This window comes from Paraburkholderia tropica, assembly GCF_914484835.1.
Classification (GTDB): domain Bacteria; phylum Pseudomonadota; class Gammaproteobacteria; order Burkholderiales; family Burkholderiaceae; genus Paraburkholderia; species Paraburkholderia tropica_A.
Map to the genome: position 1 here is coordinate 111222 of NZ_CAJZAR010000041.1, position 51639 is coordinate 162860.

At 66.8% G+C, this 51639-nt stretch carries 42 protein-coding genes (1 of these 42 cut by a window edge); 33 read left to right on the forward strand and 9 right to left on the reverse strand.

Going from position 1 to position 51639, the window contains the following annotated elements; all coding sequences use genetic code 11:
- On the reverse strand, positions 1-2898 hold the 5' portion of the coding sequence (uvrA, locus tag LDO54_RS11825; protein ID WP_224010406.1) for an excinuclease ABC subunit UvrA. The gene continues 3 nt to the left of window position 1, outside the view; 2898 of the gene's 2901 nt are visible here — the first part of the coding sequence; it begins with the start codon at positions 2896-2898; its stop codon lies off the left edge, out of view.
- Between the two features lie 323 nt (positions 2899-3221).
- Here uvrA and LDO54_RS11830 point away from each other — a divergent pair, with 323 nt between their 5' ends.
- From LDO54_RS11830 to LDO54_RS11855, 7 genes are all read left to right on the forward strand, one after another.
- Positions 3222-4388 (forward strand): MFS transporter, encoded by a 1167-nt coding sequence (locus LDO54_RS11830; RefSeq protein ID WP_224010494.1) that lies wholly within the window; start codon positions 3222-3224, stop codon positions 4386-4388.
- A 54-nt stretch (positions 4389-4442) separates the two neighbouring features.
- A complete protein-coding gene (locus LDO54_RS11835) occupies positions 4443-4982 on the forward strand; it encodes a single-stranded DNA-binding protein (RefSeq protein WP_224010408.1) in 540 nt (179 codons plus the stop codon).
- A 228-nt stretch (positions 4983-5210) separates the two neighbouring features.
- Positions 5211-5333 carry a hypothetical protein gene (locus LDO54_RS38880; protein WP_290371073.1) on the forward strand — a complete coding sequence of 41 codons (123 nt, stop codon included), beginning with the start codon at positions 5211-5213 and terminating at the stop codon, positions 5331-5333.
- A 314-nt stretch (positions 5334-5647) separates the two neighbouring features.
- Positions 5648-7315, forward strand: coding sequence for a hydroxylamine reductase (gene hcp, locus LDO54_RS11840; protein ID WP_224010410.1), 1668 nt, complete (start codon positions 5648-5650; stop codon positions 7313-7315).
- A gap of 20 nt (positions 7316-7335) precedes the next feature.
- Positions 7336-8388 carry a 2Fe-2S iron-sulfur cluster binding domain-containing protein gene (locus LDO54_RS11845; protein WP_224010411.1) on the forward strand — a complete coding sequence of 351 codons (1053 nt, stop codon included), beginning with the start codon at positions 7336-7338 and terminating at the stop codon, positions 8386-8388.
- A 112-nt stretch (positions 8389-8500) separates the two neighbouring features.
- Positions 8501-9181, forward strand: coding sequence for a helix-turn-helix transcriptional regulator (locus LDO54_RS11850; protein ID WP_224010413.1), 681 nt, complete (start codon positions 8501-8503; stop codon positions 9179-9181).
- On the forward strand, positions 9178-10149 hold the full coding sequence (locus LDO54_RS11855; RefSeq protein ID WP_224010415.1) for a threo-3-hydroxy-L-aspartate ammonia-lyase: 972 nt from the start codon (positions 9178-9180) through the stop codon (positions 10147-10149). The genes LDO54_RS11850 and LDO54_RS11855 overlap by 4 nt, the downstream gene beginning before the upstream one ends.
- 65 nt (positions 10150-10214) lie before the next feature.
- Here the strand turns inward: LDO54_RS11855 and LDO54_RS11860 are convergent, their stop codons facing one another.
- Positions 10215-11123, reverse strand: coding sequence for a LysR family transcriptional regulator (locus LDO54_RS11860; protein ID WP_224010417.1), 909 nt, complete (start codon positions 11121-11123; stop codon positions 10215-10217).
- Between the two features lie 112 nt (positions 11124-11235).
- On the opposite strand from LDO54_RS11860, the gene LDO54_RS11865 reads away from it, so the two are divergent.
- From LDO54_RS11865 to LDO54_RS11890, 6 genes are all read left to right on the forward strand, one after another.
- The gene (locus tag LDO54_RS11865) at positions 11236-12573 is read left to right on the forward strand and encodes an MFS transporter (RefSeq protein ID WP_224010419.1); all 1338 of its coding nucleotides are present in this window, start codon (positions 11236-11238) and stop codon (positions 12571-12573) included.
- Between the two features lie 274 nt (positions 12574-12847).
- Positions 12848-13495 carry a response regulator transcription factor gene (locus LDO54_RS11870; RefSeq protein ID WP_224010421.1) on the forward strand — a complete coding sequence of 216 codons (648 nt, stop codon included), beginning with the start codon at positions 12848-12850 and terminating at the stop codon, positions 13493-13495.
- 28 nt (positions 13496-13523) lie between these two features.
- Entirely contained in the window at positions 13524-14204 is a 681-nt protein-coding gene (locus LDO54_RS11875) for a response regulator transcription factor (RefSeq protein ID WP_224010423.1), read from the forward strand.
- The gene (locus LDO54_RS11880) at positions 14205-14858 is read left to right on the forward strand and encodes a response regulator transcription factor (protein ID WP_310632581.1); all 654 of its coding nucleotides are present in this window, start codon (positions 14205-14207) and stop codon (positions 14856-14858) included. It begins immediately after the preceding gene.
- Between the two features lie 376 nt (positions 14859-15234).
- Complete coding sequence (locus tag LDO54_RS11885) at positions 15235-15984, forward strand: aquaporin (RefSeq protein ID WP_224010425.1); 750 nt, start codon at positions 15235-15237, stop codon at positions 15982-15984.
- Positions 15985-15998: 14 nt separating this feature from the next.
- On the forward strand, positions 15999-20747 hold the full coding sequence (locus tag LDO54_RS11890) for an ATP-binding protein (protein ID WP_224010427.1): 4749 nt from the start codon (positions 15999-16001) through the stop codon (positions 20745-20747).
- 253 nt (positions 20748-21000) lie between these two features.
- Here LDO54_RS11890 and LDO54_RS11895 read toward each other — a convergent pair whose 3' ends face one another.
- Positions 21001-21957, reverse strand: coding sequence for a LysR family transcriptional regulator (locus LDO54_RS11895; protein WP_224010429.1), 957 nt, complete (start codon positions 21955-21957; stop codon positions 21001-21003).
- A 366-nt stretch (positions 21958-22323) separates the two neighbouring features.
- On the reverse strand, positions 22324-22485 hold the full coding sequence (locus LDO54_RS11900) for a hypothetical protein (protein WP_224010431.1): 162 nt from the start codon (positions 22483-22485) through the stop codon (positions 22324-22326).
- 12 nt (positions 22486-22497) lie between these two features.
- Here LDO54_RS11900 and LDO54_RS11905 point away from each other — a divergent pair, with 12 nt between their 5' ends.
- The 3 genes from LDO54_RS11905 to LDO54_RS11915 all read left to right on the forward strand — a co-directional run bounded on the left by LDO54_RS11905 (position 22498) and on the right by LDO54_RS11915 (position 25491).
- Complete coding sequence (locus LDO54_RS11905; RefSeq protein WP_224010433.1) at positions 22498-23616, forward strand: porin; 1119 nt, start codon at positions 22498-22500, stop codon at positions 23614-23616.
- Between the two features lie 278 nt (positions 23617-23894).
- Positions 23895-24329 carry a CHRD domain-containing protein gene (locus tag LDO54_RS11910; protein ID WP_224010436.1) on the forward strand — a complete coding sequence of 145 codons (435 nt, stop codon included), beginning with the start codon at positions 23895-23897 and terminating at the stop codon, positions 24327-24329.
- Positions 24330-24468: 139 nt separating this feature from the next.
- On the forward strand, positions 24469-25491 hold the full coding sequence (locus tag LDO54_RS11915) for an alpha/beta hydrolase (protein ID WP_224010438.1): 1023 nt from the start codon (positions 24469-24471) through the stop codon (positions 25489-25491).
- A gap of 46 nt (positions 25492-25537) precedes the next feature.
- Here LDO54_RS11915 and LDO54_RS11920 read toward each other — a convergent pair whose 3' ends face one another.
- Positions 25538-26443, reverse strand: a complete 906-nt coding sequence (locus tag LDO54_RS11920) for an EcsC family protein (protein ID WP_224010440.1) — start codon at positions 26441-26443, stop codon at positions 25538-25540.
- The gene (locus LDO54_RS11925; protein ID WP_224010442.1) at positions 26401-26688 is read right to left on the reverse strand and encodes a hypothetical protein; all 288 of its coding nucleotides are present in this window, start codon (positions 26686-26688) and stop codon (positions 26401-26403) included. Before LDO54_RS11925 ends, LDO54_RS11920 begins: the two co-directional genes overlap by 43 nt.
- Between LDO54_RS11925 and LDO54_RS11930 the strand changes: the two genes are divergently transcribed.
- Both LDO54_RS11930 and LDO54_RS11935 read left to right on the forward strand, forming a co-directional pair.
- A complete protein-coding gene (locus LDO54_RS11930; RefSeq protein WP_224010444.1) occupies positions 26677-28272 on the forward strand; it encodes an MDR family MFS transporter in 1596 nt (531 codons plus the stop codon). The two genes, LDO54_RS11925 and LDO54_RS11930, sit on opposite strands and share 12 nt — an antisense overlap.
- A gap of 72 nt (positions 28273-28344) precedes the next feature.
- Positions 28345-28794, forward strand: a complete 450-nt coding sequence (locus LDO54_RS11935; RefSeq protein ID WP_224010446.1) for a MarR family winged helix-turn-helix transcriptional regulator — start codon at positions 28345-28347, stop codon at positions 28792-28794.
- Positions 28795-28926: 132 nt separating this feature from the next.
- Here LDO54_RS11935 and LDO54_RS11940 read toward each other — a convergent pair whose 3' ends face one another.
- On the reverse strand, positions 28927-30219 hold the full coding sequence (locus LDO54_RS11940; protein ID WP_224010448.1) for an amino acid deaminase: 1293 nt from the start codon (positions 30217-30219) through the stop codon (positions 28927-28929).
- Positions 30220-30366: 147 nt separating this feature from the next.
- On the opposite strand from LDO54_RS11940, the gene LDO54_RS11945 reads away from it, so the two are divergent.
- From LDO54_RS11945 to LDO54_RS11955, 3 genes are all read left to right on the forward strand, one after another.
- On the forward strand, positions 30367-31356 hold the full coding sequence (locus tag LDO54_RS11945) for a MurR/RpiR family transcriptional regulator (protein ID WP_224010450.1): 990 nt from the start codon (positions 30367-30369) through the stop codon (positions 31354-31356).
- A 1-nt stretch (position 31357) separates the two neighbouring features.
- On the forward strand, positions 31358-32854 hold the full coding sequence (locus LDO54_RS11950) for an N-acyl-D-amino-acid deacylase family protein (protein WP_224010452.1): 1497 nt from the start codon (positions 31358-31360) through the stop codon (positions 32852-32854).
- Positions 32855-32923: 69 nt separating this feature from the next.
- Entirely contained in the window at positions 32924-33313 is a 390-nt protein-coding gene (locus LDO54_RS11955; RefSeq protein ID WP_065063098.1) for a RidA family protein, read from the forward strand.
- Between the two features lie 58 nt (positions 33314-33371).
- Here the strand turns inward: LDO54_RS11955 and LDO54_RS11960 are convergent, their stop codons facing one another.
- Together LDO54_RS11960 and LDO54_RS11965 are read right to left on the reverse strand one after the other, a co-directional pair.
- A complete protein-coding gene (locus LDO54_RS11960) occupies positions 33372-33692 on the reverse strand; it encodes a helix-turn-helix domain-containing protein (protein WP_224010453.1) in 321 nt (106 codons plus the stop codon).
- The gene (locus tag LDO54_RS11965; RefSeq protein WP_224010455.1) at positions 33689-34039 is read right to left on the reverse strand and encodes a type II toxin-antitoxin system RelE/ParE family toxin; all 351 of its coding nucleotides are present in this window, start codon (positions 34037-34039) and stop codon (positions 33689-33691) included. The genes LDO54_RS11960 and LDO54_RS11965 overlap by 4 nt, the downstream gene beginning before the upstream one ends.
- A gap of 496 nt (positions 34040-34535) precedes the next feature.
- On the opposite strand from LDO54_RS11965, the gene LDO54_RS11970 reads away from it, so the two are divergent.
- From LDO54_RS11970 to LDO54_RS12025, 12 genes are all read left to right on the forward strand, one after another.
- Positions 34536-35558, forward strand: a complete 1023-nt coding sequence (locus LDO54_RS11970) for an IclR family transcriptional regulator (RefSeq protein ID WP_436975556.1) — start codon at positions 34536-34538, stop codon at positions 35556-35558.
- 23 nt (positions 35559-35581) lie between these two features.
- Positions 35582-36616, forward strand: coding sequence for a 2-dehydro-3-deoxygalactonokinase (locus tag LDO54_RS11975; RefSeq protein ID WP_224010508.1), 1035 nt, complete (start codon positions 35582-35584; stop codon positions 36614-36616).
- Between the two features lie 108 nt (positions 36617-36724).
- Positions 36725-37423, forward strand: coding sequence for a 2-dehydro-3-deoxy-6-phosphogalactonate aldolase (locus LDO54_RS11980; RefSeq protein ID WP_224010457.1), 699 nt, complete (start codon positions 36725-36727; stop codon positions 37421-37423).
- Complete coding sequence (locus LDO54_RS11985; RefSeq protein ID WP_224010458.1) at positions 37420-38199, forward strand: SDR family oxidoreductase; 780 nt, start codon at positions 37420-37422, stop codon at positions 38197-38199. Before LDO54_RS11980 ends, LDO54_RS11985 begins: the two co-directional genes overlap by 4 nt.
- Before the next feature lie 186 nt (positions 38200-38385).
- Positions 38386-39387: an arabinose ABC transporter substrate-binding protein gene (locus LDO54_RS11990; RefSeq protein WP_224010461.1), complete on the forward strand. Its 1002-nt coding sequence runs from the start codon at positions 38386-38388 to the stop codon at positions 39385-39387.
- 108 nt (positions 39388-39495) lie between these two features.
- A complete protein-coding gene (gene araG, locus LDO54_RS11995) occupies positions 39496-41007 on the forward strand; it encodes an L-arabinose ABC transporter ATP-binding protein AraG (RefSeq protein ID WP_224010464.1) in 1512 nt (503 codons plus the stop codon).
- A gap of 13 nt (positions 41008-41020) precedes the next feature.
- Positions 41021-42061, forward strand: a complete 1041-nt coding sequence (gene araH, locus LDO54_RS12000; RefSeq protein WP_224010466.1) for an L-arabinose ABC transporter permease AraH — start codon at positions 41021-41023, stop codon at positions 42059-42061.
- 21 nt (positions 42062-42082) lie between these two features.
- Entirely contained in the window at positions 42083-42883 is an 801-nt protein-coding gene (locus LDO54_RS12005; RefSeq protein ID WP_224010468.1) for an SDR family NAD(P)-dependent oxidoreductase, read from the forward strand.
- Positions 42880-43797, forward strand: a complete 918-nt coding sequence (locus LDO54_RS12010) for an SMP-30/gluconolactonase/LRE family protein (protein WP_224010470.1) — start codon at positions 42880-42882, stop codon at positions 43795-43797. The genes LDO54_RS12005 and LDO54_RS12010 overlap by 4 nt, the downstream gene beginning before the upstream one ends.
- A gap of 422 nt (positions 43798-44219) precedes the next feature.
- A complete protein-coding gene (locus LDO54_RS12015) occupies positions 44220-45407 on the forward strand; it encodes an aldose 1-epimerase (RefSeq protein ID WP_224010472.1) in 1188 nt (395 codons plus the stop codon).
- A gap of 178 nt (positions 45408-45585) precedes the next feature.
- Complete coding sequence (gene pyrF, locus LDO54_RS12020) at positions 45586-46401, forward strand: orotidine-5'-phosphate decarboxylase (protein WP_224010473.1); 816 nt, start codon at positions 45586-45588, stop codon at positions 46399-46401.
- Between the two features lie 757 nt (positions 46402-47158).
- On the forward strand, positions 47159-51639 hold a 4481-nt coding region (locus LDO54_RS12025; protein WP_253074389.1), incomplete at its 3' end, for a hypothetical protein.

Here is a 51639-nt window from a genome sequence, read left to right on the forward strand (position 1 = left end):
TTGTCCCGCTGCTGCGTCGAGTGCGACCGCGCTGCTGGCGCCGCGCTTGAGCAGCGGCGCGAGATAGCGGCCCGTGAAGCTCGCCTTCGACTTCGCGATCTGCTCGGGCGTCCCCTGCGCCACGATCATGCCGCCGCCCGCACCGCCTTCCGGTCCCATGTCGACGACCCAGTCGGCAGTTTTGATGACATCGAGATTATGCTCGATGATGACCACCGTATTGCCCTGATCGCGAAGCCGGTGAATCACTTCGAGCAGCAGGGCGATGTCGTGGAAGTGCAGGCCGGTGGTCGGTTCGTCGAGTATATACAGCGTGCGGCCCGTGTCCCGCTTGGAAAGTTCCAGCGAAAGCTTCACGCGCTGCGCCTCGCCGCCCGACAGCGTGGTCGCCGACTGGCCCAGACGGATGTAGCCCAGGCCCACGTCCAGCAGCGTCTTGAGCTTGCGCGCCACGACCGGCACCGCCTTGAAGAACTCGTAGGCGGTTTCCACCGTCATGTCGAGCACTTCGCTGATGTTCCGGCCCTTGTATTGAATCTCCAGCGTCTCGCGGTTGTAGCGCTTGCCGTGACAGACGTCGCAGGGCACGTAGACGTCGGGCAGGAAGTGCATTTCCACCTTGAGCACGCCGTCGCCCTGGCAGCTTTCGCAGCGGCCGCCCTTCACGTTGAACGAGAAGCGGCCCGACTCGTAGCCGCGCTCCTTGGCCGCCGGCACGCCGGCGAACAGTTCGCGGATCGGCGTGAAGAGGCCGGTGTAGGTGGCCGGATTCGAGCGCGGCGTGCGGCCGATCGGCGACTGATCGACGTTGATGACCTTGTCGAAATGCTCCAGTCCCTCGATCGATTCGAACGGCGCGGGTTCCGCCGACGAGCCGTACAGATGCTGCGCCACTGCGTGATAGAGCGTGTCGTTGATGAGCGTGGACTTGCCCGAGCCCGACACGCCCGTCACGCAGGTGAGCAGGCCGACCGGCAGGTCGAGCGTCACGTGCTTGAGGTTGTTGCCGTAGGCCTCGACGATGCGCAGACGCCGCTCGTCGGGGTCCTGGCGCTCGTCGGGATAGTCGATGCGGCGCGCGCCCGACAGATACTGACCGGTCATCGACGCGGGATCGCGCTCCACCTGCTTGGGCGTGCCTTCGGCGATCACCATGCCGCCGTGCACGCCCGCGCCCGGTCCCATGTCGACGACGTAATCGGCCATGCGGATCATGTCCTCGTCGTGCTCCACGACGATCACCGAATTGCCGAGATCGCGCAGATGCTTGAGCGTGGAGATGAGACGGTCGTTGTCGCGCTGGTGCAGGCCGATCGACGGTTCGTCGAGCACGTACATCACGCCCGTGAGGCCCGAGCCGATCTGCGAGGCGAGGCGGATGCGCTGCGCTTCGCCGCCCGAGAGCGTTTCGGCGCTGCGTTCGAGCGAGAGGTAATCGAGGCCGACGTTATTCAGGAACATCAGTCGCGCGACGATTTCCTTGACCACCTTGTCGGCGATCTCGCCCTTGGAGCCTTCGAGGCGCAGCGTCTGGAAGTAGCCGAGCGTGTCGCGCAGCGGCCAGCCGCTCACTTCGTAAATGGCGCGCGCGTCCTCGCCCGCGCCGATGCGCACGAAGCGCGCTTCGCGGCGCAGACGCGTGCCTTCGCAATGCGGGCAGGCCTGATTGTTCTGGTACTTGGCGAGTTCCTCGCGCACCGCGGCGGAATCGGTCTCGCGGTAGCGGCGCTCCAGGTTCGGGATGATGCCTTCGAACACGTGCTCGCGCACCGACGTGCGGCCGCGCTCGTTGATGTACGAGAACGGGATTTCCTGCTTGCCCGAGCCGTACAGCAGGATCTTGCGCACTTTCTCGGGCAGGTCCTCGAACGCGATGTCGATGTCGAAGTCGTAGTACGCCGCCAGGCTCTGCAGCATCTGGAAGTAGAACTGGTTGCGCCGGTCCCAGCCCTTCACGGCGCCCGCCGCGAGCGACAGCGACGGATGCGCGACCACGCGCTTCGGGTCGAAGAAGGTGATCTGGCCGAGGCCGTCGCACTCCGGGCACGCGCCCATCGGGTTGTTGAACGAGAAGAGGCGCGGCTCCAGCTCCGGCAGCGAGTACGAGCAGATCGGGCAGGCGAACTTCGAGCTGTAGAGATGCTCCTTGTTCGTGTCCATTTCGAGCGCGATGGCGCGGCCTTCGGCGAGACGCAGCGCCGTTTCGAACGACTCCGCGAGACGCTGCTTCATGTCGGGGCGCACCTTGAGGCGGTCCACCACCACGTCGATGGTGTGCCGCTCGCTCTTCTTGAGCTTGGGCAGCGACTCGACCTCGTAGATCTTCGCCTCGCCCTCGTTGGCCGTGCCGCCGCCCGAGCGCACGCGAAAGCGCACGAAACCCTGCGCCTGCATGTCGTCGAAGAGTTCGGCGTGCTCGCCCTTGCGGTCCACGATCACGGGCGCGAGGATCATCAGCTTGGTCTCTTCGGGCAGCGCGAGCGCGGCGTCGACCATCTGCGAGACGCTTTGCGACTCCAGCGGGATCTCGTGGTCGGGGCAGTAGGGCGTGCCGACACGTGCGTAAAGAAGTCGCAGGTAGTCGTGGATTTCGGTGACGGTGCCGACCGTCGAGCGCGGGTTGTGCGACGTGGCCTTCTGCTCGATGGAAATTGCCGGCGACAGACCCTCGATCAGATCGACGTCGGGCTTCTCCATCAACTGAAGAAACTGTCGGGCGTACGCCGACAGGCTTTCCACGTAGCGGCGCTGGCCTTCTGCGTAGAGCGTGTCGAAGGCCAGCGAGGACTTGCCGGAACCGGACAGCCCGGTAATCACCACGAGCTTGTGGCGCGGCAGGTCCAGATTGACGTTCTTCAGGTTGTGGGTTCGGGCCCCACGGATACGGATCTGTTCCATGAACCTGCGGGAGAAAGGGAGGCTAAACCTGCTACTATAACGACTTTTCCAGACCGCCGTTACGGCTTGCCGACGGTCTTTGAAAGGACCTTGAAGCGTCCGCGCGAAGACTCTGCAAGCGAACCGACAGCTCTTGCTGGCGACCCCGGGCACGCGCTCCGCGGTCGCGGTACGTGCCGAATGCGCGCCCACTGAGTTCCCGCCGAGCGCCCACGCGGCGCTCGCATGGCCGGCGGGCAGCGGCGGCCAATCAGGCGGCCAGTCACGGCGGCCAATCACAACACGCTCCGATGTCCTCCAACTCACCCGCTACCTCTTCACGCATGAGCGCGCCCGAGCTGCGCGCGACCGTGTCGCTCGCCGCGATCTTCGCGCTGCGCATGCTGGGCCTCTTCATGATCATGCCGGTGTTTTCGGTTTACGCGAAAACGATTCCCGGCGGCGACAACGTGCTGCTCGTCGGCATCGCGCTGGGCGCGTACGGCGTCACGCAGTCGCTCCTGTACATTTTCTACGGCTGGGTCTCCGACCGCATCGGCCGCAAGCCGGTGATCGCCGCCGGCCTCGTGATCTTCGCGATCGGCAGCTTCGTGGCCGCGGGCGCGCACGACATGACGTGGATTATCGTCGGGCGCGTGATTCAGGGCATGGGCGCGGTGTCGTCGGCCGTGCTGGCCTTCATCGCCGACCTCACGAGCGAGCAGAACCGCACCAAGGCGATGGCGATGGTGGGTGGCTCGATCGGTATTTCGTTCGCGGTGGCGATCGTCGGCGCGCCCATCGTGGTGCACTGGCTCGGCATGAGCGGCCTGTTCACGCTGGTCGGCGTGTTCTCGATCATCGCGGTGGGCGTGGTGCTCTGGATCGTGCCCGACGCGCCCAAGCCCGTGCACGTGCGCGCGCCGTTCTCCGAAGTCCTGCACAACGTCGAACTGCTGCGCCTGAATTTCGGCGTGCTGGTGCTGCACGCCACACAAACCGCGCTGTTCCTCGTGGTGCCGCGCCTGCTCGTCGATGCGGGCTTGCCGGTCGCCTCGCACTGGATGATTTATCTGCCCGTGATGGGCCTCTCGTTCGTGCTGATGGTGCCGGCCATCATCGCGGCGGAGAAGAAGGGCAAGATGAAGGCCGTGGTGGTCTCGGCCATTGGGCTTATTCTGATCGGCCAGCTTCTGCTCGGCTCGCTTGCGCATACCATAGCAATCGTGGCCGCCGTGCTGTTCGTGTACTTCCTCGGCTTCAACATTCTGGAGGCCTCGCAGCCTTCGCTGGTGTCGAAACTCGCGCCGGGCACCCGCAAGGGCGCGGCCACGGGCGTCTATAACACCACGCAGTCGATCGGGCTCGCGCTCGGCGGCGTGGTGGGCGGCTGGCTGCTCAAGCACGACGGCGCGAGCACCGTTTTCTATACGTGCTCAGGCCTCGTGTTCTGCTGGCTTATAATCGCGGCCAACATGAAGGCGCCGCCCAAACGCGCTGAGCGCGCGTGAGCGTGCGTTTGAACGCGCTTCGGCGCGCCTGATCGGAATCAACTGGAGAAATACATGGCATCCGTGAACAAGGTGATCCTCGTCGGCAACCTCGGCGCCGAGCCGGAAGTGCGCTATCTGCCGAGCGGTGACGCCGTGGCGAACATCCGCCTCGCGACCACCGACCGCTACAAGGACAAGGCGTCCGGCGAGTTCAAGGAATTGACCGAATGGCACCGCGTGGCGTTCTTCGGCCGTCTGGCCGAGATCGTCTCGGAGTACCTGAAGAAGGGCTCGTCGGTGTATATCGAGGGCCGCATCCGCACCCGCAAGTGGCAGGCGCAGGACGGCACCGACCGTTATTCGACGGAAATCGTCGCCGACCAGATGCAGATGCTGGGCGGCCGCAGCGGCGGCGCGTCGGCAGGCAGCGACATGGGCGACGACGGCGGCTACAGCCGTGACAGCGCACCGCGCGGCGGTGGCCGTGCTTCGGGCGGCGGCGGCGGTGGCGCACCGCGTTCGAGCGGTGGCGGTGCGGGCGGCGGCGGTGGCCGTTCGAACGCGCCGGCTGGCGGCGGTTTCGACGAAATGGACGACGATATTCCGTTCTGATTCGGTTCGAATCTCGTTCGCTTCCCGCTCGATACTTTCGAGCGCGAGTACGACGAAAAGCCCGCGACCTTTTGGGTCGCGGGCTTTTTTCATGGCGAGAGCGGTGTGGATGGTGCGGGTGCACCAGCACCGCCCGTTTTCGAACTGATCCGATGTCAGCGCGCGAATGCGCGGCCTACTCTGATTCCTGTTTGCAGCACGTCGCTGCGTCCTGTTTCGGAGTCCGCCATGAGCCCTGTTCAACTCGTCGACCTTAGCCGTCTGAGCGCCGTTCCCACGGCGCACGCGCCGGCTCGCACGCCCGCGATCAGCTTCGCGATCGCGTTCGTGCTGCGCATCCTGCGCAAGTAAAAGACCGCGCTCGCGGCGGCGCGGGTCGTGCCGCCGCGAAGCCTCACGCCGACACCACACCCAACCTCACACCGCGCCCCTGCGGCGATTGCGCCCACGTCGACGCGGCCTGCATTGCCGCGCTCCTTCCTTTGATTTGCATCACGGCAAACCGGCCGCACCCAGGCGACGATAAAAAAGATGCATCAATTTTGCATCTTACAAATCGTCGATGCGGCGCGGCTTGCCGCCATCGGACGACGCCGCGCTCCGACAGCCGATCCACGATCGCCTGCCGAGTGGCGCGAGCCTTCCCCACAAGCAAGGAGAGCAGCGTGTTTTGCTACCAATGTGAACAGACCGACCGCACCCACGGCGCGCCCGGATGCGCCTCGGCGAAGGGCAACTGCGGCAAGGACGCCACGACCGCCGATCTGCAGGATCTGCTGATCCACGCGGTCAAGGGCATCGCGCAGTACAACGCACTCGCGCGCGGTCTCGGCAGCCCCGACCGCGAAGCCGACCGCTTCATCCTCTACGCGATGTTCACCACGCTCACCAACGTGAACTTCAACGCGGGCCGCTTCGTCGCGATGCTGCGCGAAGCCGCGCAACATCGCGACTGCGTGAAGACGGCCTACGAAACGATGGCGTTCGCGCAGGGCGTCGCGCTGCAGCAGCCCGACGGTCCCGCGCGCTGGCAGCCGGGCGAGGATCTGCCGCAACTGCTCGCGCAGGCCGCAAAAGTGGGCGTCGACGCGGGCCTCGACACCGTCGGCGCCGACATCGTCGGGCTGCGCGCGCTGGTGCTCTACGGCCTCAAGGGCGTGTGCGCCTACGCGCATCACGCGCGCGTGCTCGGCTACGAAAGCGAGGAAGTCTACGCAGGCGTGGCGTCGGCGCTCGCGTTCCTCGCGCGCGATCCCATGCAGGTCGACGAACTGCTCGAACAGGCGCTCGCGCTCGGCACGCTGAACCTCAAGGTGATGGAGCTGCTCGACGCCGCGAACACGGGCCGTTTCGGCCATCAGCAGCCCACGGCGGTGCGCATGACGCCGGTCGCGGGCAAGGCGATTCTCGTTTCCGGTCACGATCTCGGCGACCTCGAAGCGCTGCTGCAAGCGACCGAAGGCGCGGGCGTACAGATTTACACGCACGGCGAGATGCTGCCCGCGCACGCCTATCCGAAGCTCAAGGCGTATGCGCATCTCGCGGGCAACTACGGCGGCGCGTGGCAGGACCAGCAGGCCGACTTCGCGAATTTCCCCGGCCCCATCCTGATGACCTCGAACTGCCTGATCGAGCCGCTGCCGCAATATCGTCAGCGTATCTTCACGACCGGGCCGGTCGGCTGGACGGGCGTGCGGCATCTGGAGCATCACACGTTCGCGCCGCTCGTGCAGGCCGCGCTCGCGCTGCCGGGCTTCCGCGAGACCGCGCCCGAGGAAACCGTGACGATCGGCTTCGCGCGCCACACCGTGCTCGGCGTCGCCGACAAGGTGATCGACGCCGTGAAGGCCGGCCAGATCCGCCACTTCTTCCTGATCGGCGGCTGCGACGGCGCTGCGCCCGGCCGCAACTACTACACCGAGTTCGCGCAGGCCGCGCCCGACGACACCGTCGTCATGACGCTCGGCTGCAACAAGTACCGCTTCAATCGCCACGCGTTCGGTGACATCGGCGGCATTCCGCGTCTGCTCGATCTCGGCCAGTGCAACGACAGCTATTCGGCGATCCAGATCGCGGTCGCGCTCGCGGAGGCGTTCGAGTGCGGCGTCAACGACCTGCCGCTGTCGCTGGTGATTTCGTGGTTCGAACAGAAGGCCGCCGCCGTGCTGCTGACGCTGCTCGCGCTCGGCATCCGCAACATCCGTCTCGGACCGACGCTGCCCGCGTTCCTCACGCCGGGCGTGCTCCAGCTTCTCATCGAGCAGTTCGGCATTCAGCCGATCGGCGATGCGCACGCCGACCTCGCCGCCGCGCTCGCGCGCAAGGCTGCGTGACACGGAGCACGGGCAAGCCGATGAACCATCGAATCGAGATTCTCACGCGTGACGGCGCGGCGTTCGCGTTCGAATGCGAACCGCAGCAGGACGTGCTGGCGGCGGCCGCGGCGGCGCAGTTGACGCTGCCGTCGCAGTGCAAGCGCGGCAGTTGCGGCGCGTGCCACGCGAGCGTCGCCGAGGGCGATTACACGCTGGGCGAGCACGCCGCCGAGGCGCTGCCCGCCGACGATCCGCGTGCGGTGCTGCTGTGCCGCACGACGCCGCGCAGCGATCTGCGCATCGTCGCGCCGTACGAAAGCACGAAGGTGCTGCGTCAGCCGGTGGCGGTGAGGCGCGCGCGCATCGCGTCGCTGGAGACGATCGCCGACGACACGCGCCGCCTCGCACTGCAACTCGATCCCGACGATATCAACGGCAGCGCCGCCGAGTTCGAAGCGGGCCAGTTCGTCGAACTCGCGCTGCCACGGGGCGAAGGCGAGGGCGCGGGCGAGGACAGCGGTGAAGTGCGTCGTCCGTTCTCGCTCGCCAACACGAGCAACTGGGATGGCCAACTGGAGTTGCTGATCCGCCTGCGGCCCGGCGGCGCGTTTTCCGGCTGGCTGCGCGAACGCGCGCGCGTGGGCGACGCGCTGACCGTGCACGGCCCGCAAGGCGGTTTCGGCCTGTTCGCCGACAGCCTGCGGCCGCGCTGGTTCGTGGCGGGCGGCACCGGCCTCGCGCCTGTGCTCTCGATGCTGCGCCGCATGGCCGAGTACCAGGAGATGAACGAGGCGCGCTTGTTTTTCGGCGTGAACCGCGTCAGCGAGCTGTTCATGGTCGACGAACTCGCGCGCTTGCAAACGGAGTTGCCGCAGTTGAGCGTCGAATGCTGCGTGCGCGACGCCGACGACGCCTGGCGCGGCTTTCACGGCACGCCGGTCGAGGCGCTGGAAGGCGCGCTGGCGTTGACGAACGCCTCGCCTGATCTCTACGTGTGCGGCCCGCCCGCGATGGTGAGCGCGGCGCAGGCGGTCGCCGTGGCGGCGCGCGTGCCGCCGTCGCAATTCGCCAGCGAGCGCTTCGCTGTCTGAGCCGACGCCTCGCGTTGTTCCTGCGAACTCGCCTTCGGGCGAGTTTTTTTATGCGCGCGCGCACGCCGATGCCGGAATTGACATTTTGTCGTAAATCGTCAAAATGTCATGCATGGCGAAGCTCAACACTCCCACTCCGCGATCCGACCGCAGCGTCAGCGCGCGCGAAAACGCGCTGCTGCTGCGCGAAGGCCGCAAGATCGTCGAGGCGCTCGGCCAGACGCTCGCGCCGCTCGTCGAGGTCGTGCTGCACGATCTGACCGCGCCCGAGCAGTCGGTCGTCGCGATTTCGAACAATTTGTCCGGCCGTCAGGTCGGCGACGCGGCCACCGAAATGGGCCTCGCGCGCCTGAGCGATCCCGGTTTCCCCGAAGTCGTCGCCAATTATCCGAACCGCTTTCCCGATGGCCGGCCCGTCAAGAGCACGTCGATCGGGCTGAAGAACAGCGCGGGCGAGTACGTCGCGGCCGTCTGCCTGAACATGGACGTCTCGCTGCTCGGCGCGGTCACGGCGGGCCTCGGCCAGCTGATGCAGACGGGCGCCGCCGCGCCGCTGCCAGAATCGCTCGCGCCGCGCGCGGGCGACGGCGTGCGCGCCGCGCTCGAACGCTACGCGGCCGCGCGCAACACCACGCCCATCGGCATGACGCTCGCGCAACGCCGCGACGCCGTGCGCGAACTCGCCGAAAGCGGCCATCTGAACCTGCGCCACGCGTTGGCCGAAGTGGCGCGCACGCTCGGCGTGGCGCGCTCCACCGTCTACACCTACTTGCCCAGCGAGCACCGATCATGAGCACTCTGCCGATCACCTTCGACGACGTCGTCGCCGCCCACGAACGCATTCGCGGCGTCGCGCACCGTACGCCCGTGCTGACTTCGCGCACCGCGAACGAACTCGCGGGCGCGGAACTGTTCTTCAAGTGCGAGAACTTCCAGCGCATGGGCGCGTTCAAGTTTCGCGGCGCGTACAACGCCATCGCGCAGTTCACGCCGGAGCAGAAGAAGGGCGGCGTGATCACGTTCTCGTCGGGCAATCACGCGCAGGCCATCGCGCTCTCGGCGCAACTGCTCGGCGTGAAGGCCGTGATCGTGATGCCGCAGGACGCGCCCGCCGTGAAGGTCGCGGCCACGCGCGGCTACGGCGGCGAAGTGGTGTTCTACGACCGCTACACCGAGGACCGCGAAGCGCTCGGTCAGCGTCTCGCCGCGGAGCGCGGCCTCACGCTGATTCCGCCTTACGATCATCCGCACGTGATGGCCGGGCAGGGCACGGCGGCGAAGGAACTGTTCGAGGACGCGGGCGGTTTCGACGTGCTGCTGACGCCGCTCGGCGGCGGCGGCCTGCTCTCGGGCTGCGCGACGGCGGCGCATGCGCTCGCGCCCGATTGCACGGTGATCGGCGTGGAGCCGGAAGCGGGCAACGACGGCCAGCGCAGCCTGCAAGGCGGCGCGATCGTCCATATCGACACGCCCAAGACCATCGCCGACGGCGCGCAGACGCAGCATCTGGGCAACTACACGTTCGCGGTGATCCGCGAGCGCGTGCGCGAGATCGTGACGGTCAGCGACGCGGAACTCGTCGAGACGATGAAGTTCTTCGCGAGCCGCATGAAGATCTACGTCGAGCCGACCGGCTGCCTCGCGGCGGCGGCGGTCCTGCAACGCAAGGTGGACGTGCAGGGCAAACGCGTGGGCATCGTCATCTCGGGCGGCAACGTCGATCTGCTGCGTTTTGCCGAGCTGGTGAGCGCGCAGCCCTGAGCGGCGCGTAACGCGATCCGCATTTAATCAGGATCGCGAATCAATAATGCGGCGCATGCGAGGTGCTAGCCGAACAATCCGGCCAGCGCCTCGCGCGCGTTCGCGATGTGCGCACTTTCGCCGGGCCGGCCCGGCAGCAGATGGAATTCGGCGGACGGCAACGCGGGCAGGCCGAACGACGCGGGACAGGCCATCAGCCCGTCGCCGATCGCCGACTCGTTCAGGCAGGAAATGCCCAGCCCCGCCTTCAACGCGAGCTGAAGTCCCGCGACGCCCGATGCCGAATGCGAAATCAGATACGGCATGCGCGCGCGGTCGAGCAGCCTCACGACGTAACGCTGCAACTGGCACGTCGCGGGCAGCAGCACGAGCGGCCAGGGCGGTGCGAGCGCGCCGCGTTCGCGCAGCGTCTCGCGCGCGCTGACCCAGACCAGCTTCTCGCGGCGGATCACCTTGCTTGCGGTCGCCGAGGTCGCCGCGCCAGGCTTCGTCGCGCCGCGTTTTCCCGTTCCCTCCACCATGCGCAGCGACAGGCCGATGTCGAAGGCGTTGTCGTCCGCGCCGGCGTCGATTACGGCGCTCGGCAGCACCGTCACATGCAGACGCAGGCGCGGATGCTGGCTCGCGAAACGGCGGAGGATCGCGGCCACGTCGTGCGGCCGGTAGTAATCGGTGATGGCGATGCGCACCTCGCCGTCGAGCGAGCGCCCGAGCATGTCGTCGAACGCGGCATCGCACATCGCGACGATGCGGCGCGCGTGATCGAGCAGCTTCGCGCCCGCGGGCGTCGGCGCGACGCCGTACTTGCCGCGCACGAACAGCGGCTGGCCGATGCGCTCCTCCAGTTTCTTCAACTGCTCGCTCACCGACGACTGCGAGAGAAACACGCGCTCGGCGCCCGCCGAGACGCTGCCCGCCTCCGTGACGGCGATGAAGGTGCGCAACTGCGCGAAATCGAGACCGCGTGCGTTCATGGTGTGCGTGGATCAGCCGGATCGGGCTGCGAAGGTGGGTGTCGAGATTTCGGAAATTCCGATGCAATCGTTTGGATATTCCCGCTTTTCCGATAGATGGTGCGCCTCTAGCATGAGCGCAGTCAACCTCTTTCTGGAGCGCAACATGGAGTACGCAGACGGGCGCGGCGCGCCGCATCGATGGAAGGTCTTGAGCGTGGGCGTGGCGGCCAACGCCAGTTTCGCGGCCGCGTTTTCGGGCATTCCGGCGACGGCGGTGCTGATCCGTTCGGGTTACCACATCGGCACCGGCGAACTCGGCTTTCTGCTCGGCATGCTCGGTCTCGGCATCGTGCTCAGCGAATTGCCGTGGGGCATGCTCACGGACCGTTGGGGCGACCGGCGCGTGCTGCTCACGGGACTCGTTTCGACGGCGGCGGCGCTGCTGGCGATGGCGATGTGGGGCGCGCCGACGGCGGCGCGCGTGCCGGGCCTGCCGCTGCTCGAAGCGGGCTTTCTCGCGATCGGCTTGCTGGGCGGCAGCGTCAACGGTTCGAGCGGACGCGCGGTGATGGCCTGGTTCGGTCCCGCCGAGCGCGGCCTCGCGATGAGCATCCGTCAGACTGCGGTGCCGACGGGCGCGGGCATCGGCGCGCTGATGCTGCCGCCGCTCGCGCAGCATGCGGGCTTCGTCTGGGTGTACGGCGCGCTGGCGGCGATGTGCCTCGCTTCCGCCATGCTGACGCTGCTATGGGTGCGCGACCCCGACACATCGCCCGTCGCGCCGACAGGAAACGCCGACGCCGCGTCGGAAGCGGCCATTTCGCCGTTGCGCAGCGCGCCGGTCTGGCGTGTGACGCTCGGCATCGCGGCGCTATGCATGCCGCAAGTCGCCGTGATCTCGTTCGCGAGCGTCTTCCTGCACGACTTCGGCCACGTGCGCGGCGTGGCGATCGGCGCGGCGCTCGCGGCGGTGCAGGGCGGCGCGGCGGTCATGCGCGTCTGGAGCGGGCGCTGGACCGACCGGCACGGCAACCGCAACGCCTATCTGCGAGCCTGCGCGGCGCTCACTGTAGGATTATTCGTAGTGCTTGCCATATTGACGGCGTTCGTCGCGCGTACGGGGCAGGGCGTGCATTCGATGGCGGCGTTGACGGGACTCTTCACGCTGCTCGTGGCGGGCGGCATCGCGGCGTCGGCGTGGCACGGCGTGGCCTACACCGAACTCGCGACGCAGGCGGGCCATAGCCGCACCGGCACGGCGCTCGCCATGGGCAACAGCGGCGCCTTTCTCGCTTTCTGGCTCGTGCCTTCCGCAATTCCGATGTTGCTGTCGGCGTTCGGCTGGCCTGCCGTGTGGCTCGCGGCGGCGGCGTGCGGCGCGCTTGCCTGGCCGGCCTTCGCGCGCGTGCCGTTGGCGCGTCGACAAAGCCATGCATCGCGGGGCGCGAGACAGCGGATTTCCGTTTGACTGCGGATGTATCAGACTTATACCGACGGGTTATTCTGAGTGTTTTTATTTAATTCGCATAACGAAGAAGTTAATTCGTTTAACCGACACATGATCGGCATTTAAAGTAGCTTTAACGTTGTTTCGGAAATCTCTGATACTGGCAATCGTTAATCGATGTTCAGATGGGAGACCCTGCTGCGTACCGCTATACGCAGACAAGGCACAGAGCGAGTCGGCGCGTCCGCCGCGTGCACATCGCCGCCCCTACCTGTCACATCGAGAGAGAGCCAACTTGAAGCTACGCGTCGTTCTCGCCGACGATCACCCATTCGTTCTATTAGGCGTTCGTTCCGCGCTCGAAACCGCTGGCGATGTCCATGTCGTTGGCGAGGCTGCCAGTCCGCGCGAGCTGATCGGCGTGCTCGAACGCGTTCCCTGCGATGTCGCGGTCACCGACCTCACCATGCCCAGCCAGCCGGGCGAGATCGAAGACGGCCTGCCGCTCGTGCGGCGTTTGCGGCGCGACTGGCCGCAATGCCGCGTCGTCGTGCTCACGAGCATCACCAACGTGGCCATCCTGCGTACCGTGCTCGACACGGGCGTCACGGCGCTGCTCCGCAAGAGCGAGCCGATGGACGAGCTCACCGCGGCGGTGCGCGGCGCCGGCAATGGCTTGCGCTACGTTAGCCGGTCGATCCTCAGCGATCTCGCCATCGCCGGCGCGGAGGGCGCGGGTTCCCTGCGTGCGCCGCGTCTGTCGCCGCGCGAGTCGGAGGTGGTCCGTCAGTTCGTCTGCGGCCGCACCATCACCGAAATCGCCCGCGAACTCGACCGCGACGTGCGCACGGTGAGCCGTCAGAAGCGCGACGCCATGGCCAAGCTCGGCGTCAGCAACGACGCGGGGCTGTTCGCCTTCGTGCGCGCGCACGGACTGCTATGAGCGGCCACGCCGCACGCTGGAAAATGCCATGCCCGAGACTCCTGAATTGACGCGTCCGGCGCGCATCATCGTCGCGGACGATCATCCGCTGGTGCTGTTCGCGCTTGAGAATCTGCTTGCCTCGCTGTCCAATCTGCGCGTCGTGGCGCGCGCGCAATCGGTGCCGCAATTGTTCGAGGAAGCGCTGCTGCACGACTTCGACCTCGCCATGCTCGATCTCTATATGCCCGGCGAGTGCGGCGAGGACGGCCACGGCGCGGTGCAGCGCTTTCAGCGCACGTTTCCCGACAAGGCCGTCGTGGTGCTCACGATGGAAGACGAGGCCGAGGCGCTGCGCAACGCCATCAACCTGAACGTCGAAGCGGTGCTGAGCAAGCGCGACCGCATCGACCTGATTCCCGTCGCCATCGCGTCGGCCATGGCCCGCGAGCATTACATCGGGCCGGTGGTGCGCGACCTGCTGAAGAAGGCGGAGCGCGAGCAGCGGCGCGAGGAAGTGCTGCGTCTGCTGTCGCGGCGCGAGTTCGAGGTGCTCACGCATTACGCGTCCGGTCTGGGCGTGACCGAGATCGCGGGACTGCTCGGGCGCAGCGTGAAAACCATCAGCGCGCAGAAGTGCGCGGCCATGAAAAAGCTCGCGCTCACGAGCGATATCGATCTGTACCGCTTCGCGCTGGAGTGCGGCGTCGTGCAGGGCGAGGGCCGCTGAATGACGGCGCTGGCGGAGCGCGTGCGCGTGATCGTCGCCGACGATCACGAGTGCGTGCGCATCGGCGTCATCGGGCTGCTGCGCGCATCGCCGCGCATGCAGGTCGTGGCCGAAGCGAGCGACACGCATTCGCTCGCCTGCCAGCTCGACGCGCACGCGTGCGACGTGGTGGTGTCCGACGTCTGCATGCCGGGCATGGATGGCGAATACGGTTCGCTCTCCATGCTGCGCCGTCTCGTGCGCGCGCCGCACGCGCCCGCCGTGGTCGTCCTGACGATGATCTCCAGCGCGCCCATGCTCAGCGGCCTGCTGCATCACGGCTTGCGAGCGATCGTCGACAAACGCGACATGCCGCATGCGCTGCTGCCCGCCATCGACGCGGCGCGCGGCCGCATGCCGTTTCAGTCCGCCTGCACGCGCGCGGCGCTCGACCGCGCGGGCGCGGACTGCGAGCCGTGCATCGGCGTGCCGAGCGCGCGCGAGTGGGAGGTGCTCCGGCTCTATGTGCACGGCATGCCGATCGGCGCCATCGCGCGCCAGCTCGGGCGCAGCGTGAAGACCGTCAGTACGCAGAAGCGCAACGCGATGCGCAAGTTCGGCCTTGCCACCGAGCGCGAACTGATCGACTTCGCCACGCAGATCGGTCTGACCTGACGCGCACACGAACCGCGTGCCCCTCCGACGTTCTGTCAGATTTCGCGAGCGTCTGGGGCTGAATCCGCTTCGCATTTTTCGGAGTTGTCCTATCTGTCGATGGGACTTGCCTCTTCATAATTTAAAGCTCGACGCGCGATTTATCGCGAATGATTTCGTTCGATCGCGAATTGCTGCGATCTGTCGGATATCGCCGGCCGGGCTTTCCTCGTCGGCCATCGGCCCATCGGCATTGCCCCTTCCTGACATCGCTGGCCTGGCGTCCGGCGCCCTTGCTGGCCGTCGGCGTGACTGCGCGCGTTCTTTGCGATTCGTGCATTTCGAGCGTTTCGCGAAACCGCATCGCCCGGCGTCGTCAGGACAAGGAGACACAACCATGAAGCTCGTAGACCGTTTGGCGGTGGAGGGCGCGGGCACCGCCTGGCTCGTGTTCGTCGGCTGCGCGAGCGCCGCACTCAGCGCGGGCGTTCCCGCGCAGGGCTGGAATGTCTTCGAAACCGCGGCCGCATTCGGCCTCGCGCTTGCGGTCGTCGCTTACGCGTCGGCGCGCGTGTCGAGCGCGCACTTCAATCCCGCCGTCACGATCGGCTACGCGGTGTCGGGGCGCTTTCCGGTGCGCGACGTCGGGCCGTATATCGCCGCGCAAACCGTCGGCGCGCTCGCGGGCACGGCCTTGCTCGCACTGGTCGCGAGCGGGCGTCCGGGCTTTTCCTTCGCGGTGTCCGATTTCGCCAGCAACGGCTACGACGAGCATTCGCCCAGCGAGTACGCGTTCGGCGCGGTGGCGGTCGTCGAGTGCGTGATGGCCTTCGCGTTCGTTCTCGTCCATCTCGTGATGTCGCGCTCGCCGCAGCGCCGCAAGGGCGCGCCGGCGGCGCTCGGCGCGTGCTTCGCGGCGATCTATCTGATTGCGATTCCCGTGAGCAACGGCGGCATGAATCCGGCGCGCTCGACCGGCCCGGCCTTGTTCGTCGGCGACTGGGCGCTCGATCAGCTCTGGCTGTTCTGGGCCGCGCCGATGCTGGGCGGCATCGCGGCGGGCATCGTGCACCGGCTGGCGCTGCATCTTCGCGCCCGCGCGCGCGCGCCGGTCGAGGCGCCGCGCGACGCCCACCGCGCCGACTGAGCGAGGCGCTGCGCTTGCCGATCTTCACGCTCCCGTCCACCTGCACCGCGCACGGTTGTGCGCGCGGGCGTGGCGCGCGCGTCGCGGCCATCGGCAAAACGATCACGCTCGCGCTCATCCTCTGCCTGGCCGTCTTGCTGACTGCGCTGCTGACAGCGTGGGTCGCGCCCGCGCGCGCGCAGCCCGCCGCGACCACGACCGACGCCGTCATCGCGAGCGACGCGGCCACCTTGCCCTCGCGGCTCGTCGTGGGCGTGCTGGCGGGCGGCTGGCCGCCGCTCGAAGTGCTCGATGCGAACGCGCTGAGCGGCTTCAGCGCCGACTATCTGCGCCTGCTCGTGGGGCCGTCGGTGCAACTCGTGCCGCGTATCTATCCCGATATGAGCGCCTTGCTCGCGGGCGCATGCGCGGGCGAGATCGACGTGGTCATGAGTCTCGCGCGCGTGCCGCAGCGCGAGCGCTGCCTCGCGTTCACGGTGCCGTATCTGGGCGGCGGCAGCGCCTTCGTCACGCGCTCGGGCAACGAGGCGGTTGCCACCACGGCGGCGCGGCTCGCGCACGCGCGCATCGCCGTCGAGAAGGGCTTCGTGTTCGATGCGCTGCTGCGCGAGCGCTTCCCGCGCGCCACCGTCCTGGCTTTCGCGAATACCGACGCCGCGCTGCACGCGGTCGTGCACGGCGCGGCGGACGTCTACGCGGGTTTCGCGCCGGTCGTGCGCTATCAGCTTTCGTTCGACGACTACGCGGGCCTGCGCGTCGCCTTCGAGGAGCGCATCAAGGTGCGCGAGCTGCGCTTTGGCGTGCCGGTGTCGAAGGCCGCGCTGCGCGACCGGCACAACGTGCTGGCGAGCGGCGTGCGCCCCGCGGCGGCGGCGGCCGTGCAGGCGCGCTGGCTCGACAGCCGCGCGGTGGCTGCCGACGGCGGCCCGCCGCTCAACGTGCAGCGCGTGCCGCCGTTCGCGCTCGACGCAAGCGAGCGCGCGTGGCTGCGCGCGCTGCCGCCGCTCAAGGTGGGTCTCGACCCGGACTGGCTGCCGTTCAGTTCCGTGAGTGCGCGCGGCGGCCCCACGGGCATGGCGAACGACTATCTCGATTATCTGAGCCGCACGCTCGGCGTGACGTTCGAACGCGTGCCGGTCACCCACTGGCTCGGTGTCGACGCACCGTTCCGGCGCGGCGATTTCGCGCTGCTCGCCGCCGCGATCGACGAGGGCGTGCTGACCGAGGGCACGCGCTACACGCAGGCCTACGAGCGCTATCCGCTCGTGATCGTGGGGCGCCGCGACGAGCCGATGTCGCGCGGCCTCAAGGAGTACGCGCGACGCCGCGTGGTGCTCGCGCCGCACTCGCCGCCGCCGTCGCTGCTGTTCGGCAACGCGATGCCGGTGCAGATCGTGCGCGCGCCCACGCTCGACGCCGGGCTCGCGCTGGTCGAGCACAATCAGGCGGACGTGCTGATCGGCAATGCGGCGGCGCTCGATGGTCCGCTCAGCGCGCGTTATCTCGAAACGCTCAAGGTGCTCGGCGCGACCGGCATCGACGGATCCACGGCCTTCGCCGTGCGCGGCGACCTCGCGCCGCTCGCCACGCTGATCGACCGCGCGCTCGACGCCATGTCGCCGCTCGAACAGCAGCAGATCCGCAATCGCTGGACCGCTGCGGCCGCCGGGCGCGGCGGCGGCTGGAGCGTGAACGCGCTGCGTCTGCTGCCGCTCGTGATCGTGTTCGGCGTGGTGCTGCTGGTCACGCTGCGCGCCCATGCGCTGCTGCAGCGCGAGATGCGCCGCCGTCGTCGCGCCGAGCAGGTGCTCGCCAAGCAGGTCGAGCTGCAGGACACGATGATGGAGATGATTCCGTATCCGCTCGGCGCGCGCGATCTCGACAATCGTTATCTCGCGGTCAACCGCGCCTACGAGGAAGTGACCGGGCTGAGGCGCGGCGAGGTGCTCGGCCGCACTGGCGCGGCGGTGGCGGCGTGGGGGCTGGAGAACAGCCAGTGCGTCGACGAGCTGTATCGCATGACGCTGGAGACGGGGGAGAGCCAGCGCGTCGAACTGGGCTTCGAGGGCGCGGGCGGCACGGCGAACGCGCAGAACGCGACGGGCGCGACGGGCGCGACGGGCGCGAGCGTCGCGGTGGAACGCGAAAAACGTCACGGTATTTTCTGGACGCGTCTGTGCCGCGACGTGCATGGCGCGCCGTTCTGCGTGCTCGGCACGATGATCGACATCACCGACATCCGCCGCGCCGAACTGCGCGCGCGCGAGTCCGAGCGCCTGCTGTCGGACGTCACCGGCTCGCTGCCCGTGATCGTGTTCCAGCTGCGCCGCCACGCGGACGGACGCTACGCGTTTCCCTATCTCGCGGGCGACACGGAAGGTCCGCTCGGCGACTCCGCCGCCGAACTGATGCGCGCGAACGCGCTCGATCTGTCGCGCGTCGACCCACGCGACCGCGCGCGGCTGGCCGCGAAGCTCGAACGCTCGGCGCTGCGGCTCGCGCCTGTGAATACCGAGTTCCGCTTTCAGGGCGCGACCGGGCTGCTCTGGGTGCGCGCGGAGTTCGTGCCGCGCCGCGTCGAGAACGGCGCGGTGGTCTGGAGCGGCTATGCGGTGGATGCGAGCGTGGAGCACGCGCGCGCCGACGAACTGGCCCGCGCGCGCGACCTCGCCGAGGCGGCGTCGCGCGCCAAGGACGATTTCCTTGCGATGATGAGCCACGAGATCCGCACGCCCATGAACGGTGTGCTCGGCCTCATGGAAGTGCTCGAACGCACGCCGCTCAATCCCGACCAGCATCAGATGGTCGGCATGGTGCACGAATCGGCGGGCGCGCTGCTGCAGATCCTCGACGATCTGCTCGACTATTCGAAGATCCAGGCGGGGCGGCTGGTGATCGACTCGGAGCCGTTCGACGTGCGCGAGCTGGTCGACAACGCCGTCGGGCTGCTCGCCGGGCGCGCGCACGAGAAGGGGCTCAGGATGCGCGTGGACGTCGAGCCCGGCGTGGCGGCGCAGTTGCGCGGCGACAGCGGGCGGCTGCGGCAGATTCTCTTCAACCTGCTCAGCAACGCGATCAAGTTCACGCCGCACGGCGAGGTGAGCGTGGGCGTGGCGGCGTGCAACCTCGCGCCTGCCGTCGATGCGCCCGCGCGCCAGCGCGTGACGCTGTCGGTGACCGACACCGGCATCGGTATCGCGCCGAAGGCCCAGGCGCAACTCTTCGAGCCTTTCGTGCAGGCCGAAACGTCCACCACGCGGCGCTTCGGCGGCACGGGCCTCGGCCTCACGATCTGCCGCAAGCTCGCGGCGCTGATGGACGGCACGCTCGAATTGCAGAGCGAGCTGGGCCGCGGCACGCGCCTCGCGCTGCATATCGATCTGCCGGTCGAAACGCTCGCGGTGCAGGCCAACGGTCTGCGCGGCAAGCGCGCGGCGGTGGTCTGCGACGATGCCGGCGTGGCGGAGGCGTTGATGCACTTCGGCGCGTCGCTCGGCATGGAGATGACGCGCCTCGAAGCCGGCGACCGGCCGCGGCGGGCGCTGCGCGCGATGGTGAAGCAGGGCGGCGTGGATCTGGTGTTCGCGTCGGAGGCGCTCGCGGGCGAGTTCGACGGGCAGGGCGCGCCGCTGTTGCGGCTGACCGAAAATCCCAAGCCGAGCGGCTATCGCGTGGCGGAGAACGGCGTGCGCGTGAGCATCAATCCGCTTTCCTGGCGCGGCTTGAGCGCGGCATGCGCGATGGCGCTGTCGGGGCTGCCGAACATCGCGGTGCGGCCCGCTGCCGCCGCCGAGGGCGTGCTCGCCGCGCCCGATCGCGAGAAGGAGCGGGCGGCGGGCCGCCTGATCCTCGTGGCCGAGGATCATCCGGTCAACCAGGAATTGATCCGCCATCAGCTTGCCTTGCTCGGCTTCGCGTGCGACGTGGTCGACGACGGCGCGCAGGCGCTCGAGGCGCTTGAGCACGAGCGCTACGGCTGCCTCATCACCGACTGTCATATGCCGAACGTCTCGGGCTACGATCTCGCGCGCCGCGTGCGCGAGATCGAGGCCACGCGCGAGCGCGGCGCAACGGCCGACACCAGCGACGCCGCGCGCCTGTCGATTCTCGGCATCACCGCGAACACGGCGCCCGAAAACGTGCGCCTGTGCTATGAGGCGGGCATGGACGACTGCCTGATCAAGCCGACGCGCGTCGCGACGCTGCGCGAGCACCTCGCACGCTGGTTCGGCGCGGAGGGCGTGCATCGCGCGGCGCCGGAGAACACCGCGACGTGTGCGAAAAAGGCGGCGCAGCCAGTGCCGCATGCATCGTCGGAAGACGCGGATTGCGCGGGCTGCACGGACACTGCCGCCATCCACTGCAAGACGGCACCCGGCCAGCCGGGCTCAACGGCGTCCGCGACATCGGCAACACGCGCTCCCGAACCGCTCGATCTCGCGCACATGATTCAGGTGTGGGGCAGCGAGGCCACCGTGAAGACGCTGCTCGGCTCGTTCGTGAGCGCCGTGCGCGAGGATCTGGATGCGCTGCCGCCGCTGCTCGTTGACGTGGATATCGCGCGTCTGCGCGACTGGCATCACCGGCTCGCGGGCGCGGTCGGCGTGCTGCAATATCCGGCGCTGCTCGCGGTCCTCGAAACCTATCGCCGTCACATGAACAGTCACACAGCGGAGCAGTTGCGCGAAGAGGGATTCGATTTGATCCGCGCCTGTCATGCGATGCTCGACGGCATCGAGCAACAGGCGGCGTTGTTGGCGTGAGTGAGATTGAGCGAGCTTGATCGGGCTTAATCGAGCTTGAGCGCCCTTATCTGTAAGTGCTTGCTGTCAGTGAAATGACGTGAAACTGACAGGACTGCCAGATTAAAAACGCAGTTCAACGCACGCGCCGACGCAGCAAAAAAAAACGCGGCCGAAGCCGCGTTCAAGCTTGGAGACCCTTCGATGAAGAGTCACTTCTCGCACTCCGAAGCTTAGTCCGCGAGCCGACAAAAATCGAGATAAAAACGGTCAATTAACTATTACATGAATTGTCGATAATCGTCTGACGCGGCGACTCGTGCCGCCGGAACCACTCGACGGTGAAATCCACGAACGAGCGTGTTTTTGCGGGCACGTGACGGCGGCCCGGATAGACGAGCGAGAGCTCCTTGTCGGCGTCGCGGATCTCGTAGCCGTCGAGCACGCGCACGAGCGCGCCTTGCGCGAGATCGGCGGCGACCTGGCTGGCGGGCAGGAACGTGATGCCCATGCCCGCGAGCGCCGCCTGGCGCAGCATCGCCGCATTGTTGACCGCGTACGCGGGTTCGATCAGCACGGCCTCGCGCGCGCCGCCCGACGCCGCGAAGTGCCACTCGTTGCCGTGGATATCGGCCGATGGCGCGAGCAGCGTGTGGCGCGCGAGATCGGCGGGACGCACGGGCGCGCGATGGCCGTCGAGATAGGCCGGCGACGCCACCGCAACCGGCGCGATGGTGACGAGCGGCCGGCGGATCAGCGTGCCGCCGCTGACCTGACGCGGCGCGACGATGCCGGCGTCGAAACCTTCTTCGATCAGATCGACGGGCCGGTGCAGCAGCGTGAGTGCGAGCCGCACTTGCGGAAACGCGGCGAGATACTGCTTGAGCAGCGGCGTGAGGCCGTGCAGCGAAAACGACGCGTGCGCGACCACGCGCAGGGTCCCCGACGGCACCGACACGCCGTGCGCGATCTGCGTCTCGACCCGCTCGAGATCTTCGAGCAGATGACGGCACGCCTGCGAATAGGCGCTGCCCGCCTCGGTCAGCGACACGCTGCGCGTGTTGCGGTTGATGAGACGCGTATCGAGATGGGCTTCGAGCAGCGCCACGTAGCGCGTGACGACCGCGTTCGAGAGATTGAGGCTCGCGGCCGCGCGGCCGAACGAGCCGTGTTCGGCAACGCTGACGAATACGCGCATTGCCTGCAATTGATTCATGTTCTTCGGTCGCATCGACGTGGGCGCCGCGTCGGCGCGTAGTGAGCGCGGAGCGGCGCCTGGGAGAGGGGTGAATTTAAATGAATGCGCGGTAAAAGCTTTAAAACACGTTTTACATTCGATGAATAAAAATCGTGGAATAAAGCGAAATCGAGCGCGGGACTTTACGCCGCCGTTGCCGGATAGTACCGATCGAGTTGCCCCCTTGAAAATGAGACTGATCCGAATCTTCGAGCGTCGCCGTCGATATCGTGTTGTCTCCCGACAACGCTATATCGGGATAGTCGGAGGCGCGATGCACATGCCTGAAAAATAGAGATAAAGCGAGCGCATTGATACTCAAGCGCTTGCAGGGTTAACCAGGGGAATCATTCGACATTTTCAAAAATGCTTTTGCTCGATGACGGGATGGCTGCCGTAAAACTGACGCCCATAAACTTCGGGTTGCATATCAATGCGGCGCCCCACTCGCGGCGCGAGGGATCTGGCGAGGCCGGCACCTTGCCCGGCGGCGACATCCACTTTTGCCGAAAGGCTTTGCATCGAAGGAAGCATATGAAAAAGAATCTGGTTATCGCAGCGGCAGTCGCTGCGACGTTCGTATCGGCGTCGTACGCGCAAAGCAGCGTCACGCTCTACGGTATCGTCGATGCAGGGTTCACGTACACGACGAACATCGGCAACGAACGTAATTTCGCGCTGACGAGCGGCAACGTCCAGGCAAGCCGTTGGGGCCTGCGTGGCGTCGAAGATCTCGGCGGCGGCCTGAAGACGGTCTTCAACCTCGAAAGCGGTTTCGACGTGATGAACGGCACCAACGCCGTCGGCGGCAAGATGTTCAATCGCCAGGCATTTGTCGGCCTGACGCACGCCCAGTTCGGCACGGTCACGCTCGGCCGTCAGTTCGACTCGGTGATCGACTACGTCGGCCCGCTGATGGCGGTCGGCACGTGGGGCGGCACCTACATGGCGCACGTCATGGACAACGACAACGGCAACGGCTCGTTCTCGATCAACAACTCGATCAAGTACCGCAGCGCGAATTACTCGGGCTTCGAGTTCGGCGGCATGTACGGCTTCTCGAATCAGGCCGGCGGCTTCGCGAACAACCGCACGTACAGCGCGGGTGCGAGCTACCAGAACGCCGGTCTGCGCGTGGGCGCGGCTTACCTGCAGGCGCAGGGCATGGACCGCAACGGCAACGGCTCGGTCGACAGCTCGCCGCTGACCGTGTTCGACATGAATCACCGTCAGCGCACGTGGGGCGCCGGTGCCAGCTACACGTTCGGCCCGGTCGTCGCGGGCGCCGTATTTACGCAAACGCGCCTGAATGGCGCTGTCGGCGGGTCGGTGCGCTTCAACAACGCGGAAGGCAACGTGCGCTACAACCTGACGCCGGCACTCGGCATCGGCGCGATGTACACGTACACCAACGTGAACGGCGACGGCGTTGACAACGGCACCGGCAGCAAGTCGGCGCACTGGCATCAGTTCGGCCTGCAAGCCGACTACGCACTCTCGAAGCGCACCGACGTGTACCTCGAAGGCGTTGGTCTGTGGGGCTCGGGCCAGAACGCCGTGGGTCTGACGCAAGTCGGCGCTTCGTCGGACGGCGGTGTTTCGTCGTCGAAGAACCAAGGCGTCATCACGACGGGTATCCGTCACCGCTTCTAAAAAGGGCGAACCGCGCGATCCGGTTCCCGGCCGGATCGCGCGGCTTGTTGCAAACAAGTTGGGTAGGTAGTCGAGTCGTACTTGGGTTGAAGAGCGTCGTTCGCGGCGCTCTTTTTTTTCGCCTGTCACTTTCAGTGCGCTTTCCACGGACTTTCCGCTTGCGCGTTGCGGCATGGGCATCCGACGCCGTTGTCGGATTTGCACTAGCATGTGGCTACACGTGCGCAGCCGTTGTCGAATGTTCTGGTGCGCCGCGTCAAAACAAACGGAGAACTCCCATGAAAGCGCTTCGTCCGCTGCAGTTTGCTCTCGCACTGTGTGTCCTCGCCTCCAGCGCCGCCTTCGCCGATACCGTCGCGCTCAAGGCCAATCTCGAACCTTCCAGCGAAGTGCCGCCGCGCGTGAGCAAGGGGCATGGCGTGCTCAACGCGACATTCGATACGTCCACGAAATCGCTGAACTGGACCATTACCTACGAAGGGCTGTCGACGCCGGTGACGGCCGCGCACTTCCACGGCCCGGCGCCGGTTGGGCAGAACGCCAACGTGCAGGTGCCGATTGCGAAGGGTGAACTCGCGAGCCCGATCAAGGGTTCGGCGACGCTCAACGACAAGCAGGTCACCGAGCTGATGGCCGGCCAGTGGTACTTCAACGTTCACACGCAGCAGAATCCGTCCGGCGAGATCCGCGGCCAGGTGCTGCCGGCGAACTGAGCGATGCCACCGATGGCGGGGCGCGATTCGATGCGCGATTTGATGTGCGATAGCGTCCGCATGATTCAACCTGGCCACCCCACAAGGAGCCGATGACCCCATCGACAAGCCGCACGCGCGGCGCACGGAATCCCGCCTGATGAGCCTGCAAAGCAAGCTGATCTGCTGGGCGCTGCGCCGCCGCTTCTTGCCCGAGACGCGCAAGCCCGTCGACGTGGCGCGCACCCGTGCGCTCACCGAGAAGCGCGTGTGGCTGCCGCCGGTGCCGAAGGGCTGGCAGCTTTACGCGCAGCCCAGTCAACGCGAAGAGGGCGAACAGAGCGAACTTGTCGAACAGGGCGCAGCCGACGCCCCGTCCGTGCGCGGCGAATGGCTCGTGCGCGAGGGCGGGGCGCCGCGCACGATTCTCTATCTGCATGGCGGCGGCTACTACTTCTGCTCGCCGAGGACGCATCGCGCGATCACGTTTGGCCTCGCCACGCGCGCGGACGCCGATGTGTTCTCGCTCGATTACCGCCTCGCGCCCGAACATCCGTTTCCTGCTGCGCTCGACGATGCGCTGGCCGCCTATCGGCGCTTGCTCGACGAGGGCGCGCCGGCTGCGTCGCTCGTGATCGCGGGCGATTCGGCGGGCGGCGGGCTCGCGCTCGCGACGCTGATCGCCTTGCGCGATGCCGGCGATCCGCTGCCGGCCGGCGCGCTGCTCTACTCGCCGTGGACCGATCTCGCCTGCACGGGCGCGTCGATCCGCGAGAACGACGGCCGCGATCCGATGTTCTGCGGCGACGTGTTCGCGCGCATCGCGCCGCTGTATCTGGGCGCGGCGAACGCGGCAAACCAGACAAGCGCGACGCATCCCTACGTCTCGCCGCTTTACGCCGATTTCCACGGCTTGCCGCCGCTCTTTCTGCTGGCGGGCAGCACCGAAACCCTGCTCGACGACACTTTGCGCGTGGCCGAGCGCGCCCGCGCGGCGGGCGTGAGCGTCGAGTGCGAGATCGGACGCGATCTGCCGCATATCTGGCCGATCTACGCGCCGTTCATGCCGGAGGCGCGCCGCGCGCTCGACGCATCGGCGCGTTTCGTGCAGCGCGTGAGTGCCGCCGACGCCACCGCGCGGGCACGCAAGGCCGCGTTGCTGCCGACGCAAACCGTCGCGTGACGCGGCGCGCGGACCCCGCGTTCAACTTACGTCGTCAAGCGCGCGCTTATTCGAGCGCGAGATCGATCGCGTCATAGGCCGCGTGGATGGCGGCTTCGCCGTATTTGCGCTCCAGCCGCCGCACGGTGAAGTGCCCGTGCGCGACGTTCTGGAAGTGATCGATGAACACCGTGTTGACCATCGCGCCGAGCACCGCGCCGATGGCCGGAATCGATTTCGCGGCCACCTGTTCGCTGACCTGCACGGAAAAGCGCGCGGCCACCGTCTGCATGAGCTTGAGGAGCGCCGTCGAGCCGTGCGCGGCGAAGCCCTTCGTCGCCATTTCCGACGACGCTTTCGAGACCGCTTGTGCGAGCGCGCCGCGCACGATGAAGTAGCCGAAGTCGGCTTCGTCGTCGGCGGCGGAGCGTCCGCCCATGCCGAACACGGTGAGGCACTGGAGCTGCGCGTCGGCGCCCGCGAGATCCTCGCCTTCGCTGCGCGCGATATCGCAGATCGAGCGGAACATCAGCGTGGTCGTCACGGGCAACTCGACGGGCAGCGCGAACAGGCCGAACGCGCCGCCCGCCGCGCCCGTGGTGGCGACGGCGAATTTGTGCAGCAGGTTGCTGGGCTTCGACGCGGATAGTTTCTCGGCGACGGCCGGTCCTTTCGACCCATTCGTTCCGCTTTTCAAGCCGACGTTCGCCAGCAAGCCTTCGCCCTGCTTGCCGAGCGTCTTGAGCGCGATCTGCAAGCACTTGCGAAGCGCGGCCTGGGTGGCGTCGTTGACCTTGTCGTTGGCCATCGCGGGCAGTTTCGCGATCAGCTTTTCGACCGGCGCGCCGACGATGGCGGCCAGCTTCATGCCCAGCGGCGGCGTTTCGAGTTCGTGCTTCGCGCGCTTGAGGGCGGCGAGATCGGCGTCGCTCAGAGCGGAAAAATCAGCGGATAAATCGACATTCGTCCCCATAAATCTCCCGAGGAAAACGAGCCGGAAACGGCGCGGAAACGACCCGAAAACGGCGCGGCGGCGGGTGGCCAGCGCGTACTCGTGTGCAAAAGCGGCGTGCAAAAACCGTGCGCCGCGTCGAATCCAATCGCAGGCAAAACCAGGGCAAACGCCGGTTCGATGCCCAGTGTAGAGGATCGTCCCCATGCTATGATGCGAAATCTTTGACGCGTCAAACGTTGCGGGATCAAAAAATGGCCGTTCATACCGCCGCCCACCATTCCAGCGGGCAGGTACTGCCGTTCCGCGAGTCGCTGCTCGCCATGCTCGGCGTCTCGTTCGTGACCATGCTGGTCGCGCTCGACCAGACCGTGGTCGGCACCGCGTTGCCCACCATCGTCGCCGACCTGCGCGGCTTCGAGCTCTACGCGTGGGTCGCCACGTCCTATCTGCTTACCTCGGTCGTCACCGTCCCCATTTTCGGGCGGCTCGGCGATTACTACGGACGCAAACCCTTCGTGATCGCGTCGATCGTCGTCTTCACGGCGGCCTCGGTGCTCTGCGGCGCGGCCAACAGCATGTTGTTCCTCGTGATCGCGCGCGGTCTGCAAGGCATCGGCGGCGGCATGCTCGTGGGCACCGCGTTCGCCTGCATCCCCGATCTCTTTCCCGATTCGGTCGTGCGCCTGCGCTGGCAGGTGCTGATGAGCTCCGCGTTCGGCATCGCCAACGCGGTCGGGCCGTCGCTCGGCGGCTTTCTCACGCAGTACTACGGCTGGCGTTCGGTGTTCTACGTGAACCTGCCGGTCGGCCTGCTTTCGCTGTACTTCGTCTGGCGCTTCCTGCCGCATCTGCGCCAGGTCGCGCACACCGGACGCATGCGGCTCGATTGGCCCGGCGCACTGCTGATCGCCGTGACGCTCGGCTGCCTGCAACTGTTCGTCGAACGTCTGCCCGAACATGGCGTGACCTTCGGCGCGCTCGGCTTGCTCGCACTCGCCGTGGCGTCGGCGTGGGCGCTGTGGCAATGGGAGCGGCGCTGCCCGCAGGCGATCCTGCCCGTCGACATGTTCCGCAACGCGAGCCTCAACGCGCTGTTCACGCTCGCCGTGCTCGGCGGCTTCACGATGTTTTCGCTGCTGTTCTACGCGCCGCTGCTGTTTCAGGGTGGCTTCGGCATGTCGCCGAACGAGGCGGGCGTGGTCATCACGCCGCTGGTGGTGTTCATCACGATCGGCAGCATCGCGAACGGGCGCATCGTGTCGCGCATCCGCAATCCGAACCTGATGCTCTACATCGGTTTCGCGATGCTCGCGATCGCCTGCTTCGCGGTCGCGGTCGCGACGCGCTCGATGCCGCGCGGGCTGCTGATGACGTTCATGATCATCGGCGGCCTCGGGCTCGGTTTCGTGATGCCGAATCTCACGGTGTTCGCGCAGCAGACGGCGGGCCGCGAGCATCTGGGCATTGCCACGGCGCTGCTGCAGTCGCTGCGCATGATCGGCGGGATGATCGGCACGGCGCTGACCGGCACGATGGTCACGCAGCTCTACGCGAGCGGCGTGCAGAAGTCGCTCGCGGCCGACAATGCGACGCACTGGCTGCCCCAGCTCGCCGATCCGCAGATTCTCGTCAACCGCGACGCGCAGACCGCGCTGATTGGCGAACTCGCCAAGGCCGGGCACAATGGCGCGCCGCTGCTCGAAGCCGCGCGCGAGGCGCTGGTGGGCGCGATCCATCTGGGTATCGCACTGGCGGCGCTGATCGCGCTCGTGTCGCTGTGGCAGACGCGGCGCGTGCCGCTCATCAAGCTTCAGCGCAAGGTCGAGCCCGTGATACACGCGGATTGACGGCGGGTTTTCGCCGCGCATTCCTTCAACACCGCCCAACTCCGCTTTTACCGCCAGGCAGGATTTTTCAGCATGGAAACTCAGGACCGCATCGCCATCGTCCAGCAGTTCGGACGCACCTATCGCGCTTTCATGTCGGCGTTCGAGGCGCAGGTGGGGCATCCGCTGCCGCGCTGGCGCATCCTGCTCGCGCTGCACGACCAGAACGGCGAGTCGTCGCAGAAGCGGCTCGTCGAGCGCCTGCGCGTCGACCCGGGCGCGCTCACGCGCCAGTTGAAGCCGCTCGAAGCGCTCGGCTGGATCGCGCGCAGCGCCGATGAGCGCGATAACCGCATCACCAACGTGAAGCTCACGGCCGCCGGGCGCGAGGTGATCGAAGCGGGGTTGCCGCGCCGCAATGCGTTTTTGAACCAGACGATGTCGCTGCCCGACGACGCGCTCACGGCGCTCTCGGGCGCGTTGCGGATGATGGAGGAGCGCATCGGCGTGGTGGCGCAGGCGGCTGCGCAGGAAGGGGCGTGAATATCGCGTAGTGGCGTGGCGTGGCGTGGCGTGGCGTGGCGTGGCGTGGTGTGGCGTAAGGCACGCGCAAAAAATTCAGGCGGCGGCGCACCCACTGCGACCGCCGCCTTTTTCATCGAGACGCGGAAAAAATCAGAAGAACGTCTCGATCACTTCGGTCACGCGATACTGGCCGTCGACCATCAGCAACTGATGCCACTTGTCGAACGTGAGGCACGGGTGCGAGATGTCGAAGCCGATCATGTCGCCGACCTGAATATCGGCGCCCGCCGGGATCTGCAGATACGCGTGCTGATCCATCATCTGGAACACCGCCCAGCCTTCGCTCGCGGCGATCTCGCGCGGCGCGCCCGTCACCTGGCCGTCGCGTGACGGACGATAGTGGCGCGTGGCTTCGGGAAAGCCCGCGTCGAAGGCAGCGTCGCGCTTGCCGAAGCCGATGATCGCGCGGCCCGGCTCGGGAATCGACTGCACATAGGCCCACAGTTGCAGCGCGGGCAGCAGCGCCACGCCCATTTCGCGCGCGACCGGATTGCGCGTGAGGATCTGCGACTGCGCCTGCTTGTAGACGCCCACGTCGTGCGTGAGATAGCAGCCGGGGCGCAGCACCACGTCGATCTTGCCCGCCTGGCTGGCCTTCGCGAACTCTTCGGCGACCACGTCGTACCATGCCGAACCCGCGCCCGAGAGCAGCGCGGGCGAGCGCGCGAAGCGGCCCGCGGCGGTCAGTTCCTCGGTCACGTTGAGCGCGTCGCGCAGGAAGGTGCGCACTTCGCTTTCTTCCTTGAGGATGCCTTCGTAGATCTCCACGCCCGCGAGTTGCAGCGAGTCGGGATAACGCGCGATGGCGTCGAGCACGGCGCGGCGCATGTCGGCGTCGCGCACGCCGGTGCGCCCGCGCGGCACGCCGAGTTCGAGCAGCAGGTTCAGCGTGCGGTGCGAGGCGCGGAAGAATTCGCCGAGTTGTTCGACGCCCGCGACCGAATCGACGAGACAGAAGAACTCGAATTCGGGGTCGCTGAGCAGTTCGGCGATGATCGCCATGTTGCGGCGGCCCACGAGCTGGTTCGCCATCAGCACGCGGTTGACGCCGCCGCGATAGGCGGCGCGCGTCTGATGCGCGGTCGCGAGCGTGATGCCCCACGCGCCCGTTTCGAGCTGGCGGCGGAACAGCTGCGGCGCCATCGTGGTCTTGCCGTGCGGCGCGAGCTTCACGCCGTAGCGCGTGACGAAATCCTGCATCCACTTCAGATTGTGTTCGACGCGGTCCGCATAGAGAACGGCCGCGGGCAGGCTCACGTCTTCGGCCAGCAGATTCCATTCGAGACGCGCCGCGTCGTGCAGCGGCACGCTCGGGCCGGGCACGTTGCCGAGGCCCTTGCTGCTCGGGTCGATCGTCGCACTCTGATAGTTTGTAACTTTCATCTCGGTTCGCTCCATATTCTCCATTACGCCTGATATTACGGTACAGACAGGTTCGGCGTTGACTCGGTGATAGTACACAAAGTACCATCGCTTCGTGAATTGTTATTTACTAACACGAATTTTGTTACGGCTTACGTCTTGCCTTCCATGAACTCCGCCGCTGAACCGGGCCGTTTCGACATCGTCGCCCGCATCGCGCAATGCGTGCCGGATCTGCGTCCGGCCGAGCGCGATGTCGCCGCCCTGATTCTCGACGATCTCGCCGGCGCCGCGCGCGCGAGCATCGGCGAACTGGCCCGGCGCGCGGGCGTGAGCGTCGCCACGGTCACGCGCTTCGCCAAGGCCGTCGGCTGCCACGACGTGCGCGAACTCAAGCTGCGTCTCGCTCAAGCGGCCGCCGTCGGCGAGCGCTTCCTACGCGGCGCGGCCGGGCAGGGCGAAGCGGCCGAAGCCCAAGGCGGCAAAGGTGGCAAGCGCGGCAATGCCGCAAAGCGCGCCGGACGCCACGCCGCCGACGCCCCCGACGCCGCCGAACCGCTCGCTACCCGGGTTTACGGCGAGATCCACGCCGCACTCGAGCAGAATCACGAATTACTGCGCCAGGCGCCATTCGCTGAGGCCGCCGCCGCGCTCGCGCAGGCCCGCATGATCTATGTGTTCGGCATGGGCGGCGGCTCCAGCGCGCTCGCCGACGAGATGCGCTTTCGCCTCGTACGTCTTGGACGCCCCGTCGCTTCATACCAGGATAGCCTGTTGCAACGGATGGTGGCGAGCACGCTCGCGCCCGACTGCGTGGTCGTCGCGTTGTCGCTAACAGGACGCGTGCCCGAACTGCTCGACGCGTGCCGCATCGCCCGCGACTACGGCGCGAAGCTGATCGCCGTGACCGCGCCCGCGTCGCCGCTGGCCGCGCTCGCCGACTGGCTTGTGCCGATCGTCGCGAGCGAGACCGACTTTATCTACAAGCCGTCGTCGTCGCGTTACGCGATGCTGATGGCGCTCGACGTGCTCGTGACCGAACTCGCGCTCGCGCAGCCCGAGGCCAGCCGCGAATTGCTGCGCCGCATGAAGCACACGCTCGACGCGCATCGCGGCACCGCTGGGCGCGGCGGCGAGCGCCAGCCACTGGGAGACTGACATGCATTCGCACCCCGAAGCCGCCGATACGCTGATCGTCGGCGCCATGCTTTACGACGGCACGGGCGCGCCGCCCGTCGAACGCGACGTGGCGCTGCGCGACGGACGCATCGTCGCCATCGGCAATCTGTCGAACTGGCTCGCCGAGGAAGTGATCGAGGCGAACGGGCGCGCGCTCGCGCCGGGCTTTATCGACGTCCACACGCACGACGACACGCACGTGATCCGCTCGCCGCAGATGCTGCCCAAGATCAGCCAGGGCGTGACGACGGTGGTGGTCGGCAATTGCGGGATCAGCGCCGCGCCGGTCACGCTCAAGGGCGATCCGCCCGATCCGATGAACCTGCTCGGCGCGCGCGATGCGTTCGCTTATCCGACTTTCGCCGCGTATGTCGAGGCCGTGAACGCCGCGAAGCCCGCCGTGAACGTCGGCGCGCTGATCGGCCATACGGCGCTGCGCAACAATCATCTCGACGACCTCAAGCGCGCGGCCACCCATGACGAAGTCGCGGCTATGCGCGCGCAGCTCGAAGAGGCGCTCGCGAACGGCGCGCTCGGTTTGTCGACGGGACTCGCTTATGGCTCCGCCTACGAGGCCTCGACCGAGGAAGTCGCCACGCTCGCCGAGCCGCTCGCCGTCGCGGGCGCGCTCTACACCACGCATATGCGCACGGAATTCGACGCGATTCTCGACGCGATGGACGAGGCGTATCACATCGGCAAGCACGCGCGCGTGCCCGTGGTGATCTCGCATCTGAAGTGCGCGGGGCCGTCGAACTGGGGGCGCAGCACCGAAGTGCTCGCGTCGCTCGACGGCGCGCGCAAGTATCAGCCGGTGGGCTGCGACTGCTATCCGTACAGCCGCAGTTCGTCGACGCTCGACCTCAAGCAGGTGACGGGCGATATCGACATCACGATTACGTGGTCGACGCCGCATCCCGAGCAGGCGGGCAAGCTGATCAAGGACATCGCCGCCGAGTGGGGCGTCTCGCAGCAGGAGGCGGGCAAGCGGCTGCAACCGGCGGGCGCGGTCTATCACAACATGTCCGAGGACGACGTGCGCCGCATCCTCTCGCATCCGGCGACGATGGTGGGCTCGGACGGCTTGCCGAACGATCCGCTGCCGCATCCGCGTTTGTGGGGCGCGTTTCCGCGCGTGCTCGGCCATTACGCGCGCGACGAGCAACTGCTGCCGCTCGAAGAGGCGGTGCGCAAGATGACGGGTTTGTCGGCGCGGCGCTATGGGCTCGCGCAGCGCGGCGAAGTGCATGTGGGCTGGCACGCCGACCTCGTGCTGTTCGACCCCGCGAAGGTGCGCGACGCCGCGACGTTCGACCAGCCGCAGCAGGTGGCCGAGGGCATCGACGCGGTGTGGGTGAACGGCGTGCTGTCGTATCGCGACGGCCAGCCGACCGGCGAGCGCGCCGGGCATTTCGTGGCGCGCGGTCCGCGCGAGGCGAACGCGAACGCTGGCGCGACTGCCCACGCGGACTTTTAAGCGGATTCAATTTCGACACGCGGCGCAGCGCAGGACGGCGCGCGCCGCACGATCTCAAAGGAGCAAACGATGAAACGATATGGAGTGGAAGGCGGCAAGGGCCAGGGCGGTCAACATCTGCCGTTCGCGCGCGCCGTGGAAGCCGACGGCTGGCTTTACGTCTCGGGCCAGACGCCGATGGAAAACGGCGAGGTGATCAACGGCGGTATCGTCGAGCAGTCGCACAAGACGATCCAGAACGTGTTCGCCATCCTCAAGGAAGCGGGTTACGGCCCGGAACACGTGGTGCGCTGCGGTGTATGGCTCGACGACGCGCGCGACTTCCAGTCGTTCAACAAGGTGTTCCGCGAGTACTTCGGCGATCATCCGCCCGCGCGCGCCTGCGTGCAGTCGAGCATGGTGATCGATTGCAAGGTGGAAGTGGATTGCGTGGCGTATAAGGCGCCAGCGGGGAAGTAAGGCCGGAGCCTGGTTGATGCCAGGCCGATGCCGGGCGAAGGCGAAAAACGGCTGTCCGTTAGCGGGCGGCCGTTTTTTTATTGTCGTGACCATCGCGCGGCGTGCGCCGCGAGATGCGCAGTTCGACTTTCATGCCCGCGGCGACGGCCATGTTGATGAGCGAGTCGAGCGAGAACAGGTCGATCTTGCCGCGCACGAGATCGGACACGCGCGGCTGGGTCACGCCGAAGATCTTCGCGGCTTGCGCCTGGCTCAGTGCGTTCTCTTTGATGTATTCCTCGAGCGCGATCATGAGGTCGCAGCGCAGCGTCATGTTTTGCGCGGCTTCGGGCGTGGCTTCGAGCGCATCCCAGACGCTGTCGAACGTTTCGGTTTTCATGCTTCGGGCTCCGGTTTGAGGGCGGCGCGGTAGCGCTGCCGGGCAAGCGAAAGATCGCTGAAGGACGTCTTTTCCGTTTTCTTCATGAAGCAGTGCAGCACGTGAACGGTGTTGCGGATGTTCGCCACGTAAAGCACGCGAAACGCGCCGCGCAGGTCGCGCAGGCGAATCTCGCGCGCACCGGGTGCGACTGGATTCATGGGCTTCCAGTCGTGCGGATCGAGGCCGTGCTGCACGCGGCGCAACTGGCGCCCGGCTTCGGTACGCACTTTTTCAGGGAAGCGCTTCAGGTCGGCTAGCGCGGCGCCGCAGAATTCGAGCGGTTTGACATCGGTAACTTTATACAAGATTTTATATCTCCTCCAGAGGACTGAGGCCCAATTCCAGTCCGATCACCATCGGGCCTGACATGCCTCAAGTCTCTGGAGAGCCGGCGGATCGCGCCCCCGATTCCATCAAGCGCGTCACCAACGTTGGCCGTCCGGCCAGGCGCGCATATCCCAATATCTGAACGCCCCCATCACATATTGGAGATCGCGGAAAAACCGCCCTACAATCCAACCCATCCGACAGGGCGCGCGCAGCAATGGCAACAAGTTCGCGCCCGACGCAGTCGGCACCACTCAAGACAAAGCCCGGCGGCGGCGCACAGCGTCAGTCCAGCCAGGCGAAAACCGGAGACGTTTGCCATGTTCCAGCCAGCGGAAAACGCGGCCACTCGCCGTGCGTCCACGCATCGGGCGCCGCCTCGCGCCCGCGCGCACCTCCCTTCACCGAAACATGGCTCGCGCGCCGTCGTCTGACGCCGCGCGCTCTCCCAACGTCCTTCCGATCGGCCTCGCCATGAACAAAGCGATGTCCCCGACGCTCGCCGAACGCCTCGCCGCCGCCTCGAACGGCCAGGCCGCGCCCGAAGCCGCCGTGCACGCCGCGCGTGCCATGCACGCCGCTCCGCGCGCACCCGCCGCAGCGTCCACCGCGACGCCCGCCGCAGCGGCCTCCGCGACGTCCTCCAAAGCCCGCCCCGGCGGCGACGAAATCCTCGGTTTGCCGGGCGCGCTGCTCGACGGCTCGACGCAAGCCGGCACGCAGACGCTGCTGCGCGGCCTCGCGATCCTCGAAGCGGCCGCCGCCGGCGTGCGCGATCTGCGTTCGTTCGGCGCGGTGCTCGGCACCACGCGCAGCACCACACATCGCCTCGTGTCGAGCCTCGTGCAGGCGCGCTATCTGCGTCAGGTGCAGGGCGGCTATCTGCTCGGCCCGAAGCTGATCGAACTCGGCACCATCGCACTCGAACAGATGCCGCTCACGGCGGTTGCGCGCACGCACCTCGAAGCGCTCGCCGACGCCACGCTCGACACGATCCACATGGGCGTACGCGACGGCGACGACGTGCTCTACATCGACAAGATTCCCGGCCAGCGCGGCCTCGAAATGCGCTCGCGCGTCGGGCATCGGATGCCGCTCGCGTCGACGGGCATCGGCAAGGCGATGATGCTCGACCTGCCGCCGCAGTCGTGGCGCGATCTGTTCGAAGCGTCGCGCCGCACGCTCGCGGGCGTGAGCTTCCGCCCCGATCACAGCCTCGACCCGGACACCTTCATCAAGCGCATGGCCACCTACGCGGCGGGCGGCTACACGTTCGATCTGGAGGAGAACGAAGTGTCGATCCGTTGCGTGGCCGCGCCCGTGCGCGACGCGTCGGGCGCGATCGTCGCGGCGCTCTCGGTGGCGAGCACGATTCCCTATATGCCGCTCGAACGCATGGACGAGCTGATCCCGGTCGTGCAGCGCGAAGCGCGCGCGATCTCGCAGGAACTCGGCTGGCGCGCGCCGCAACCCGCTACGCGCAGGATCCGCCGATGACAGGCCGCACGACACAAGAACACATGGAACAGGGCAAGGACACCCACGCCACGGCGCAGCCGGGCGCGCGCAAGGCATCGCTGATCGCGCTCGACTGGGGCACGACTTCGCTGCGCGCGTATCTGTTCGACGCGGCGGGCGAGGTGATCGATACGCGCGTCTCGACGGCGGGCATCATGAATCTGCCGGTGCCGGCCGAAGAGGGCGGCTTCGACGCCGCGTTCGACGAAGCGTGCGGCGTCTGGCTCGCGCAATCGCCGACGCTGCCCGTGCTGGCGGCCGGCATGGTCGGCAGCGCGCAGGGCTGGCTGCAGGCGCCTTACGTGGAAACGCCCGCGGGCGAGGACGCGCTGGTTGGCGGCATCGTCAAGGTGCGCGCGGCGTGCGGCGTCGACGTGGCCGTGGTGCCCGGCGTGCTCGAACCGGGCGCGCTGCCCAACGTGATGCGCGGCGAGGAAACGCAGATCTTCGGCGCATTGAGCGCGATGAATGCAACGAGCGCAACGAGCGCAGCGGGCGATTCAGCCTCGGCGCAAGCCACGCTGATCGGCCTGCCGGGCACGCACGCGAAATGGGCCGTGGTGGAAGGCGCGCGCATCGCGCGTTTCTACACCTTCATGACGGGCGAGGTCTACGCGGCGCTCTCGGCGCACACGATTCTCGGCCGCACGATGAAGCGTCCCGCCGCGCCCGATACGGCCGCGTTCCTGCGCGGCGTGAGCGTGGCGCGCGAACACGGCAGCGCGGGCCTGCTCGCCACGGCGTTCAGCACGCGCACGCTCGGCCTCACCGAACAACTCGCGCCCGACGAGCAGCCCGATTACCTCTCGGGACTCGTGATCGGCCATGAACTCGCCGGGCTCGAAGCGGTGCTGGCGCGCCGCGACGTCGCGCTGGCCGCGTGCGCGCCGCAACTGATCGGCGCCGATGCGCTGTGCGAGCGCTACAAGCTCGCGCTCGCGCAGTTCGGCTGCACCGGCGCGCATCTCGTGCGCCATGCCACCGAGCGCGGATTGTGGCGCATCGCGGTGCGCGCGGGCCTCGTGGCGGCAAGCTGAACGCCGCGACGCACGACGCCCCCGCGCCATCGAGCGCAAGCAGGCACGTACACAGCAGCAAGCACCGCAAAGCAACGTAAAGCACCGAACACACGAACAGGACACGCCATGCAACCCGAACTGAACCTGCCCGCTCCCTACACGCCGCACGCGGGCTTCGTCGCCGCGTTCGCCGCGTGCCGGATGGTCGCGATCGTGCGCGGCATCAAGCCCGCCGAAGCCGCAGAACATGGCCGCGCGATCTACGAAGCGGGTTTTCGGATCATCGAGGTGCCGTTGAATTCGCCGTCGCCGCTGGAGAGCATCGCGGCGCTGCGCGCCACGCTGCCCGCCGACGCGCTGATCGGCGCGGGCACCGTGCTCACGACCGAGCGCGTGCGCGACGTGAAGGCCGCGGGCGGCGAACTGATCGTGATGCCGCACGCCGACACCGACGTGATCCTCGCCGCGAAGCTGCAAGGTCTCGCCTGCGTGCCGGGCGTCGCCACGCCGACCGAGGCGTTCGCCGCGCTCAAGCATGGCGCCGACGGCCTCAAGATGTTCCCCGCCGAACAGCTCGGCCCGGAAGTCACGAAGGCCTGGCGCGCGGTGATTCCGGCGATCGTGCCGCTGCTGCCCGTGGGCGGCGTGAAGCCCGACAACATGGGACCGCAACTGGCGGCGGGCGCGAGCGGCTTCGGCCTCGGCTCGGCGCTCTACAAGCCGGGTCAGGACGTGGCGGCCACGCGCGCGAACGCGCTCGCGTTCATCGCGGGCTGGCGCGAGACCGCAAGAACGCAGGGTCAAATGCAAGGGGCGAAGGCATGAACCGACTCGCGGGCAAGGTCGCGCTCGTGACCGGCGCCGGACGCGGCATCGGCGCGGCGATCGCGCGCGCGTTCGCGGCGCAGGGCGCATCCGTCGTGCTCGCGGAGCTGGATCTGGAGACGGCGCAGGCCACGGCTCGCGATATCGCCGCAGCAAGCGGCAACGCGAACGTGCTCGCCGTCAAAACCGACGTCACGCAATCGGCCTCGGTTCAATCGGCGGTGAGCGCAGCGGAGCGCGCGTTCGGTCCCGTCGACGTGCTCGTGAACAACGCGGGCATCAACGTGTTCGCCGACCCGCTGACGATGACCGACGACGACTGGCGCCGCTGTTTCGCCGTCGATCTCGACGGCGTCTGGCACGGCTGCTGCGCCGTGCTGCCTGGCATGGTCGAGCGCCGCGCGGGCAGCATCATCAACATCGCCTCGACACACGCGTTTCAGATCATTCCGGGCTGCTTCCCGTATCCGGTCGCCAAGCACGGCGTGATCGGCCTCACGCGCGCGCTCGGCATCGAATACGCGCCGAAGAACGTGCGCGTGAACGCGATCGCGCCCGGTTACATCGAGACGCAACTGACGCACGACTGGTGGAACGCGCAGCCCGATCCCGAAGCGGCGCGCCGCGCGACGCTCGAATTGCCGCCGATGAAGCGCATCGGCAAGCCCGAGGAAGTGGCGATGACCGCCGTGTTTCTCGCCTCGGACGAAGCGCCGTTCATCAACGCGAGCTGCATCACGATCGACGGCGGACGCACGGCGCTGCATCACGAATGAATACGCCGTCACCCCGAACAAAAAAAGCAATAACGAAGAAGAGCAGACAGCAGTAAAAAAACGCAGCACGAAGGCAAAAGAAAAAAGCAGGACATTCGCTCAGCGCTGGCCGCGCGCGCGGGCGGACGGACGAAAACAAGCGGCCGCTACCCTTCCCGTGACTGAAGAAGACAGGAGACTGACACCATGCAACGCAGGATTTTCCTCACGCTGATCGCCGCCGCGACCACGGCCGTGCTCGCTCATATGCCCGTCGCGCAAGCGGCCGATCCGGTCAAGATCGGCTTTCTCGTGAAGCAGCCCGAAGAACCCTGGTTCCAGGACGAATGGAAGTTCGCGGAAGCGGCCGCGAAAGAAAAGGGCTTCACGCTCGTGAAGATCGGCGCGCCTTCGGGCGAGAAGGTGATGAGCGCGATCGACAATCTGGCGGCGCAAAAGGCTCAGGGCTTCATCATCTGCACGCCTGACGTGAAGCTCGGGCCGGGCATCGTCGCCAAGGCCAAGGCCGACAAGCTCAAGATGATGACGGTCGACGACCGCCTCGTCGACGGCGCGGGCAAGCCGATCGAGTCGGTGCCGCACATGGGCATTTCGGCCTACAACATCGGCAAGCAGGTCGGTGACGGTCTGGCCGCCGAGATCAAGAAGCGCGGCTGGGACATGAAGGACGTCGGTGCGATCGACGTGACCTACGAGCAGCTGCCGACGGCGCACGACCGCACCAGCGGCGCGACCGACGCGCTCGTGGCCGCGGGCTTCCCGAAGGCGAACATCATCGCCGCGCCGCAAGCCAAGACCGACACGGAAAACGCCTTCAACGCCGCCAACATCGCGCTGACGAAGAACCCGCAGTTCAAGCACTGGATCGCCTACGGCCTGAACGACGAAGCCGTGCTCGGCGCCGTGCGCGCAGCGGAAGGCCGTGGCTTCAAGGCCGACAACATGATCGGCATCGGCATCGGCGGTTCGGATTCGGCGCTCAACGAGTTCAAGAAGCCGCAGCCGACGGGCTTCTACGGCACCGTCATCATCAGCCCGAAGCGTCACGGCGAGGAAACCTCTGAACTGATGTACGCATGGATCACGCAAGGCAAGGAACCGCCGATGCTCACGCTGACGACGGGCATGCTGGCCACGCGCGACAACGTGGAAAGCGTGCGTCAGCAGATGGGTCTCGCGTCGAAGTAAGCGCCTGATCGAAGGGCTTTGAGGTGTTTCCCGCTGCGGGGCGGCGGGCCAATCCGATGAGGGATTCGCCCGCCGTGCCCGCAGCGTATCGAATGAGAGGAAACCGAAGTGTCAGCGACACTGCGTTTTGACAATATCGGCAAGGTATTCCCTGGCGTGCGCGCGCTCGACGGCGTGTCGTTCGAGGTGAACGCCGGCGAAGTGCATGGCCTGATGGGCGAAAACGGAGCGGGCAAGTCCACGCTCCTCAAGATTCTCGGCGGCGAATATCAGCCCGACTCGGGCCGCATTCTCGTGGACGGCAACGAGGTGAAGTTCGCCGACGCGGCGGCCTCGATCGGCTCGGGCATCGCCGTGATTCACCAGGAACTGCAATACGTGCCCGACCTCACGGTCGCGGAGAATCTGCTGCTGGGCTCGCTGCCCAATGCGCTCGGCTGGGTGAAGCGCGGCGAAGCGCGCAAGTTCGTGCGCGAGCGTCTGGCGGCGATGGGCGTCGATCTCGATCCGGCCGCGAAGCTGCGCAAGCTGTCCATCGCGCAGCGCCAGATGGTGGAAATCTGCAAGGCGCTGCTGCGCAATGCGCGCGTGATCGCGCTCGACGAGCCGACGAGTTCGCTCTCGCATCGCGAGACCGAAGTGCTGTTCAAGCTCGTGCGCGAACTGCGTGCGGATAACCGCGCGCTCATCTACATCTCGCACCGCATGGACGAGATCTACGAGCTCTGCAACGCCTGCACGATCTTCCGCGACGGCCGCAAGGTCGCTTCGCACGAGAAGCTCGAAGAGGTGAAGCGCGAAACGCTCGTGGCGGAAATGGTGGGCCGCGAGATCAGCGACATCTACAACTACACGCCGCGCGAGCATGGCGGCGTGCGCCTCGCGGTGCGCGGCATCGAAGGGCATCCGCTCAACGAGGCGGCCAGCTTCGAGGTGAAGTCGGGCGAGATTCTCGGCTTTTTTGGACTGGTGGGCGCGGGCCGCAGCGAACTGATGCAGCTCGTCTACGGCACGCACAAGCGCCGCGCGGGCGAGATCGAACTCGACGGCAAACGCATCAGCGTGAAGAGTGCGAGCGACGCGATCCGCAACGGCATCGTGCTGTGCCCGGAGGATCGCAAGGAGCAGGGCATCGTCGCGATGGCCACGGTCTCGGAGAACATCAACATCAGTTGCCGCCGCCATTTTCTGCGCGCGGGCATGTTCCTCGACCGCAAGAAAGAAGCTGAAACGGCGGACCGTTTCATCAAGCTCCTGAAGATCAAGACGCCGAGCCGCCGCCAGAAGATCCGTTTTCTCTCGGGCGGCAATCAGCAGAAGGCGATTCTGTCGCGCTGGCTCGCGGAGCCGGATCTGAAGGTCGTGATTCTCGACGAACCCACGCGCGGCATCGACGTGGGCGCGAAGCACGAAATCTACAACGTGATCTATCAGCTCGCCCAGCGCGGCTGCGCGATCGTGATGGTGTCATCGGAATTGCCCGAGGTGCTCGGCGTGTCGGACCGCATCGTGGTGATGCGCGAAGGCCGGATTTCGGGCGAGTTGCCGCGCAGCGCGGCGAGCGAACACGCGGTGCTGGACCTCGCGCTGCCGAAAGGCGCGCAGCGTCGCGCCGCATGATGGGGAAGGAGTGATGCAAATGCAACGAGACAACCTTGCGGCGGAAGCCGCCGACGCAGCGAAGAGCGTGGCGCACAGCGCCGCCGACGCGCTGATCCCGAATGCCAGCGACAAGCAGAAGTGGTGGCAGCAGATCACCGAGTACAGCCTGATCGTGATTTTCGCGGTCATGTTCATCACGATGTCGCTGACCGTCGATCACTTCTTCTCGATCGAGAACATGCTGGGCCTCGCGCTGTCGATCTCGCAGATCGGCATGGTGGCCTGCACGATGATGTTCTGCCTCGCCTCGCGCGACTTCGACCTCTCCGTGGGCTCGACCGTGGCGTTCGCGGGCGTGCTCTGCGCGATGGTGCTCAACGCGACCAACAACACCTTCATCGCGATCGTCGCGGCGGTGGCGGCGGGCGCGGCGATCGGCTTCGTGAACGGCGCGGTGATCGCGTATCTGCGCATCAACGCGCTGATCACCACGCTCGCGACGATGGAAATCGTGCGCGGCCTGGGCTTCATCGTTTCGCACGGCCAGGCCGTGGGCGTGTCGTCGGATACCTTCATCGCGATGGGCACGATGGCCTTCTTCGGCGTGCAGCTGCCGATCTGGGTCACGCTGTTCTGCTTCATCGTGTTCGGCGTGATGCTCAATCAGACCGTGTACGGGCGCAACACGCTCGCCATCGGCGGCAACCCGGAAGCGTCGCGGCTCGCGGGTATCAAGGTCGAGCGCACGCGCGTGTGGATCTTCCTGATTCAGGGCGCGGTGACGGCGCTGGCGGGCGTGATTCTCGCGGCGCGCATCACCTCGGGCCAGCCGAACGCGGCCGAAGGCTTCGAGCTGAACGTGATCTCGGCGTGCGTGCTGGGCGGCGTGTCGCTGCTCGGCGGGCGCGCGACGATCTCGGGCGTGGTGATCGGCGTGCTGATCATGGGCACGGTCGAGAACGTGATGAACCTGCTCAACATCGACGCGTTCTACCAGTACCTCGTGCGCGGCGCGATCCTGCTCGCGGCGGTGCTGCTCGACCAGCTGAAGAACCGCGGCGCGCGCGATTAAACCTACCAGGAAGCTCAACGTATGTCTTCACCGGCCAATGCCGTCGCGCGCCACGCGCATGAAAACTTCGCGCGCTATCCGAGCCTCGCGGACCGCGTCGTGCTGATCACGGGCGGCGCGACCGGCATCGGCGCGTCGTTCGTCGAGCACTTCGCGGCCCAGGGCGCGCGCGTGGCGTTCTTCGATATCGACGCGACGGCGGGCGAAGCGCTCGCCGACGAACTCGGCGACTCGCGTCACAAGCCGCTGTTCGCGCGCGTTGATCTCACCGATATCGCCGCGTTGCGCGCCGCCATCGCCGACGTGAAAGCGGCGCTCGGCCCGATCGAAGCGCTCGTGAACAACGCCGCGAACGACAAGCGCCACACGCTCGCGGAAGTCACGCCCGAGTTCTTCGACGCGGGCATCGCCGTGAACGTGCGCCATCAACTGTTCGCGGCGCAGGCCGTGGCGGAGGACATGAAGGCGGCGGGGCGCGGTTCGATCATCAATCTGGGCTCGATCAGCTGGATGCTCAAGAACGCCGACTATCCGGTCTACGTGATGAGTAAGTCGGCGGTGCAGGGCCTCACGCGTGGGCTCGCGAAGGATCTCGGGCAATACGGCATTCGCGTGAATTCGCTGGTGCCGGGCTGGGTGATGACGGACAAGCAGCGCCGCCTGTGGCTCACCGACGAAGGCCGCGAGGCGATCAAGCGCGGCCAGTGCATCGACGCCGAACTGCTGCCCGAGGATCTCGCGCGCATGGCGCTCTTTCTCGCCGCCGACGACAGCCGCATGATCACTTCGCAGGACATCGTGGTGGACGGAGGCTGGGCATGAGCGATCAGCAATCGAAGCCGCAAGCCGCGCAGGACGACGTCGCCGAATTGCTGGTGCACGCGAAGAACGCGCTGGGCGAGGGCGTGACGTGGTGCTCGCGCAGCGCGCGGCTCTACTGGAACGACATCGAAGGCGCGAGCCTCGCGCGCTACGACACGGCCGACGGCTCGCATCGCACGTGGCCGATGCCCGAGCGCCTCGCGTGCTTCGCGCTCTGCGAAGACCCGGACGTGCTGCTGATCGGCCTCGCTTCGCGGCTCGCGTTCTTCGATCTGCGCACGGGCGAAATCACGCCGATCGTCGACGTTGAACCCGATCTGCCCACGCGTCTGAACGACGGGCGTTGCGACCGCCAGGGCCGCTTCGTATTCGGCACGAAGTACGAGCGCAAGCCGTTCGAGAAAATCGGCGGCTTCTATCGGCTCAATCACGACCTCACGCTGGAGAAGCTGCCGCTGCCGGTCGCGGCGATCTCGAACAGCATCGGCTTCAGTCCCGACGGCGGCACGATGTATTACGCCGATTCGTTCACGCGCGAGATTCGCGCCTGCGATTACGGCGCCGATGGAACGATTGCAAACGATCGGTTGTTCGTGCAGGTGCCGAACCATGAAGGCGAGCCGGACGGCTCGACCGTCGACAGCGAAGGCGGCCTCTGGAACGCGCAGTGGGCGGGCGAATGCGTCGTGCGCTACGGCCCGGACGGCGTGGAAACCGAGCGCATCCGCATACCCACGGTGCAGCCGACCTGCGTGACGCTCGGCGGCGAAGGCTACTCGACGCTTTACGTGACGAGCGCGCGTGACGGACTCGACAGCGAAACGCTGGCGCGCGAACCGCATGCGGGCGGTGTGTTCGTCGCGCGCACGCGCTACACGGGGCTGGCCGAGCCGCGCTTCCTCGGTAAGCGATAACGAAAACGCCAAGGAAAACGCTAAGGAAAGCAAACGAGCGTTCGACGCGAGACGAAACAAGACGAGGCTTGCGCGTAAGCGCGATGCAAGCGCCGTGCAGGCCCACTGCAATCGTTTTCGTTCGAGGCTTCGTTGTAGCGAGACAACAAAAAGGCCCAAAAGAAGGCGGCGGATGCGCGCCGGTGTGGCGTCAAACCGCTGCCGTCTCTAAGGTGCTAGCTGTACCCGGCAGCACGAATCCGCCGGGCTTTAACAAGAAGCGGCCGTCACACGACGCAGGCAGCGCGCAGCGATTCAGTCGATTGAAGCGATTCAATCGAATGAAGCGAACGCTGAAGGGACGTCGTGGCGATGCGACCGGCAGGCCGCCTATGCGCCGCCATCCAGGGCGGCGATCCATCATGCCTCTCGAGGAGCCGCTCATGAGCGTCGCGAATTCCGCTTTGCGTCCAACAGCTCGTTCCCGTCATGCTTCCCGGTCGCCGCTTGCCAGCGACCCCGCCACAACGACACCCGCCGCGGGTTCGCCCGCCGCCGCCCGCCGCGCGCGGCTGGAGGCGACCACGCATCCGGTCATGCCGGGGCCGAGCACCTCGGCCGTGGCGATCGGCGCCGCCGGCACCGGCGACGTGGCCTGCGTCACGCTCACCAACGCTTACCTTCGTCTCGATGTCGCCCCGCAACTGGGCGGCGGCATCACGCGCTTCGACTGGCGCAGCGAAGGCGCGCTCGAACCGGTGTTCCGCCGCTGCGAGCAGGTGAGCGCGCGCATGGACCCGAACGAACTCGCCTGTTATCCGCTGCTGCCGTATTCCAACCGGATCGCCGACGGACGCTTCCAGTTCGGCGGCCGCGACGTCGAGATTCCGCGCAATCGCGCGAGCGAGCCGCTGCCGATTCACGGTGACGGCTGGCTCGCGAACTGGACGGTCGAGAGCGCCGAACGCGAGCACGTGCGTCTCGTGCTCGACCGCAGCCAGGGCGAGCCCTACGCGTACCGCGCCGTGCTGACCTATGCGCTCGACGGCGCGACGCTGTCCATGACGCTCGAAGTCGAGAACGTGGGCCGCGAGGCGCTGCCGTTCGGGCTCGGCGTGCATCCGTTCCTCGCGCGCGACGCGAGCACCGAACTCTCCGCGCCCGCGAGCGGCCTGTGGCTCTCGGGCGCCGACTGGCTGCCGGTGCGCCACGTGCCCGCGCCGCCCGCGTGGCAGTTCGGCGTGGCGTATCCGCTGCCCGAGCAGATGGTCAATCACGCGTTCAGCGGCTGGAGCGGGCGCGCGGCCGTGGTCTGGGAGCGCCGCCGCCTGTCGCTCGCGATCTGCGCGAACACCGACTATTACGTGCTCTACACGCCGCCGGGCGAGAACTTCTTCTGCTTCGAACCCGTGGATCATCCGATCAACGCGGTCAATCTGGCCGGTGGCGGCGACGCCCACGGCATGACCGTGCTCGGACGCGGCGAGCGCCTCGTGCGCAAGTTCAGCTTTACGGTCGAGCGCATGGACATGCGCGCGGCGGCGAGCCCGCATCGCGCGGGCGCACGCGGCCGGGCCGGCGCGCGCGGGCCGAAGGGCGGACGCACGCGCGCGCAGACGCAGGCGGCCTGAGCGGGGCCGACGTGGCGGCGGCGGTTCCGCCGCGCCACGTTTCCTCCGACGATTGGCCCGCCCGCTCACACGGCCATCCGCCTGCCCTGACACCGCGCTCGCGGAAGCCGGCGGGCAAGCCGGTTAAAATACGCGCCGTTTCCCTTTTCCCTGCACCGGGCTCGCCGCCCGATCCATCATGACCTCGTTCACCCAAGACCTCGCCGCCGCGTGGCAGCGCACCGGCTCGCTGCTGTGCGTCGGCCTCGATCCCGAGCCCGCGAAGTTCCCCGCCGCCCTCGCTGGCCGCAGCGATGCGATCTTCGAGTTTTGCCGCGATATCGTGGACGCGACCGCGCCCTACGCGTGCTCGTTCAAGCCCCAGATCGCCTATTTCGCCTCGAATCGCGCCGAAGACCAGCTCGAAGCGCTGATCGCGCACATCCACGAAAAGCATCCGGGCCTGCCCGTGATTCTCGACGCCAAGCGCGGCGACATCGGCAGCACGGCGGAGCAGTACGCCCGTGAAGCCTTCGAGCGCTTCAAGGCCGACGCCGTGACGGTCAACCCGTACATGGGCTTCGACTCGATCGAGCCGTATCTCGCGCACGCGGGCAAGGGCGTGATCGTGCTGTGCCGCACGTCGAACCCCGGCGGCTCCGATCTGCAATTCCTCACCGTCGACGGCAAGCCGGTCTATCAGGTCGTCGCCGACCTCGCGGCGAACAAGTGGAACGCGAGCGGCGAACTCAGCCTCGTTGTGGGCGCAACGTTCCCGAAGGAAATCGAAATCGTGCGCGGCATCGTCGGCGACATGCCGCTGCTGATTCCCGGCATCGGCGCACAAGGCGGCGATGTGGAAGCGACCGTGAAGGCGGGCCGTACCGCCAACGGCACGGGCATGCTCATCAACTCGTCGCGCGCGATCATCTTCGCGAGCAAGGGCGAGGACTACGCGCAGGCGGCTGCAACGGCCGCCATGAAGACGCGCGATACGATCAACGCCTACCGTTGATTCGTAAGGTGAGCGGCGCGTTTTCCGCGCTGCTCACCTATTTTAAATCTGACCCCCATAAAACTTCAGAAAAGGTCAGATTTCCCCGTCGGGTTTTAAGAACCGTCTGATTCGAACACGTCCCGCCTGTTCTTAACATGGCATTGTCGATGTGGAATTCGCGATGCCCTTATAAGACCTGCCGCGAATTTCCCACTGCCTGATCGCCAGACAGCGTGCCGAGCAGCTCACTGCATCGCGCCTCGATTCGCATGGCGTCGTAACGGCAAGCATCGTTCCGAGGCCGGGGAGGGCCGCCATGGCGTTCCGCTGCACGGGGCGCTCGCGCGCTCCTGGGCAAGCCGGTGGGCAGAAACTCTGGATGAGTTCTCATCATGAAAATCTCAACATTTCACGCCGCGACGATCCTGGTTCGCGGGCGCATTGGCACGTCTTGCACGTCTGCGTTCGCGCGGGTGCGGGACTGCGCGTCCTTGCCCAAAGCAATCGGCGTTAGCCGCTGCAACAGCGCATCGTCCCGATCGGTTGGCAGGCCATTCAGCGGGGGCATGAACTGACAGATGAGTTGAGTTAAGGCGGACCGGCTGCTGCGCCCTTCACCAGGTGGTGCAGGAGGCACCAAGGGTTAGCAGCCGCAGAGATTCGAATCAACGCTGGGGTATCGGCATCACGGGCTCCAGAGACCAGGGTATTTGTTAAGGATTGCAAAATGAATAAGGCGTATCGATCAGTATGGAATGAGTCCACGGGAACGTGGATGGCGGTGCAGGAGAACGCGAAGGGGCGTGGCAAGAGCAAGAGCGCGTCCTCCGGCGCGACCATGGTGGCCGCTGTGTCGACCGTTATCGTGGGCGCGATGGGCGGCCTTGCCTCAAATGCTCATGCAGCAATGATCACCGGCTACACGGGCACAACTACCGGAGGCTATTGCACAACGGGTGCGAATTCGGTCAATGGCGTTTCCTACGCCCAGGAAATCGATCCGATAGACGGCAACGGGACGTATTCGATGGTCGTGGGCTGTTCGGCGTCGGGCGGCAACAATCTCGCGGTCACTGCGTACGGCGCTTTCGCATCCACCACCGGCAACTACGCGACCGCAATCGGATTTGGCACCAAAGCGGCAGCTAATGCGACTGCGCTGGGTTTTCAGACCATGGCGACCGGCTCAAACGCGACGGCGATGGGCTTTACGGCTAACGCCAACGGGGCGAGTGCCACGGCGATCGGGTCGGCTGCGTCGGCGTCCGGCACGAACGCGACGGCGCTTGGTGCGTCGTCGACGGCGAGCGGCTCGAATGGCATCGCGATCGGCAATTCCGCGACGTCGATGGCGGGCAGCGCCGTGGCGATCGGTACCGCAGCCACGGGCACGGGGACCAACTCGGTCGCGATTGGCGTTGTCGCCAAGAGCATCGCATACGGCGTCGCGGTGGGTAACGGCGCCACGGTTGCCTCGACCGACGGCAACTCCAATGGCGTAGCGTTGGGCACCGGATCTTATGCCAATGGCGGTGCGGCTTCGACCGGCTATCAGGCGACAGCGAGCGGTTCGTGGAGTACCGCGCTCGGCCCCAACGCGACGGCATCCGCGACGAATGCCGTCGCGCTCGGCTACGGCACGACGGCTTCCACGGCGAACTCGGTTGCGCTGGGCAACGGCGCGACCACGGCAGCGGCTGTGGCGACCACCAATGGCGTGATCGGCGGCACGACGTACACCTATGCAGGCACGGCGCCGACCGGCGTGGTGAGCATGGGCAAGGCCGGTGCAGAACGTCAGGTGACGAACGTCGCGGCAGGCCGCGTGACGTCGACGAGCACCGACGCGGTGAACGGTTCGCAGCTCTATGCGACGAACACGCAGGTGACGCAGAACACGGGCGACATCTCGAACATCTACACAAAACTGACGAACCTCAGTGGCGGTACGGTCGACGCGGTGCTGTACGACTCGTCGGCGCATACGTCGGTGACGCTGGGCGGCACGGGCGCAAGCTCGAACGTGAAGCTGAGCAACGTGGCGGCAGGTACGTTGTCGTCGACGAGCACGGATGCGGTGAACGGTTCGCAGCTGTACGCGACGAACAACACCGTCAACAACATCGTGAACGGCGGCGGCATCAAGTACTTCCACACGAACTCGTCGCTGGGCGATTCGGTGGCGGCTGGCTTGGACTCGACGGCGATTGGCCCGGCTTCGACGGCGGGCGGTGCGAATTCCGTCGCGATCGGCAATGCGTCGACGACGATGGCACAAAACGCCGTGGCGATCGGTACCGGCGCCACGTCCCTGGGGAACGACGCGATCGTGATCGGTTCTGCCGCGAGCAGCATCGCAAACGGCGTCGCGCTGGGTAAAGGTGCCACGGTTACTTCGACCGATGGCAACAACTCTGGCATCGCGTTGGGCAACGGAGCGATTGCCAATGGCGTATCGGTTTCGACCGGCTATCAGTCGACCGCTAGCGGTTCGTGGAGTACCGCGCTCGGCCCCTGGGCGAGGGCAACCGGGGCGAATGCGGTCGCGGTCGGCACTTCCGCGACTGCGAGCGGCGCGAATGCCACCGCGCTCGGCAACGGTGCGAATGCTTCCACGGCGAACTCGGTTGCACTGGGTAACGGCGCGACCACGGCAGCGGCTGTGGCGACCACCAATGGCGTGATCGGCGGCACGACGTACACCTATGCAGGCACGTCGCCGACCGGCGTTGTGAGCGTGGGCAAGGCCGGTGCAGAACGTCAGGTGCAGAACGTCGCAGCGGGTCAAGTGACGTCCAGCAGCACGGATGCGGTGAACGGTTCGCAGCTCTACGCGACCAACACGCAGGTGACGGCGAACACGACGAGCATCAGCAACCTGCAAGGCTCGGTGACGACGCTGCAAGGCAACGTGACGACGATGCAAGGCCAGATCACCAACATCAACGGCAAGCTGGCCGATGCGGTGATGTACGACTCGTCGGCGCATACGTCGGTGACGCTGGGCGGCACGGGCGCGAGCACGAACGTGAAGCTGAGCAACGTGGCGGCAGGCACGCTGTCGTCGACGAGCACGGACGCGGTGAACGGCTCGCAGCTGTACGCGACGAACAACAGCGTCACGAGCGTCACGAACACGGTGAACAACATCGTGAACGGCGGTGGCATCAAGTACTTCCACACGAACTCGTCGCTGGCGGATTCGGTGGCGAACGGTGCGAACTCGACGGCGATCGGTCCGGCCGCCGCTGCCAATTACGCGGATGACATCGCGATTGGTGATGGAGCGGCGGCAAGCCGACCTGGCATTAACCAGCAGAGCGGCAATGTCGCGCTGGGTGCTAATGCTACGGCACAAGGCTATCGCTCGATCGCTATCGGTGTTGGCGCTCAAACGAACACCGGCTCGCTCTGGCAGTACGCGTCCGATATCGCGATCGGTCAGTCCGCGCTCTCTGAAGGCTACGATTCGGTCGCGCTGGGCAACAATGCGAATGCCGGCTCGGCAGGAGGGTACGGCAACAACGTGGCAGTGGGCGGCAGCTCCTATGCCAAGGCATCGGGCGCCGTTGCGTTTGGCGGCGCGGCCAGCGCGGCGGCGGCCAACTCGACGGCCATCGGCGCACTCGCCTCGACCAGCGCAGCCGGCGCGGTTGCGATCGGTACCAGCGCGACGGCGAGCGACACGAATGCGGTGGCGCTGGGTCAGAATGCCAAATCGACCGGCACCAATAGCGCTGCGCTCGGTGGGCTTGCGCAGGCGACCGGTTTACGCTCCGTGGCGGTGGGTGCTGCGGCGCAGGCGACCGCGGACACCTCGGTTGCGCTTGGCAACTCGGCAACGGCCGGTACGGTGAACTCGGTGGCGCTGGGTACCAGCTCGGTAACGTCGGCGGCTGTGGCGACGGCCAATGGCGTGATCGGCGGCACGACGTTCACCTATGCAGGCACGTCGCCGACCGGCGTGGTGAGCGTGGGCAAGGCCGGTGCAGAACGTCAGGTGCAGAACGTCGCAGCGGGTCAAGTGACGTCCAGCAGCACGGATGCGGTGAACGGTTCGCAGCTGTACGCGACCAACACGCAGGTGACGGCGAACACGACGAGCATCAGCAACCTGCAAGGCTCGGTGACGACGCTGCAAGGTAACGTCACGACGATGCAAGGCCAGATCACCAACATCAACGGCAAGCTGGCCGATGCGGTGATGTACGACTCGTCGGCGCATACGTCGGTGACGTTGGGCGGCACGGGTGCGAGCACGAACGTGAAGCTGAGCAACGTCGCGGCAGGCACGCTGTCGTCGACGAGCACGGATGCGGTGAATGGTTCGCAGCTGTATGCGACGAACACGAACGTGTCTAACCTCACGGGTACGGTGACGAACATCGCCGGTAACGTGACGACGATGCAAGGCCAGATCACGAACATCAACGGCAAGCTTGCTGATGCGGTGCTGTACGACTCGTCGGCGCATACGTCGGTGACGCTGGGCGGCACGGGCGCAAGCACGAACGTGAAGCTGAGCAACGTGGCGGCAGGCACGCTGTCGTCGACGAGCACGGATGCGGTGAATGGTTCGCAGCTGTACGCGACGAACAACACCGTCAACAACATCGTGAACGGCGGCGGCATCAAGTACTTCCACACGAACTCGTCGCTGGGCGATTCGGTGGCGACGGGTGCGAACTCGACGGCGATTGGTCCGGTGGCAACGGCCAGCGCAGCGAACGCGATCGCGATCGGCAACGGTGCGAATGCGTCGACGGCGAACTCGGTGGCGCTGGGCAACGGCGCGACTACGGCAGCGGCTGTGGCGACGACCAATGGCGTGATCGGTGGCACGACGTACACCTACGCAGGCACGACGCCGACCGGCGTGGTGAGCATGGGCGCAGCGGGCACCGAGCGTGAAGTGACGAACGTCGCGGCAGGCCGCGTGACGTCGACGAGCACGGATGCGGTGAACGGCTCGCAACTCTATGCGACCAACACGCAGGTGACGGCGAACACGACGAGCATCAGCAACCTGCAAGGCTCGGTGACGACGCTGCAAGGCGACGTGAGCAACCTCGCGGGCAATGTCACGAACATCAACGGCAAGCTGGCGGATGCAGTGCTGTACGACTCGTCGGCGCATACGTCGGTGACGTTGGGCGGCACGGGCGCGAGCACGAACGTGAAGCTGAGCAACGTGGCGGCAGGCGCGCTGTCGTCGACGAGCACGGACGCGGTGAACGGTTCGCAGCTGTATGCGAC

Bases quoted from the DNA above. Each gene is read 5' to 3' on its own strand.
- LDO54_RS11830 (WP_224010494.1), top strand. From the start codon at position 3,222: ATGAGCGCGCCCGAGCTGCGCGCGACCGTGTCGCTCGCCGCGATCTTC.
- LDO54_RS11835 (WP_224010408.1), top strand. From the start codon at position 4,443: ATGGCATCCGTGAACAAGGTGATCCTCGTCGGCAACCTCGGCGCCGAG.
- LDO54_RS38880 (WP_290371073.1), top strand. From the start codon at position 5,211: ATGAGCCCTGTTCAACTCGTCGACCTTAGCCGTCTGAGCGCCGTTCCC.
- LDO54_RS11845 (WP_224010411.1), top strand. From the start codon at position 7,336: ATGAACCATCGAATCGAGATTCTCACGCGTGACGGCGCGGCGTTCGCG.
- LDO54_RS11850 (WP_224010413.1), top strand. From the start codon at position 8,501: ATGGCGAAGCTCAACACTCCCACTCCGCGATCCGACCGCAGCGTCAGC.
- LDO54_RS11855 (WP_224010415.1), top strand. From the start codon at position 9,178: ATGAGCACTCTGCCGATCACCTTCGACGACGTCGTCGCCGCCCACGAA.
- LDO54_RS11860 (WP_224010417.1), bottom strand. From the start codon at position 11,123: ATGAACGCACGCGGTCTCGATTTCGCGCAGTTGCGCACCTTCATCGCC.
- LDO54_RS11865 (WP_224010419.1), top strand. From the start codon at position 11,236: ATGAGCGCAGTCAACCTCTTTCTGGAGCGCAACATGGAGTACGCAGAC.
- LDO54_RS11875 (WP_224010423.1), top strand. From the start codon at position 13,524: ATGCCCGAGACTCCTGAATTGACGCGTCCGGCGCGCATCATCGTCGCG.
- LDO54_RS11880 (WP_310632581.1), top strand. From the start codon at position 14,205: ATGACGGCGCTGGCGGAGCGCGTGCGCGTGATCGTCGCCGACGATCAC.
- LDO54_RS11885 (WP_224010425.1), top strand. From the start codon at position 15,235: ATGAAGCTCGTAGACCGTTTGGCGGTGGAGGGCGCGGGCACCGCCTGG.
- LDO54_RS11895 (WP_224010429.1), bottom strand. From the start codon at position 21,957: ATGCGACCGAAGAACATGAATCAATTGCAGGCAATGCGCGTATTCGTC.
- LDO54_RS11900 (WP_224010431.1), bottom strand. From the start codon at position 22,485: ATGCAAAGCCTTTCGGCAAAAGTGGATGTCGCCGCCGGGCAAGGTGCC.
- LDO54_RS11905 (WP_224010433.1), top strand. From the start codon at position 22,498: ATGAAAAAGAATCTGGTTATCGCAGCGGCAGTCGCTGCGACGTTCGTA.
- LDO54_RS11910 (WP_224010436.1), top strand. From the start codon at position 23,895: ATGAAAGCGCTTCGTCCGCTGCAGTTTGCTCTCGCACTGTGTGTCCTC.
- LDO54_RS11915 (WP_224010438.1), top strand. From the start codon at position 24,469: ATGAGCCTGCAAAGCAAGCTGATCTGCTGGGCGCTGCGCCGCCGCTTC.
- LDO54_RS11920 (WP_224010440.1), bottom strand. From the start codon at position 26,443: ATGGGGACGAATGTCGATTTATCCGCTGATTTTTCCGCTCTGAGCGAC.
- LDO54_RS11930 (WP_224010444.1), top strand. From the start codon at position 26,677: ATGGCCGTTCATACCGCCGCCCACCATTCCAGCGGGCAGGTACTGCCG.
- LDO54_RS11925 (WP_224010442.1), bottom strand. From the start codon at position 26,688: ATGAACGGCCATTTTTTGATCCCGCAACGTTTGACGCGTCAAAGATTT.
- LDO54_RS11935 (WP_224010446.1), top strand. From the start codon at position 28,345: ATGGAAACTCAGGACCGCATCGCCATCGTCCAGCAGTTCGGACGCACC.
- LDO54_RS11940 (WP_224010448.1), bottom strand. From the start codon at position 30,219: ATGAAAGTTACAAACTATCAGAGTGCGACGATCGACCCGAGCAGCAAG.
- LDO54_RS11945 (WP_224010450.1), top strand. From the start codon at position 30,367: ATGAACTCCGCCGCTGAACCGGGCCGTTTCGACATCGTCGCCCGCATC.
- LDO54_RS11950 (WP_224010452.1), top strand. From the start codon at position 31,358: ATGCATTCGCACCCCGAAGCCGCCGATACGCTGATCGTCGGCGCCATG.
- LDO54_RS11955 (WP_065063098.1), top strand. From the start codon at position 32,924: ATGAAACGATATGGAGTGGAAGGCGGCAAGGGCCAGGGCGGTCAACAT.
- LDO54_RS11960 (WP_224010453.1), bottom strand. From the start codon at position 33,692: ATGAAAACCGAAACGTTCGACAGCGTCTGGGATGCGCTCGAAGCCACG.
- LDO54_RS11970 (WP_436975556.1), top strand. From the start codon at position 34,536: ATGAACAAAGCGATGTCCCCGACGCTCGCCGAACGCCTCGCCGCCGCC.
- LDO54_RS11975 (WP_224010508.1), top strand. From the start codon at position 35,582: ATGGAACAGGGCAAGGACACCCACGCCACGGCGCAGCCGGGCGCGCGC.
- LDO54_RS11980 (WP_224010457.1), top strand. From the start codon at position 36,725: ATGCAACCCGAACTGAACCTGCCCGCTCCCTACACGCCGCACGCGGGC.
- LDO54_RS11985 (WP_224010458.1), top strand. From the start codon at position 37,420: ATGAACCGACTCGCGGGCAAGGTCGCGCTCGTGACCGGCGCCGGACGC.
- LDO54_RS11990 (WP_224010461.1), top strand. From the start codon at position 38,386: ATGCAACGCAGGATTTTCCTCACGCTGATCGCCGCCGCGACCACGGCC.
- araH (WP_224010466.1), top strand. From the start codon at position 41,021: ATGCAAATGCAACGAGACAACCTTGCGGCGGAAGCCGCCGACGCAGCG.
- LDO54_RS12005 (WP_224010468.1), top strand. From the start codon at position 42,083: ATGTCTTCACCGGCCAATGCCGTCGCGCGCCACGCGCATGAAAACTTC.
- LDO54_RS12010 (WP_224010470.1), top strand. From the start codon at position 42,880: ATGAGCGATCAGCAATCGAAGCCGCAAGCCGCGCAGGACGACGTCGCC.
- LDO54_RS12015 (WP_224010472.1), top strand. From the start codon at position 44,220: ATGAGCGTCGCGAATTCCGCTTTGCGTCCAACAGCTCGTTCCCGTCAT.
- pyrF (WP_224010473.1), top strand. From the start codon at position 45,586: ATGACCTCGTTCACCCAAGACCTCGCCGCCGCGTGGCAGCGCACCGGC.